Origin of the sequence: Pseudomonas sp. MF6767 (assembly GCF_016405475.1) — a bacterium.
Lineage (GTDB): Bacteria > Pseudomonadota > Gammaproteobacteria > Pseudomonadales > Pseudomonadaceae > Aquipseudomonas > Aquipseudomonas paracarnis.
On the sequence record NZ_JAEKCY010000024.1, the window covers coordinates 1 to 57,671 of the forward strand.

Annotated in this window: 48 protein-coding genes and 1 pseudogene (1 of these 49 running past the window's edge); 23 read left to right on the plus strand and 26 right to left on the minus strand. The window is 60.3% G+C overall.

Going from position 1 to position 57,671, the window contains the following annotated elements; all coding sequences use genetic code 11:
* Window positions 1–286: 286 nt before the first annotated feature.
* Entirely contained in the window at window positions 287–2,179 is a 1,893-nt protein-coding gene (gene mrdA / locus JFT58_RS26005) for a penicillin-binding protein 2 (protein ID WP_054898205.1), read from the plus strand.
* Between the two features lies 1 nt (window position 2,180).
* On the opposite strand, the gene JFT58_RS26010 is transcribed toward mrdA, so the two are convergent.
* A complete protein-coding gene (locus tag JFT58_RS26010; protein WP_054898206.1) occupies window positions 2,181–2,582 on the minus strand; it encodes a GFA family protein in 402 nt (133 codons plus the stop codon).
* A gap of 98 nt (window positions 2,583–2,680) precedes the next feature.
* On the opposite strand from JFT58_RS26010, the gene JFT58_RS26015 reads away from it, so the two are divergent.
* The 4 genes from JFT58_RS26015 (at window position 2,681) to JFT58_RS26030 (ending at window position 7,102) form a co-directional block, all read left to right on the plus strand.
* The gene (locus tag JFT58_RS26015) at window positions 2,681–3,148 is read left to right on the plus strand and encodes an SRPBCC family protein (RefSeq protein ID WP_054898207.1); all 468 of its coding nucleotides are present in this window, start codon (window positions 2,681–2,683) and stop codon (window positions 3,146–3,148) included.
* 186 nt (window positions 3,149–3,334) lie between these two features.
* Entirely contained in the window at window positions 3,335–5,692 is a 2,358-nt protein-coding gene (locus JFT58_RS26020) for a DNA polymerase II (protein WP_034125845.1), read from the plus strand.
* A 49-nt stretch (window positions 5,693–5,741) separates the two neighbouring features.
* Window positions 5,742–6,374: a glutathione S-transferase family protein gene (locus JFT58_RS26025; RefSeq protein WP_054898208.1), complete on the plus strand. Its 633-nt coding sequence runs from the start codon at window positions 5,742–5,744 to the stop codon at window positions 6,372–6,374.
* 152 nt (window positions 6,375–6,526) lie between these two features.
* Window positions 6,527–7,102, plus strand: a complete 576-nt coding sequence (locus tag JFT58_RS26030) for a DUF4174 domain-containing protein (protein ID WP_034125844.1) — start codon at window positions 6,527–6,529, stop codon at window positions 7,100–7,102.
* A 72-nt stretch (window positions 7,103–7,174) separates the two neighbouring features.
* Here JFT58_RS26030 and JFT58_RS26035 read toward each other — a convergent pair whose 3' ends face one another.
* The 15 genes from JFT58_RS26035 to JFT58_RS26105 all read right to left on the minus strand — a co-directional run bounded on the left by JFT58_RS26035 (window position 7,175) and on the right by JFT58_RS26105 (window position 26,981).
* A complete protein-coding gene (locus tag JFT58_RS26035) occupies window positions 7,175–8,218 on the minus strand; it encodes an acyltransferase family protein (RefSeq protein ID WP_054898209.1) in 1,044 nt (347 codons plus the stop codon).
* Window positions 8,219–8,240: 22 nt separating this feature from the next.
* Window positions 8,241–9,650, minus strand: coding sequence for a lipid II flippase MurJ (locus JFT58_RS26040; RefSeq protein WP_054898210.1), 1,410 nt, complete (start codon window positions 9,648–9,650; stop codon window positions 8,241–8,243).
* Window positions 9,650–11,083: an O-antigen ligase family protein gene (locus tag JFT58_RS26045; RefSeq protein ID WP_054898211.1), complete on the minus strand. Its 1,434-nt coding sequence runs from the start codon at window positions 11,081–11,083 to the stop codon at window positions 9,650–9,652. The genes JFT58_RS26040 and JFT58_RS26045 overlap by 1 nt, the downstream gene beginning before the upstream one ends.
* Window positions 11,080–12,183, minus strand: a complete 1,104-nt coding sequence (locus JFT58_RS26050) for a glycosyltransferase family 4 protein (protein ID WP_054898212.1) — start codon at window positions 12,181–12,183, stop codon at window positions 11,080–11,082. Before JFT58_RS26050 ends, JFT58_RS26045 begins: the two co-directional genes overlap by 4 nt.
* Window positions 12,174–13,391 (minus strand): glycosyltransferase family 4 protein, encoded by a 1,218-nt coding sequence (locus JFT58_RS26055; RefSeq protein ID WP_054898213.1) that lies wholly within the window; start codon window positions 13,389–13,391, stop codon window positions 12,174–12,176. The genes JFT58_RS26050 and JFT58_RS26055 overlap by 10 nt, the downstream gene beginning before the upstream one ends.
* A gap of 8 nt (window positions 13,392–13,399) precedes the next feature.
* Window positions 13,400–14,728, minus strand: a complete 1,329-nt coding sequence (locus tag JFT58_RS26060) for a cellulase family glycosylhydrolase (protein WP_034125838.1) — start codon at window positions 14,726–14,728, stop codon at window positions 13,400–13,402.
* Window positions 14,718–15,908 carry a glycosyltransferase gene (locus tag JFT58_RS26065; RefSeq protein ID WP_054898214.1) on the minus strand — a complete coding sequence of 397 codons (1,191 nt, stop codon included), beginning with the start codon at window positions 15,906–15,908 and terminating at the stop codon, window positions 14,718–14,720. The genes JFT58_RS26060 and JFT58_RS26065 overlap by 11 nt, the downstream gene beginning before the upstream one ends.
* On the minus strand, window positions 15,908–17,899 hold the full coding sequence (locus JFT58_RS26070) for a GumC family protein (RefSeq protein ID WP_034125836.1): 1,992 nt from the start codon (window positions 17,897–17,899) through the stop codon (window positions 15,908–15,910). Before JFT58_RS26070 ends, JFT58_RS26065 begins: the two co-directional genes overlap by 1 nt.
* 14 nt (window positions 17,900–17,913) lie before the next feature.
* The gene (locus JFT58_RS26075; protein WP_034125835.1) at window positions 17,914–18,690 is read right to left on the minus strand and encodes a polysaccharide biosynthesis/export family protein; all 777 of its coding nucleotides are present in this window, start codon (window positions 18,688–18,690) and stop codon (window positions 17,914–17,916) included.
* Window positions 18,691–18,719: 29 nt separating this feature from the next.
* Window positions 18,720–19,631 carry a glycosyltransferase family 2 protein gene (locus tag JFT58_RS26080; RefSeq protein ID WP_054898216.1) on the minus strand — a complete coding sequence of 304 codons (912 nt, stop codon included), beginning with the start codon at window positions 19,629–19,631 and terminating at the stop codon, window positions 18,720–18,722.
* Window position 19,632: 1 nt separating this feature from the next.
* Window positions 19,633–21,090, minus strand: coding sequence for a mannose-1-phosphate guanylyltransferase/mannose-6-phosphate isomerase (locus JFT58_RS26085; RefSeq protein WP_054898217.1), 1,458 nt, complete (start codon window positions 21,088–21,090; stop codon window positions 19,633–19,635).
* Window positions 21,090–22,529 (minus strand): undecaprenyl-phosphate glucose phosphotransferase, encoded by a 1,440-nt coding sequence (locus JFT58_RS26090; protein WP_054898218.1) that lies wholly within the window; start codon window positions 22,527–22,529, stop codon window positions 21,090–21,092. Before JFT58_RS26090 ends, JFT58_RS26085 begins: the two co-directional genes overlap by 1 nt.
* Before the next feature lie 405 nt (window positions 22,530–22,934).
* A complete protein-coding gene (locus tag JFT58_RS26095; protein ID WP_054898219.1) occupies window positions 22,935–25,424 on the minus strand; it encodes a TonB-dependent siderophore receptor in 2,490 nt (829 codons plus the stop codon).
* 104 nt (window positions 25,425–25,528) lie between these two features.
* Window positions 25,529–26,479: a FecR domain-containing protein gene (locus JFT58_RS26100; protein WP_054898220.1), complete on the minus strand. Its 951-nt coding sequence runs from the start codon at window positions 26,477–26,479 to the stop codon at window positions 25,529–25,531.
* A complete protein-coding gene (locus JFT58_RS26105) occupies window positions 26,466–26,981 on the minus strand; it encodes a sigma-70 family RNA polymerase sigma factor (RefSeq protein ID WP_034125829.1) in 516 nt (171 codons plus the stop codon). Before JFT58_RS26105 ends, JFT58_RS26100 begins: the two co-directional genes overlap by 14 nt.
* A 168-nt stretch (window positions 26,982–27,149) precedes the next feature.
* Here JFT58_RS26105 and JFT58_RS26110 point away from each other — a divergent pair, with 168 nt between their 5' ends.
* Window positions 27,150–27,779: a LysE family translocator gene (locus JFT58_RS26110; RefSeq protein ID WP_054898221.1), complete on the plus strand. Its 630-nt coding sequence runs from the start codon at window positions 27,150–27,152 to the stop codon at window positions 27,777–27,779.
* A 603-nt stretch (window positions 27,780–28,382) separates the two neighbouring features.
* Here JFT58_RS26110 and inhA read toward each other — a convergent pair.
* The gene (gene inhA / locus JFT58_RS26115) at window positions 28,383–29,063 is read right to left on the minus strand and encodes an isonitrile hydratase (RefSeq protein WP_054898222.1); all 681 of its coding nucleotides are present in this window, start codon (window positions 29,061–29,063) and stop codon (window positions 28,383–28,385) included.
* An 89-nt stretch (window positions 29,064–29,152) separates the two neighbouring features.
* Here inhA and JFT58_RS26120 point away from each other — a divergent pair, with 89 nt between their 5' ends.
* Entirely contained in the window at window positions 29,153–30,121 is a 969-nt protein-coding gene (locus JFT58_RS26120) for a GlxA family transcriptional regulator (protein WP_198834778.1), read from the plus strand.
* On the opposite strand, the gene JFT58_RS26125 is transcribed toward JFT58_RS26120, so the two are convergent.
* The 3 genes from JFT58_RS26125 to JFT58_RS26135 are packed head-to-tail and all read right to left on the minus strand — an operon-like array spanning window position 30,107 to window position 33,625.
* Window positions 30,107–31,018, minus strand: a complete 912-nt coding sequence (locus JFT58_RS26125; protein ID WP_054898224.1) for an alpha/beta fold hydrolase — start codon at window positions 31,016–31,018, stop codon at window positions 30,107–30,109. The genes JFT58_RS26120 and JFT58_RS26125 overlap by 15 nt on opposite strands.
* On the minus strand, window positions 31,006–32,832 hold the full coding sequence (locus JFT58_RS26130) for a glycoside hydrolase family 15 protein (protein WP_198834779.1): 1,827 nt from the start codon (window positions 32,830–32,832) through the stop codon (window positions 31,006–31,008). Before JFT58_RS26130 ends, JFT58_RS26125 begins: the two co-directional genes overlap by 13 nt.
* Window positions 32,825–33,625: a glucose 1-dehydrogenase gene (locus JFT58_RS26135; protein ID WP_054898226.1), complete on the minus strand. Its 801-nt coding sequence runs from the start codon at window positions 33,623–33,625 to the stop codon at window positions 32,825–32,827. Before JFT58_RS26135 ends, JFT58_RS26130 begins: the two co-directional genes overlap by 8 nt.
* 146 nt (window positions 33,626–33,771) lie before the next feature.
* On the opposite strand from JFT58_RS26135, the gene JFT58_RS26140 reads away from it, so the two are divergent.
* The 7 genes from JFT58_RS26140 to JFT58_RS26170 all read left to right on the plus strand — a co-directional run bounded on the left by JFT58_RS26140 (window position 33,772) and on the right by JFT58_RS26170 (window position 41,035).
* Window positions 33,772–34,173, plus strand: coding sequence for a cytochrome c (locus JFT58_RS26140; RefSeq protein WP_082423435.1), 402 nt, complete (start codon window positions 33,772–33,774; stop codon window positions 34,171–34,173).
* Window positions 34,174–34,252: 79 nt separating this feature from the next.
* Entirely contained in the window at window positions 34,253–34,753 is a 501-nt protein-coding gene (locus JFT58_RS26145) for a sigma-70 family RNA polymerase sigma factor (protein ID WP_054898227.1), read from the plus strand.
* Window positions 34,754–34,779: 26 nt separating this feature from the next.
* Complete coding sequence (locus JFT58_RS26150; RefSeq protein ID WP_054898228.1) at window positions 34,780–35,730, plus strand: FecR family protein; 951 nt, start codon at window positions 34,780–34,782, stop codon at window positions 35,728–35,730.
* A gap of 97 nt (window positions 35,731–35,827) precedes the next feature.
* Window positions 35,828–38,221 carry a TonB-dependent siderophore receptor gene (locus tag JFT58_RS26155; protein ID WP_054898229.1) on the plus strand — a complete coding sequence of 798 codons (2,394 nt, stop codon included), beginning with the start codon at window positions 35,828–35,830 and terminating at the stop codon, window positions 38,219–38,221.
* 244 nt (window positions 38,222–38,465) lie between these two features.
* Entirely contained in the window at window positions 38,466–39,482 is a 1,017-nt protein-coding gene (locus tag JFT58_RS26160) for a type III secretion effector protein (protein ID WP_169918900.1), read from the plus strand.
* Window positions 39,483–39,702: 220 nt separating this feature from the next.
* Window positions 39,703–39,951: a type III secretion protein gene (locus JFT58_RS26165; RefSeq protein ID WP_229999849.1), complete on the plus strand. Its 249-nt coding sequence runs from the start codon at window positions 39,703–39,705 to the stop codon at window positions 39,949–39,951.
* Between the two features lie 421 nt (window positions 39,952–40,372).
* Window positions 40,373–41,035: a type III secretion effector protein gene (locus JFT58_RS26170; protein WP_229999851.1), complete on the plus strand. Its 663-nt coding sequence runs from the start codon at window positions 40,373–40,375 to the stop codon at window positions 41,033–41,035.
* Between the two features lie 9 nt (window positions 41,036–41,044).
* On the opposite strand, the gene JFT58_RS26175 is transcribed toward JFT58_RS26170, so the two are convergent.
* Window positions 41,045–42,196 carry an MFS transporter gene (locus JFT58_RS26175; RefSeq protein WP_054898231.1) on the minus strand — a complete coding sequence of 384 codons (1,152 nt, stop codon included), beginning with the start codon at window positions 42,194–42,196 and terminating at the stop codon, window positions 41,045–41,047.
* 360 nt (window positions 42,197–42,556) lie between these two features.
* Between JFT58_RS26175 and JFT58_RS26180 the strand changes: the two genes are divergently transcribed.
* The 5 genes and pseudogenes from JFT58_RS26180 to JFT58_RS30505 all read left to right on the plus strand — a co-directional run bounded on the left by JFT58_RS26180 (window position 42,557) and on the right by JFT58_RS30505 (window position 49,495).
* On the plus strand, window positions 42,557–43,543 hold the full coding sequence (locus JFT58_RS26180; protein ID WP_054898232.1) for a diaminopimelate epimerase: 987 nt from the start codon (window positions 42,557–42,559) through the stop codon (window positions 43,541–43,543).
* Between the two features lie 285 nt (window positions 43,544–43,828).
* On the plus strand, window positions 43,829–45,724 hold the full coding sequence (gene tssI, locus JFT58_RS26185) for a type VI secretion system tip protein TssI/VgrG (protein ID WP_054898233.1): 1,896 nt from the start codon (window positions 43,829–43,831) through the stop codon (window positions 45,722–45,724).
* The gene (locus JFT58_RS26190; RefSeq protein WP_054898234.1) at window positions 45,724–46,560 is read left to right on the plus strand and encodes a DUF4123 domain-containing protein; all 837 of its coding nucleotides are present in this window, start codon (window positions 45,724–45,726) and stop codon (window positions 46,558–46,560) included. Before tssI ends, JFT58_RS26190 begins: the two co-directional genes overlap by 1 nt.
* Complete coding sequence (locus tag JFT58_RS30500; RefSeq protein WP_371262642.1) at window positions 46,553–47,332, plus strand: hypothetical protein; 780 nt, start codon at window positions 46,553–46,555, stop codon at window positions 47,330–47,332. Before JFT58_RS26190 ends, JFT58_RS30500 begins: the two co-directional genes overlap by 8 nt.
* A gap of 13 nt (window positions 47,333–47,345) precedes the next feature.
* Window positions 47,346–49,495, plus strand: a pseudogene (locus JFT58_RS30505) (lipase family protein).
* Window positions 49,496–49,504: 9 nt separating this feature from the next.
* Here the strand turns inward: JFT58_RS30505 and codA are convergent.
* From codA to JFT58_RS26220, 4 genes are all read right to left on the minus strand, one after another.
* A complete protein-coding gene (gene codA, locus JFT58_RS26205; RefSeq protein ID WP_034125811.1) occupies window positions 49,505–50,740 on the minus strand; it encodes a cytosine deaminase in 1,236 nt (411 codons plus the stop codon).
* Window positions 50,741–50,788: 48 nt separating this feature from the next.
* A complete protein-coding gene (gene codB / locus JFT58_RS26210) occupies window positions 50,789–52,057 on the minus strand; it encodes a cytosine permease (protein WP_054898236.1) in 1,269 nt (422 codons plus the stop codon).
* A 398-nt stretch (window positions 52,058–52,455) separates the two neighbouring features.
* Window positions 52,456–52,812, minus strand: coding sequence for a 6-carboxytetrahydropterin synthase QueD (queD, locus tag JFT58_RS26215; protein ID WP_003190259.1), 357 nt, complete (start codon window positions 52,810–52,812; stop codon window positions 52,456–52,458).
* 97 nt (window positions 52,813–52,909) lie between these two features.
* Window positions 52,910–53,989 (minus strand): hypothetical protein, encoded by a 1,080-nt coding sequence (locus tag JFT58_RS26220; protein ID WP_054898802.1) that lies wholly within the window; start codon window positions 53,987–53,989, stop codon window positions 52,910–52,912.
* 158 nt (window positions 53,990–54,147) lie between these two features.
* Between JFT58_RS26220 and JFT58_RS26225 the strand changes: the two genes are divergently transcribed.
* The 4 genes from JFT58_RS26225 to JFT58_RS26240 are packed head-to-tail and all read left to right on the plus strand — an operon-like array spanning window position 54,148 to window position 56,739.
* Window positions 54,148–54,450, plus strand: a complete 303-nt coding sequence (locus JFT58_RS26225; RefSeq protein WP_054898803.1) for a PepSY domain-containing protein — start codon at window positions 54,148–54,150, stop codon at window positions 54,448–54,450.
* Window positions 54,450–54,761, plus strand: coding sequence for a PepSY domain-containing protein (locus tag JFT58_RS26230; RefSeq protein ID WP_003190266.1), 312 nt, complete (start codon window positions 54,450–54,452; stop codon window positions 54,759–54,761). Before JFT58_RS26225 ends, JFT58_RS26230 begins: the two co-directional genes overlap by 1 nt.
* The gene (locus JFT58_RS26235) at window positions 54,761–55,429 is read left to right on the plus strand and encodes a response regulator transcription factor (protein WP_034135263.1); all 669 of its coding nucleotides are present in this window, start codon (window positions 54,761–54,763) and stop codon (window positions 55,427–55,429) included. The genes JFT58_RS26230 and JFT58_RS26235 overlap by 1 nt, the downstream gene beginning before the upstream one ends.
* Window positions 55,426–56,739: a sensor histidine kinase gene (locus JFT58_RS26240; protein WP_054898804.1), complete on the plus strand. Its 1,314-nt coding sequence runs from the start codon at window positions 55,426–55,428 to the stop codon at window positions 56,737–56,739. The genes JFT58_RS26235 and JFT58_RS26240 overlap by 4 nt, the downstream gene beginning before the upstream one ends.
* A gap of 252 nt (window positions 56,740–56,991) precedes the next feature.
* Here the strand turns inward: JFT58_RS26240 and JFT58_RS30870 are convergent, their stop codons facing one another.
* Window positions 56,992–57,671, minus strand: partial view of a methyl-accepting chemotaxis protein gene (locus JFT58_RS30870; RefSeq protein ID WP_370694801.1) — the 3' portion only. It continues 76 nt past the right edge of the window; only the last 680 of its 756 coding nucleotides appear in the window; its start codon lies off the right edge, out of view; its stop codon occupies window positions 56,992–56,994.

Sequence of the window (57,671 nt, forward strand, 5' to 3'; positions counted from 1 at the left end):
ACTCAGCAGTGAAACGATGCATCGCCGATGGTAGTGTGGGGTTTCCCCATGTGAGAGTAGGTCATCGTCAAGATTAAATTCCGAAACCCCAATTGCGAAAGCAGTTGGGGTTTTGTTTTGGGCGCTCGAAAATTCCGGCGCTTTCAGCAACATTAAATAAGCTGCCGTTGAGGGAATTCGATACAAAGTGTTTCTGCATTTTTGCTATGGTGCAGCACATTTTCACAAGGATTGATCTTTATCCGCAGGATGCGGCGTCGACCTTTTCCAACGAGATGCTGTAGAAATGCCTGAACCAATACCTATCAAAGATCACGAAAAAGAAAACCGTTTGGTCAACAAACGTTTGTTTGCCTGCGCATTGCTGGTAATTGGGATCACGTGCGCCTTGGTGGGGCGTATGTATTTTTTGCAAGTCGTGCAGTACGACTACCACTCAACAATTTCGGAAAACAACCGGGTCCACGTACTGCCCATCACACCGACTCGCGGCTTGATCTATGACCGTAATGGTGTAGTCCTGGCCGACAACCGCCCGAGTTACAACTTGACCATCACCCGTGAGCGCACAGCCGACCTCAAGGGTGAACTGGACGAAATCGTCAATCTGCTGCATCTGCCAGCCGAAGACCGTGCGGTGTTTGATAAGGCGCTCAAGCAGGCCCGCCACCCGTTTGTTCCCGTCACGTTGTTCTACGAGTTGACCGAAGAGCAGATCGCCGTTTTGGCCGTCAACGAGTTCCGTCTACCTGGGGTGGACGTGGAACCACAATTCGTTCGCCACTACCCCCTGGGCGCGCACTTTGCCCATTCCATTGGCTACGTCGGTCGTATTAACGAAAAGGAATCCAAGACCCTTGATTCGGTGGAGTACCGCGGTACCCAATCTATCGGCAAAACCGGAATCGAGCGTTTTTACGAGTCTGAACTGCATGGCCATGTCGGTTATGAAGAGGTAGAGACCAACGCACAGGGCCGTGTGCTGCGCGTGCTCAAGCACACCGATCCGATCCCTGGCAAAAACATCGTCCTGAGCCTTGACGTCAAGCTACAGGAAGCTGCCGAAGAGGCCTTGGGTGACCGTCGTGGTTCGGTGGTCGCCCTGGACCCGCAGACCGGTGAAGTACTGGCTATGGTCAGTAAACCGAGTTTCGATCCGAACCTGTTTGTCACAGGCATTAGCTTCAAGGAGTACGCTGCGCTACACGACTCCATTGACCGACCGCTGTTCAACCGCGTGTTACGCGGGCTTTATGCGCCGGGCTCAACCATCAAGCCGGAAGTGGCCATCGCCGGTCTCGACAGTGGCGTTGTTACTCCACAAACCCGAGTGTTCGACCCGGGTTACTATCAGTTGCCAGACTTTGACCATAAATACCGAAACTGGAACCACAGTGGTGACGGCTGGGTGGACATGGATGCGGCCATCATGCGTTCCAACGACACTTACTTCTACGATCTGGCCCATAAACTCGGGATCGATCGCCTGCACGACTATCTGGCCGAGTTCGGCCTGGGTCAGAAAGTGTCCCTGGATATGTTCGAAGAGTCTGCCGGCTTAATGCCATCCCAGGCCTGGAAGCGTGCAACCCGACGCCAGCCGTGGTTCCCAGGCGAAACCGTGATCCTCGGCATTGGTCAAGGCTACATGCAAGTAACACCTCTGCAATTGGCCCAGGCCACTGCATTGATCGCCAACAAAGGCGTATGGAACCGACCGCACCTGGCCAAGACAATCAATGGTGTGCCACCGGTGGATGAGCACCCAATGCCCAACGTGATCCTCAAGGACCCGCGTGACTGGGAACAGGTCAACCATGGCATGCAATTGGTGATGCACGATCCCCGCGGTATCGCCCGAGCGGCAGCGCAAGGCGCGCAATACCGCATCGCCGGCAAGAGTGGTACCGCCCAGGTGGTGGCGATCAAGCAGGGTGAGCGCTACAACCGTAACAAGACGTTGGAGCGGCATCGCGATAACGCCTTGTTCGTCGGTTTCGCGCCGGCCGAACATCCGAAAATCGTGATTTCAGTCATGATCGAAAACGGTGAGGCCGGCGGCCGTGTAGCCGGGCCTGTGGTGCGACAGATCATGGATGCCTGGCTGCTCGACCAGGAAGGCCATCTCAAGCCGCAATATGCAGCGCCGGCCAAGGCGCCCGGCGATCCAAGGGTTTGACTCAAACCTCCCACTCATCCCAGCGTGCTACGCCGTCATAGGCCAGCCACGGTACTTCATGGGCCGTCCAGATATGCGAGGTGGGCCTGACGCCCGGATCATCATCCAGCGTCGCCACCCGCACGATCACGTGAGGCTGATGCCCACGTTCAGCGATCAGATGTGAGCCGCAGCGCGAGCAGAAATGTCTGAATTTGCCCGGTGAAGATTCAAATGACGACAGCAGCTCTTCACCCTGCGTCCAGCGAAAATGCTCACGCATCACCCCGGCCGTGGCAACAAATGCTGCCGCGTGTGCCTTGCGGCAGCTTTCGCAGTGGCAGTGGCTGATGGGCATGTCCAGGCTGTCCACTTGGTAGCGCACGCCTTTGCACAAGCAACTTCCATTCAGTGGGTCAGTCATAACCTATGGCCAGGCAAGGAGGGGGTCATCATCATCGCGCACAACGCAAGGTTGCGCATTGATTGATGTCGCCTACTGTTCAATGAAGGAGGTGACTTATGCACGTATTAGATCGCATCGAACGTAAAGTCCTGCTCAATGCGTCACGTAAACAGGTCTGGGAGGCTCTCACGCAGGCCGAGCAATTTGGACACTGGTTCGGTATCGCGCTTAAGGGTAAAACTTTTGTGGCTGGGGAAACCATCGAAGCGCCGATTACCTATCCAGGTTATGAACATGTCGTATGGAAGGCCCGGATCGAACGTATCCTGCCCCAAACGCTGTTTTCCTTCTGGTGGCATCCTTTTGCAGTGGAAGAGGGCGTCGACTACGACAAAGAGGAGCCGACGCTGGTGGAGTTCACGATTGAAGATCGCGCTCCAGGCATTCTGTTGCGGGTCGTTGAGTCCGGTTTTGACAAGGTGCCCGAAGCGCGGCGTCAGAAAGCCTTCAAAATGAACTCCCGTGGCTGGGATGAGCAAATGGGCAATATCGAAAATTATCTGAGCAAGCCCCCAACAAAGTGATGGCGCACACCGGAGGGCAGTCTTCACTCCCCTAGGCAGACAGGCCGCTGACGGGCTCACAAAGCACGTTCAGCTCGATGCCTTTTCTTGATTTGCTGGCCTTCATGCACATAGCGGTCGGTGGTGGCGTTTGCACGGATGCCGAGTAGAATCACGCCCTGAAAGCGATTCCTGAGGTGCGGTACGGTGGATCTACAGCAGGGTTTTGTCCTGACCCGGCATTGGCGCGATACCCCGGCGGGTACGGAGGTCAGCTTCTGGCTAGCCACCGACCAAGGGCCAAGGTGCATTCGCCTACCCGTGCAGACCTCGGTGGTTTTCATCCCAGAGGCCCATCGCAAGCCACTCGATTGGCTGCTCAAGGGGGAGCGCGATCTCGAGTTGCGCCCCTTGCAGCTATGCGACTTTCATCACCGCCCGGTTCTGGGCCTCTACGCCCGCCAGCACCGCCAGTTGATGGACATCGAGAAGCGCCTGCGCGCTGCCGGGGTCGATGTCTACGAAGGTGACGTGCGCCCTCCGGAGCGCTACATGATGGAGCGTTTTATCACCGCTCCTGTCTGGTTCGGTGGCACCGCTGATGCAAGCGGCACCTTGCTCGACGCGCAAATGAAGCCCGCCCCCGACTACCGTCCTCCCTTGAAGCTGGTGTCCCTGGACATCGAGACCACCGCCCAGGGCGATCTCTACTCCATCGCTCTTGAAGGCTGTGGCGAACGCCAGGTGTACATGCTCGGCCCGCCGAACAAAACCGAAGCCGTGGATTTCAAGCTCGACTATTGCGACACCCGCGCTCAACTGATCGAACACCTCAACCAATGGCTGGCCACTTTTGACCCCGACGCGATCATCGGCTGGAACGTGGTGCAGTTCGACCTGCGCGTACTCCACGAACACGCCCAACGCCTGAACGTGCCGCTGTTGCTGGGACGTGGCGGGGAATCAATGGCCTGGCGCGAACACGGTAGCCGCAATCACTACTTTGCGGCGGCGGCAGGAAGACTGATCATCGACGGTATCGAAGCGCTGCGTTCGGCCACTTGGAGTTTTGAATCCTTTAGCCTGGAAAACGTTGCACAAACCCTGCTCGGCGAAGGCAAGGACATCTCCACGCCGTACCAGCGCATGGACGAAATCAACCGCATGTTTGCCGAGGACAAGCCTGCCCTCGCGCGCTACAACCTCAAGGACTGCGAACTGGTCACGCGGATTTTCGAGAAGACCGAGCTGCTCAAGTTCCTGCTGGAACGTGCCAGCGTCACCGGGTTGCCGGCCGACCGTAACGGCGGCTCCGTGGCCGCCTTCACCCACCTGTACATGCCGTTGATGCACCGCCAGGGTTTTGTAGCACCGAACCTGGGCGACAAACCGCCCCAAGCCAGCCCCGGCGGTTTTGTCATGGACTCGCGTCCAGGCCTCTATGAGTCGGTGCTGGTGCTGGACTACAAAAGCCTTTACCCGTCGATCATCCGCAGCTTCCTCATCGACCCGGTGGGCTTGATCGAAGGCCTCAAGCATCCCGACGACAGCGATTCGGTGGAAGGCTTTCGCGGAGCGCGCTTCTCCCGCACCCGGCATTGCCTGCCGTCCATCGTCACGCGGGTGTCCGAAGGCCGCGAAGAGGCCAAGCGCGAGCGCAATGCGCCGTTGTCCCAGGCACTGAAGATCATCATGAACGCCTTTTACGGTGTGCTCGGCTCCAGCGGCTGCCGGTTCTTCGACACCCGGCTGGCGTCCTCGATTACCCTGCGTGGGCATCAGATCATGCGCCAGACCCGCGCCCTGGTTGAGGCCCAAGGGTACGAGGTGATTTACGGCGACACCGACTCCACCTTCGTCTGGCTGGGCAGCGCGCACTCTGCGCAGGACGCCAATCGCATCGGCCTGGCGCTGGTGCAGCACGTCAACGACTGGTGGCGCGCGCACCTGAGCAACGAGTACGGCCTGCAAAGCGCCCTGGAACTGCAATACGAAACCCACTTCAGTCGCTTCCTGATGCCGACCATTCGTGGCGCCGAGGAGGGCAGCAAAAAGCGCTATGCCGGCCTGGTCGTGCGCGAAGATGGCAGCGAAGAAATGGTCTACAAAGGCCTGGAAACCGTGCGCAGCGACTGGTCGCCCCTGGCCCGGCAATTCCAGCAGGAACTCTACCAACGCATCTTCCATCGCCAACCCCATCAAGACTACATACGCGACTATGTGCGGCGTACCTTGAGCGGCGAATTCGATGAGTTTTTGATCTACCGCAAACGCCTGCGCCGGCCCTTGCACGACTACGAACGCAACGTCCCGCCCCACGTACGCGCCGCGCGCCTGGCAGACGAGTACAACGATCGCCTGGGCCGCCCGCGTCAGTACCAGCGGGGTGGCTGGATCAGCTACGTGATCAGTGTCAACGGCCCGGAACCGCTGGAAGTGCGGCGGGCACCCATCGACTACGACCACTACGTCACGCGCCAATTGCAGCCCGTGGCTGACGCAATCCTGCCGTTCGTGAATGACGATTTCGGTACCCTGGTAGGCGGGCAGATGGGGCTATTCTAGGTACCCGACCACAGGCTCGATATTGCCCATCGCTCAGGAGGAAACGCCCATGTACACCCTTTATGGCACCGACGAATCCGGCTCCTGCATGATCGAAATTGCCCTGCAACGCTGCGCAGTGCCGTGGCATCGCGTGCAGGCCAGTTCCTGGCAGGACGGCGAGGGTAGCGACGCGCTTGCACGAATCAATCCACTCAAGCAGATCCCCACCCTGGTCACTCCAAATGGCCAGGTACTGACCGAAAGCGCCGCGATCCTGATCCACCTGGGCCTGGAGTATCCCAAGGCCGAGTTGCTGGCTGGCGATCGTGCGCAGATCCTGCGTGGCTTGCTGTATATCGCCGCCAACTGCTATTCGGCGATCGGTATCATCGATTACCCGCAACGCTGGTTGGGCAATGCCGATGAGGCGCAGCAAGCGCAACTGGTCAGCGGCACACGGCGCTACCTGCACCAGGCTTGGGTCGTGTTTGCCGATCAGTTTGCCGGCCAGCTGTTTACCCCGAGCAACGCGCCGAATGCACTGGGCATCATGGCGGCAGCGGTGTCGCGTTGGGACGACGCGCGCGAGGTGCTCGGCAACCTGGCGCCGGGCTTTGCGCAGAGCCTGGAGCGGGTAGACGCTGACCCTGTCGTGGCCCCCGTTTTTGCCCGGCATTGGCCGCAGTGGAAGGTCTCGTAACCGGAAGAAACAATGACCAGGCCACTGTCCAAGCCCTTGCGTAGCGGGCTTCCTGACCTACGCTTCTCAAAGTGGTGTAGGAATCATCCTTGAATTTGGCTGTCGCAGACATGAAACTCAAGAACCCTGCATGGAATTCAAAGGAGGTGCGCATGCTCATCCGGTCGCTGACCCTGGCTACCTTGATGGCTTTTACGGGGCCTTTGTTGGCCGCTGATGATAATCCGCTCAAGCAGGAATTGGGCAAGACGCGCCCCCTGGTGGTCGTGGAGCTTGATGCTGGAAACCCGACACTGGCAACGCTGAAGAAACAACTGGAAGAGGCTGCCACCAAGCAGGCCTTCGAAGAGCGCAGCATGGTGTTCTACACCGTGAAGTTCGGCAGCATTGGTGCCGAAGGGGAGAAGTTCGCCAAGGATCCCAAAGACAGCAAAAAGCTCACGCCGCCTGAAACCAACGCACTGATCCGTGCCCTCAAGCTCGGCGTCGGCAGCGGCACCAAAGTGATTCTGGTCGGCAAGGACGGCGAGAAGAAACTCGAAAAAACCGTGCCGCCGGACAGCCTCGACCTGAAGGAATTCTTCAGCGCCATCGACCAGATGCCGATGGCAGAAAAAGAAGCAGCTGCCGTGGCAGAACCTGAGCCTGCCGCGCCTGCTGCGCCGGCCAAGGGGGCCAAACCTGGCAAACCCGTCAGCAAGTCGGCGCCTCAGCAACTTGATGATTGAACTACATGGCCCATGTGGGAGCTGGCTTGTTGTGGCAAGCAAGCCCGCTTCCTCATTAGTCCTGTAGTGCTTTTACGGTTTAGGCGCTTTGCGCACCGGAAACGGAAAATAGAAAAACCGCAAGAACGCCACCCGCTTGATCACTTCCCCTATCAGCAACGGCACCAACAGTGCCACCACCAAACCTACACATGCCGCCATGAACGGATGCAGGCCCAGGCGCTCCATCAGGTCAAACGTCTTGTGCTGGATTTCGCCATGGAAGATCAACAGAATCAGGGTGGACTGGCCGATATAGGTCATCACTCGGGTGAGCAGCGCCGACACCATCAACACCCGTGCCAGCGCCCAGCAAATGTACACGCCGATCACTGCCAGCAGGCTGGTCCACAGCCAGTGGTCGTAGCGTCGCTGGGCCAAGTCCATGGTGTCGTGGCTGTAAATGAACACGGCGGCGAACAGCACCACCGAGATCAACAGGGTCAGCAACGAACCTTCATGCCGGCGCAGCCAATCGCGCAGCAGGTAGCCATAGATGAAGTAGGTGCTGCTGATCAGCGTGACGTCGAGGCTGAAGGGCAGGCCGGGCAACATCCAGGTGTGGTCACCGACGCTCACCGGTATCTGCCAGAACCATTGCAGCGTCCAGATGCCTAGCAACAGTTGCACGCCGATCAGCATGCAGGCGACCACCAGGGGCAGCTTCAAGCGCTGGATCAGCCGCAGCATCAGCCAGCTGAATAGAATCGCCACCCAGAAGTGCGGCAAGAACCACAGCGCTTGCCATGGGATAGTGTCCACCGAGGCATACAGCACGCCGCCTATATCCGGCAGCAGCGGTTGCCCCCGCAGTACGTCACGTACGATCACGTACAGCAGCATGGTGAAAAAAAACGGCTTGAGCAGGCCATCGGCCTTGCGCACCGCCATCTCCACGAACGGTTGCTCGGGCCTGAAGAACACCCCTGACAGGAAAAAGAACAACGGCAGCACGAACGACGCCAGGATCGGGTACATCAAGTCCAGCGAGGTGGCGACGAACCAACTGTGACCATACACAATAATCAGGATACCAATGCCCTTGGCGATATCCATTTGAATCCAGCGATGTTTCATCTAAGTCTTCCCGAACGATCATTCACGCCTTGCGCCACGGCCTAAGCCACAGCCCCATGCCCAGCAACACCAAAGCACCTGCCAGGGTACTCAACCCCAATTGCAGCCATACGTCTTGCAACCCAAACAACACCAGCGCCGCCAGCCCCAGCATCAACGTGCCGAGCAGCCAGTGCCGCGCCCAAGGCAGTGCCGTGAGCAGCCCCTGGCGCTGCATCAGCAGCAGTGCGGTGCAGATCACCCCAGCCAACGCCGCCAACGGAATACCGGCCAGGCCAAATGCAAACGGCAGTGCGCAGAGCAACAGCACGTTGACCAGGCTGCCCAATAATTCACAACGCAGCGGCTGGCGCGTATCGCCCGCGGCATACGCATAGCGCGCCAGCAGGGCGTTCCATGCGCCAAACACCAAGGGCACGGCAAACCATGCCAGTAACAGTGGCAGAGGCGAATCAACCGATTGCTTGGGCAGCAGCAACGCCACCAGACTGGGCGCCGCCGCCACCAGGCCGACGCCGGCCGGCAGCGTCAGCACACTGGCGGTTTCCAGGCCGCGCTTGAGCAGGGCCAGGCGTTCATCGCCCTGGCGGCGGCTCATCATGCCCAGCAGCACCTGGTTGAGGCTCATCAGCGCAATCAGCGGCAGGTTCATCAGCTTGCGGGCCAGGTTGACCCAGGTCACCGCGCCTTCCCCCAGCAGCGACGCCACCAGGCGTTCTATCAAAGCCAAGCCCTGGCTGGCGCCGTTGCTCAGTAACAGCGGGCCTATACGCTGGCCCAACTCCCGCAGGGGGGCAACCGCCAGCTGCATGCGCCACGGCCGCCAGCCCTGACGCCAAATCGACGGCAACAACGCCAAAGGCATCAACAGGCTACCGGCGAGACAGGCCAAGGCGAGGCTATGGGGTTGACTGGCCGTGCCGGCCAACGCGAGATAGGCCACCGGCGGCAGGTTGAACAACAACGAGCCAAGCCCTGCCAGCACAAAACGCTCGCTGGCCTGCAAGGGAATACTGAACAGTGCATGCAGCATCAAGCCTGGCACGCACCAGGCCACGACCTGCAAATTGCTGGCGGCCAGGGCGGTGGCACTGGTCGCCAGCCCTGGGCCCAGTACCTGCACCAGCCAGGGGGCTGACAGCATCAGCAGCAGACTGACCAGCAGGGCAACCAACAGCAATGCCGGGAACAACACGGCCAGCCAATCGAGGCGCTCGCTGTCCTTGCGCTGCAAGTAGAGCGGCAACGCGGCGGCGCTCAACACGCCACCGGCCAGCGACATTCGCAGCGCCTCGGGCAAGAACAGCGCGATCAAGAACGCATCACTGCGCTCCCCCGCGCTCCAGGCCGCCACCAGTAACCATTCGCGTGCGAACCCCAGGCACAGGCCGAGCAGGGTCGCCAGGGTCAGCCATACTGCAGAACCGAGCATCAGGGGCGTGCGCCATCAAGCAGCGGCTTGCGAAAAACCACAGTCTTGACCTGTGGCAGGCGCGCTGGGAACAAGCGCCGTGCTTCCAGCACATTGATCCCAACCATCAGCCAGAACAGCGCGACCATCACGACGGCAAAACTGAAGTAGTGGTCAAATAACCCACTGACCAGCGCCGACAGAATTCCTGCCGTGCTGCCCAGCCACAGGGCATTGTCCTTGGTCAGGCGGATCGGGCCTTTTTCCGGCCTGGCTTCACGCCACCAACGCACCGTAACGGCTATAAAGAGCAGCATGCCGACGATGCCGGTCTTGTAGATAAAGTTCAGCCACAGGTTGGAGATCCCCAGCAAGTGTGTGCCCGGTACCGGAGGGTCAACCTTGAAGCCAATGCCGAACGGATACGCCACCATGGCCTGGGGGAACATGCGGTATTCATCAAAACGAACTTCGGTGCTGGCGTTGCTCGACGAAAAGATCGTCGCCAAGCGTTCCTGCAGCGGTGGATAGGCCATTACCAAGGCCACGGTCAACGCCGCGCCGATCATCAACAAGCGTCCGGTGTAAGGCACGCGACGGGTGGCCATCCACATCAGTACCAGCGCCAGGCTGACCATCGCGCCACGGCTGCTGGCCAACAGCAACGCCGCCGCTCCCAGGCACGCCACGCCAAGGCCCAGCGCACGTTTGAAGCCTTGTTCGGTCATGCCGTAACAGAACGCCAGGGGCAGCAACAGCGCCATGATCCCGCCGATGGCGTTCGGGTGCATCCACGGTGAACCCATACGCGACGACATGGCTTCCAGGCCGAATTTCAACATGTCGAAGTTGCCGTAGTTGAGAAGGGCGAGAATCGGCGCAATCCCTGCCCCGGAGCGCGTGCGCACGAACACGGCGATCGACATCACCAGCATCGCCAGAGTGCCCAGCAGTAAGGCGATCACCAGGCTTTCGCGGCGTTTATAGTCCACCAGCAGCTTGGCGGCCAGGAACACCCCAGACAGGTTCAACAACCAGCGCAGCCAGTTGGCTACGCCGCTGCTTTCGGCGTGGATGCTCACCTGGCCAACGATAAACGGGAACACGCTGAACAGCATCAGCCACAGCAGCATCTGGTCGGTGGGCCGGCGTGCCAGGCGCGGTGCATCGGGCAGGCGTGACAGGAAGCTGTGCCACAGCACGGCGCCCCAGGTCAGCGCCAGGATGGCTTCGCTTACCGTGCTGCGGATGCCCAGGTTGAGGGTGGAGTAGGGCATGAAGGTCGCGACCAGGGCAAACAGCAACAAGCCCCAGAAGGGAAAGCGCAGGATGGTCACGGCTGCCGCAACACCCATCACAGCGAGAAAGGCCTTGGCCGGTGACAGCGCCAGGGCGGCTGCACCAAACAGCACGCCGAAGAGGATGGCGACGAGGCTTGCCAGGGAGAGTCTCATTTCAGTTCCTCGATCAGTTCGGCCAGGCGCCGACGATAGGCGTTTGGGTTGTAGCGTTCGGCCCATTGCTTGCGTTGTTCTGCAGAAGACTCGTCGCTGCGCTCGCCCAGGCTCAGCATCAGTTGCACCAACGCCGGACCATCGGTCGGGGAAAACCGCGGCGCCGACGGCGGGGTGATTTCATCCAGCGAGGTACCGCTGGCCACGGCCACAGGTGTGCCGACGCTCAGCGCTTCAATCACCGGTAAACCAAACCCTTCCGCGTAGGAGGGCTGCCACACACGGGACGCCTGGCGGTACAACGCCTGCAGTTGGGCATCGGTGACACCACTGAGTGCGCGAATTCCCGGTAGCCCGCGCAGTGCTTCGGGCAAATGCTCAAGGCTGCCCACCAGCATCAATTCCGGTACAGCGGGTGATTGCTGCCGCGCCTGCTGCCAGGCCTTCACCAGAAAGGGTACGTTCTTGCGCAACTCGCGAGTACCCACCAGTAGCCAGAAGGCTTCGGGTAAGTGGAGATCGGACAGGTCTGCTGCCGGCTCATTGAACCCATCCACCTGATTGGGCAGCACACGCACCTTGCCCGCCGCCTGGGGAAACAGGCGTACGGTTTCATCGGCACTGTATTGCGAGGGTGTCCACACGCGGTCGGCGCTGCGCACCGCATAGGCAATCGACAGCCGGTCGCTGGTCTTGTAGACCAGGGCCTTGAGGCGATTGGCGTGGTAGTTGTCCAAAGTGATCTGGAACAGGTCGTGCAGCAGTACCACAGTGCGCAGCCCCTTGGGCTTGGGTGGTAATGGCAAGCCCATATTGAAGGTGCTGATGTACAGGTCAATCTGTTGTTCGCGCAGGGCCCGGGGTAAAAAGCCGGCTTCGAAACGCAGGCGATTCTGTGGCTGATGCATCGCCGTCTTCGCGCAACCCCAGGTCGGGCAGTGGGCCTGCAAGCGTGTCTGGTCGCCCAGCGGGGCCACGGTAAACCGTTCCAATTCGATACCCGGCAAGGCACGCAAGGCGCTTTCCAGGGCATACACCTGGCGGCTGATACCCGATTGCGGCGAGGTGCCGACGGTGCGGTAATCCAGGCCTACACGCATACAGGCTCCTTTTGAGTGAGCGGCGACAGGCTGGCGTACACCTGCTCCAATTGGCTGGCGGCCACGCTCCAGTCATGGGCGCGCCGCACATAGGCGCGCCCGGCTTCGCCCATGGGCGCTGCGGCCGCGGGGAATTGCAGCAGGCGTACTACAGCATTCGCCAGGTCAGCGGCGGTTTGCCCTGCGAGGTAGTCCAAGCCGTCGACCAGGTCCAGGCCCGACACGCCCTGCTCGGTGCTGGCCAGGGGCAGGCCGGCCGCCAGCGCTTCCAGCACTTTGAGCTTGGAGCCGCCGCCATGGCGCAACGGTGCCAGGAACACTGAACAACTCGATTGCAGGCTCAGCAGGTTCGGCACGAAGCCTTGCCACTCAATGCGGGGGTCCTGCCAGCGCTCGCGCCAGCCGTCGGGCATGCCGAAACCGCACACGCTCATGCGCGCATCCGGGCAGTGCTCCCAGACTTTGGGCAGGATTTCATCCAGGGCCCACTCGATCGCGTCCACATTGGGCGCGTACTCATAGTTTCCGAGAAACAGTACACGGCGTGTCGATGGATCTGGGTGTGCAGCGGCAAAGTGGTCGCAGTCCACGCCATTGACCACCACCGGCACCGGTTTGCCGGCGATGCCTTGCATCACCTGTGCATCGCTGTCGGTTACTGCTACCACCTGGGTAGCCTGGCGCATTACCCGGCGTTCCCAGCGCATATAGCGCCATTGATCGTAGCGAATGAACGGCAGCGCCCAGCCCGGCAGGCGGTCATAGGTGGCCGCGCCCAAGGCCGATTCCACGTTGTGTTCGGTGAGCACGAAGGGCTGGGACTTGCGCACCAGGGCGTCTTCATACGGCTGGAAGCTGTAGCTGTGTTCTATTTGCACCACATCCCAGTGCTCATTGAGCAGTTGGTTGAATCGGTCCTGCAACGCCCCCGACAGCCCATTCACGCTGGCCAGCAAGGGGTAGGGTGCAAAGAGTCCGGCCACCAGGGTCTTCACGCTGCGCAGTGGGCGGCGGGGCAAGATGATCAATTGCTCGAGAAAGGCTTCCAGTACCTGGCGATCGGTCAGCGATACCGGGTGTTTGTCATGCAGGAGCAAGGTGATCCGATGCCCCCGGGCCGCCAGGCTGCGCAGCAGGTGGAACTGACGCGTCTTGCCGCCGCTGGTGGCGGGCCAGGGTGAGTAGGGCAGGATCCATAAAATGCGCATGACGGGTTTCAATCCCATAACAGAATTTGCAGGTTCGGCTTGACCGCAACGGTCAAGCCGTTGGTGCCGCTCACTGGGGTTTGCGTGCCGCGCAGCGGGTCATACAGGGTGGCGTTGGCGAGGTCCGGCAGGTGCGCATTACCGCCTTTTGCCGACCAGAAGAACCACAGCTTGCGACCATCGGCGCGGGTCCATCCGATGCTGAACAGGCCCTCGGGCAGTTGATCGGCGGCGGGTGGGTCGCCAGGCGTCAATTGCGGTCCGCTGACGTCGAGAAAATGCTTCAGTGCGGTATAGACCGGTTTTGGCTTGGCATCGAGGTCGAGCAAGCCGTAGGCACGGTCGCGCACGCTGGCGCGCTGGTCGAGGTCGCTCAAGGTGAACAGGAAGATCTTGTCGAAATCCATCGCGCTCATCAGGGCCAGGCGGCGGAGCACATAGTCGGCCTGGCCTTGCAGGGTAATGATGTCCTGGACTTCCTTGGGCCCCGTGTACGCTGACCAGCCCCATTCGGTGCTCCACAGCGTCTTGACGCCATTGCTGCGCAGTTTTTGGTTGAGCGCAGTTGTCTTGGCGACGAAGTCCAGGTTGGCGGGGTCGTTTCCTTCGGGCAACTGGGTGTAAGGGTGATAGGACATCACGGTGTTCAGGCTGGGCACGCCGAGGGCATCGAAGGCGTCGAGCATGGTCTGGCCGTTGGGCATCTCGCTGAAAAACGCCAGGCCAGCCGCCACCACTGGTTTATTCGGGTTGACCGCACGCAGGGCCGCTGCGCTGCTTTTCAGCAGGGCGGCGTAGCCGGCCGGGTCGGCCACGGGGCGCCAGAAGCCGAGCAGATTCGGTTCATTCCACACCTGCCAGGCATCAACGCTGGGATAACGTTGGGCCAACAGCGCCATGCGGATCGCGAACACATTCGGGTCCTTGGGCGGGTACTGGTCCTGATACGGCGCACCCACGGGCGCGGTGGTGATGAAGGGCGCCGAACCCACCAGGTAGAAGACCGACTTGAGCTGGTTGTCCTGCAACTTGGCCACCAGTTCGTCCAGCGTGGCCACCTGGTACTGATCAGCCACCGGCTCCAACCGATCCCAATGCAGGTCCAGGCGTACCCACTGCAAGCCCAGGTCCTTGAGACGGTCGATCTGCATCTGGTAACGCTGGGGGCTGAACCACAGGAACTGCGCGTTCACTCCCAGGAAATCCTTCCACACCAGCACCTTGTTGCCCTTGAGCACATGGCTCTCGGCATCGGCCGGACGCCCCCAGATAAAGACGGTAACGCCCATGACCGCCACCAGTGCAAGCGTGGCCAAGTACGTACGTTTACGCACCATAAGGGGCCCCCGCAATCGCTTGCTCAAAAAGCTGCTTGAACTGCCGTGCGGTCAGCGGCCACAGGCGTTGGCCGCCAATGTGCGCGGCGCGTTCGGCCCAGTCCCTGGCCAGCGTCGGGGTCTGCGCCAGACGCAGTAGTTGCGCGCTCAACGCGGCGACGTCGCCTTGGGGATAGATTGCGCCGTTCCCGCTGGCAACCTCTTCGGCAAATGCCCGTGCATCCGAAGTAATCGCCCCGCGCCCGCACGCGGCGGCCCAGGACAACGCGCCGCTGGTGCCGCGCTGGCGACCCAGCAGGCCAAGTTTTTTCGATTCGCGATACGGCAGCACCATCACGTGGTGCGCCTGTATCGTCTGCGCAATCTCGCTGGCCGGCAGGTTCAGCCGCCAGTCGATGGAGCCAGACAGGCCAAGGTCGGCTATCTGGCGGTTCAATTGTTCAAGGTAATTGCCGCCCGCCCCAAACGCCATTTCGGCGGCAGTGCCACCGGCCAGGGTCAGGCGCACACGGTCACGCAATTGGGGGGCTTGCTGGAAGACTGCGGCCAGGGCCTGTAACAGGTCTTCAATGCCTTTGCCCCGGTAGATAAAGCCGAAATAAAGCAGGTGCAGCGTATCCAGGGGCGGCAGCGCCACCGCCGCAATCGCCAGGTTGGCATGGTTGATCACCGCCACTTTGCCCGCAGGCAATTGCATGCGTTGGCTGAGGCAATCGGCGCCCAGGCGGGTGAGGGTGATCAGTCTTGTGAGGCCGCGGGCCACCTGCCGCTCTTCACGCAGGGTCAGCGGGTCTGCCAGCACCACCGCCGCTTGCGGCAACGGGCTGGGCAAGCGCTCCAGCAGGTTGAGCGGGAAGGGCAGTTGCTCGCGCCGCCATACCATGCGCTCGGGGTCATGCACGGTGGCCGTCAGCGGCAGGTTGGGATAGGCCTTGCGCAACTCGCGCAACGCCAGAAACTCCCCCAGCCGGCCGCCGCCCAGCTCGGCGTGGACCAGGTCCACGCTCTGCCAGTCGAATGCACCGATGGCCTGTTTGATCGCGATGCTGGTGCCCTCGACGCCGCTCAACGGTGTCGCCACCGTCACGCCCAGCTGCTCCAGTGCCGTCTTGAAATGGTTCGCGTAGTCGGCGATCCCATTTTTTTCCGGCGGCAAAGGCGCGAGCAGGGCGATGCGCATCAGAACGCCCCCCGATATTTGGCGATGGTCTGCAGCACCTTGGCCGGCACTTCGAATTTACGCCGGTTGATGATGATGCCGTCCACTTTGCCGAATGCGGTATTGAGGATCGACAGCGCATGCTCCACCACCGGGACCGTGCTTTTCTGCGCCTCCACCACCAGGGCGATCAGGTCGGCGCGACGCAGATTGACGAAGGCATCGCGGTTGTCCAGCAGCGCCGAGGCATCCAGCAGTACCACTTCGCCCGGCGCCGCCGGGGCCGCACCGCCGACACGCACAGTAATGCCGTTTTCCTGAAGCAACTGGCGCAACTGTTCCACTACGAACGTCACCCCTTCACCATGGCGCGCGGAGGTCAACCCGAGGGTCAGGCCGCGTTCAGTGATACGGTCCAACTGCAGCAGACCGTAGAGCCGGTAGATGCTCGCGTTGAATGCGTTGGTGCCTTGTGCGGTACTGGTATCCAGTTCTGGCAGGGTGGTCCACAGCGGCAGGCCGAACTTGCGTTCCACCAAGCCACCGTCATGGATGCGCTGGTCGAGCAGGTAGCACAGGTAGATCACCAGCAAGCCGACCACGATGGAAAACGGGATCGCCAACAACAGCATCAACAGGGTTTTAGGGAAGATTCGGCCAGGGTTCAGGGTGGCCTCCTCGATCACCGCGATATTGCTGATCTGGCTGTTATCCAGCTCACGGTCGATGCGCGATTTTTCCAGGTTATCGACATACAGCGCATAGTTACGCTCGGTGGCACTCAGTTCACGGGACAGGCGCGCCAGCTCCGGTTCAATCTCCAGGGCTTCCTTGCGTTGCGCCTCGAGGTTCACCAGTTGTTTCTGCTGTTGCACCAGTTGTGTACGCAGTGCCGAGTTGTTGCTGGACTCATCGAGCAGCACGCGCTGCAAGTGGATCTCCAGGGTGTTCGGCGCACGGTTTTCCGAGCTTTGCACGGTGTTGCTTTCATTCGCGACCTGGGCCTGCATGGCGCGGATCGACGCATCCAGGGCTTTGACCGGCGGCGCATTGTCGGTGTAGGTGCGCATCATGTCGGCCTTTTCCAGCAACTTCTGGTTGAGCAGGCGACGCAAGTCCTGCTGCTGCGGGTTCAGCGCAATCTGGCGTACCGTGGTCACTTCCTTGGGTTGGGTCTTGAGCTGAGTGCGGGTGCTCTCCAGGGCGCTGTCGGACGAGGCAATCAAGCGCGTGGTATTGAAGGTTTCGCCACGCAGCACGTTGATGCGCTCGGACAAATCCTCCAGGCGATCGGTGATGCTTGCCGCGCCGATCTGGTTCAAGTGGGCAAGAATCTGCTCCTTGTAGCTCTTGATTTCGGTAGCGCTGTTGGCTACCTGGCCTTCATAGAAGGCATACAGGCTCTTGCGTCCCAGGGCCTGGGTGCGTTCGTTGATGTAGGTCTCGACCCAGCTTTTGACCACCGCCTGGGCGATTTCCGGGTCGCTCCACTTGAAGCTGATGTCCATGACGGTGGAACCGGCCGCGTGGCTGACGTCGAAGTTTTTCTCCAGGCTGGCGGCCAGGCGCTCCACGGGTGTGGTCTGTTCAATGATGCCCACGGTTTCCAGCACCACGCGCACACCGTCGAACACTGCGCCGATACCACTTTTGACGTAGTACTTGGTGCGCTTCCAGAGGCCTTCCGGTGGCGGCATTTTGTCGATGACTTCCAGGTAATGCTCGGCCACCGCCCGCACGATAGGGCGACCGGTCAGCAGGCGTTCCTCATCGACAATCGGGTCGCGTTGAGTGCTCGGCATGACCAGCGCCTGGCGGTTGCTGATCTCAATGGGCAGCGTCGAATCGCGCCCCGGCTTGACCAGCAAGCGTGCGGTGGACTCGTATTTGGCTGGTAGTAAAAAGGCCCCCAGCAGAATGATCACCAGCGCCGCGATGGCCGCCAGCTTGAACTCGTGCCGGAAGATGAAGAACAAGCGCAGAAGATCGCGAAAAGAACGGATCTCGATCATGGGATGTCGCTCCTTTAGTTACTGCCGCCGCTGGTTCGGGTGTAGTTGTAGCCAACCCCGATCGACTTGGTGAATGGGATCAACTGGTTCAAGTAGGTATCTACGCCCTGGATGCGCTCGCCCACGTTGGATTTGGGCACGAACACCACATCTCCCCGCTGCAGCGGCACTTGTTTACGCCCGTTGGGGCCGGTCTTGAGGTATTGGCTGAAGTCCAGGAAGTAAGCGCGGTAGGTGCCTTGGGTATCTTCGCGCAACAGTGCGACCATGCTGGCGTTGCCCGCCGGGTTCACCCCGCCGGCGCCGACGATGGCTTGTTCCAGGGTGTTGGCCGAGGCGATCGGCACCGTGGTCGGGTTGTTTACCGCACCGCCGACGATGATCGAGTTGCCCGGTGCCTGGTTGATGTTCACCGTCACCCGTGGCTCGCGATACACCGGCGCAAGCTTGTTGCTCAGCTCGTTCGCCACCTCGGCTGGCGTGCGACGGGCTACCTGGATCGGGCCCAAGAACGGGTAGTTGATCTTGCCATCGGTTTGCACGGTGTACAGCGTCAGCTCATAGATGGTGCTGACGTTGAACGCCGACAGCGTTGGCATCTCACCGGCATCGCGCACAATGCGCAACTGATCGCCGATGCGGATACGCTCTACCGCCGGCGGCAGCTGCGCAAGCTGGTCGAGGGCTCGCTTGCCGTCCTCGACCGTCTTGCCGTCGGGGGGGACGATACGTGCAGGGGTATTGCAGGCGGCCAGTGCCATCATGGCCAGGACGAGCATAGTTCTTTTCATCAAGGGGGACTTCCTGTAGGTCATGATGCTCACCTCCAATAACCGGGAAACATGCTGATGCGCCGCTTTAGGGCGAGGGGTAGGCGGCGTTCCAGATGGCCCAGCCGATAGCCGAGCAATTTGAACGCGCTGCGCACCAGTACTTCGGGTACGCGGTGCAATGCACCGGCTGCGCGCAACGCTGCGAGTTCAGCCTGTACATAGCGTTTACCTTCACCGCCGGCATCGCCAAAGGCTTGGCGAATCCACGGCTCGCGACCGTAGAACACGCCAATGTCGAAGTAGCGGTGAAACTCATCCATGAGTCGGTAATCGTGGGAGTGGTACACCCGCGCCGTGGCGGCGTAGCGCACCTTGTAGCCATCAAGCAGCATGCGCGCCGCGACGTAGGCATCCTCACTGCCGATCACATCGGCGGGGAAGCCACCCACGGCCTGCAGGGCGCTGCGCCGGTAGACTGAAAACGAGTCGGAGCTGAAGCAGGTTTTAATCCCCAACTGCGCAGCGTCGGCAAGGCTCTTGGTGCGGCTCTGGGCCGGGTAATTGAAGTGGCGTGACTGGGCTCCCAGCACGCCAGCGCCAGGGTGCGGCAATTGCCGGCCGTAGGCCACGCCGTTGAGTGGGTCTTGTTGCAATTCTTCGAGCAGGTTGGCGAAGGTCTCTGGGTCAGCCGGGATTGCGTCCTGAGTCATCACGATCAGTGCGTCACCGCTCGTGTGTTCACTGGCCCAGCGCCGTGTGCCACCGTGGTTGAAGTCGCGTGCGTCGATAACCTCGACCCGCGCGCCAAATTCGCGAAAGCGCGCCACGGTGTCATCGCTGGACGCGCTGTCGACTACCAGCATCTCGTCCGGTTGCAGAGTCTGCATCTGCAGCGCGGGCAGCAGTCGCGTCAAATGACTGGACGCGTTGCGGGTTGGAATGATCAGCGAGGTGCGCATGTCATTTCTTCTCTGCGGGCGCGCGCCCATAGATGTCATCGAAGCGTACGATGTCGTCCTCGCCCAGGTATTCGCCGCTCTGCACTTCGATCATCACCAGGTCGATGATGCCGGGGTTGGTCAAGCGGTGCTTGTGCCCAGCCGGGATGTAGGTCGATTCGTTGGCGTTGATCAAAAATTCGCGCTCGCCATTGGTGATCTGCGCGGCACCGCTGACCACTACCCAGTGTTCGCTGCGGTGGTGATGCATTTGCAGCGACAGCGATGCCTGGGGCTTGACCACGATGCGCTTGATCTTGAACCGGCTGCTTTCCTCCAGCACGGTGTAGGTTCCCCACGGCCGGGTGACGGTGCGGTGCAGGCTGAACGCCGGATGGTTCTGGCGCTTGAGTTCGGCGACGATGTAGCGCACGTCCTGGCTGCGGTTGGCGTCGGCGATCAGCAGGGCATCGGGGGTATCGACGATGATCAGGTCTCGCACGCCGACGGCACCGAGTACGCGTTTGGGCGAGTCGATATAGCAGTTGTGCACGTCATGCAAGATGGCTTCGCCATTGACCTGGTTGCCCTGGGCATCGCTGGGCGTGAGCTGGCGCAGGGCTTCCCAGGAACCGATGTCGCTCCAGCCGATGTCGCACGGCACCACGGCCACTTGCGTGGACTTCTCCATCAACGCCACGTCGATGGAAAGGTCTGGCGCGGTGCCGAAGGCCTCGCTGCCCAGTTCACGCTGGCGCGAGGTGCTGTTTTGCAGGTGCTGGCTCTGCTCGAGGGCTGCACGAGCGGCCCCCAGTACGTCGGGAGCATGGGTCGCCAGCTCGTCCACCAGAGTACTGGCCTTGAAGCAGAACATGCCGGCATTCCACAAGTGCTTGCCGCCGTCGAGGTAGGCTTGGGCCGTGGCCAGGTCGGGTTTTTCGACGAAACGCTTGACCCGGTTACCCAGGCTCAGGGCGTCACCTTTTTCGATGTAGCCGAAGCCTGTTTCCGGGTGATCGGGTTGAATGCCGAAGGTCACCAGGTAGCCGGCTTCGGCCAACTCGCGTGCCTGGGTCACGGCGTCGGCGAACGCGGTTTCATTCAGCACCAGATGGTCGGCTGGCATCACCAACAACTGGGCGTCGCCACCGAAATGCTCCTGCACGTGCAGTGCCGCCACCGCAATGGCCGCTGCGGTATTGCGACCGAACGGCTCCAGCAACAGGTCCAGAGGCAGCCTGGCCTGGTTGACTCCGCGGTAGTCATCCAGGGTGCGAAACAGCAAGTCGCGATTAGTGACGGTCAGCACACTTTCCACGCCGGGCAGGCGCGCGGCACGTTGAAAGGTTTTCTGCAGCAGACTCTGGCCGTCACGCATACGCATGAATGGCTTGGGCATGTTCTGCCGGGACACCGGCCACAGCCGCGTGCCTGACCCACCGGAAATAATGCAGGGGATTAATCCGTTGAGTGTATTCATCAATAGACTTCCTTGGTGGAAAGGACGGCTGGGACCGTCATGAAGACGATGTACAAATCGAACCACACGGACCATTTGGAGATGTACTCCAGGTCGTATTCGACGCGTTTCTGGATTTTGAACAGGGTGTCGGTTTCACCCCGGTAGCCGTTGATCTGCGCCCAACCGGTGATGCCGGGCTTGACCCGGTGGCGCGAGCTGTATTCGCTCACAGCCACTTCGAACGGAATACCGGCGGCTTTGGTGGCGGTGGCATGAGGGCGCGGGCCGACCATCGACATGTTGCCCTGCAGTACGTTGAACAACTGCGGCAGCTCATCGATGCTGGTCTTGCGGATGATGCGGCCAACCCGGGTAATGCGCGGGTCTTCACGAGTGGTCTGGCGTTCGGCGGTAAAGTCGCTCTGGTCGGTGTACATCGAGCGGAACTTGAACACGCGAATTTCGTTGTCGTTATAGCCGTAGCGGTTCTGGCGAAACAGCACCGGGCCCTTGGAGTCGAGCTTGATCGCAATGGCCGTGACCAGCATCACCGGTGACACCAGCACCAGGGTGATGCTCGCCAGGAGCAGGTCTTCGCAACGCTTGATAAACGGCGACCAACCGCGCAGCGGCAACTGCGAGGTATTGAACATCAGGATGCCGCCCACGTCTGTGATCCGGCTATGGCCGTAGCGCAGGGCAGCCATGTCGGGCACCAGCATCACGTTCACCGACATTTGCCGCAGGCGATTGACCAAGCCGTGAATACGTTGCTCGGCAGCCCAGGGCAGGCAGATCATCACTTGGTTGACCTGTTCGGCGCGGATCAGTTTTTCCAGGTCGCGGGTATTGCCCAACAGCGGCAGGCTGCTCAGTTCCTTGGGAATACGCTCGGTGCGGTCGTCAATAAAGCCGATAAGCCCGGAGCGAATGTCGCCGTTGCGTTGCAAGTGGTCGGCGACATGCACGGCGGTGTCAGTGAAACCCAGGATCACTGTGCGTTGCAGGTATTTGCCCTTGCGCATGAGTTTGCGGTACAGGCGTAGCATCACCAGGCGTTCGGCACAGAACATCGTCAAGCTGGCGATATACCACACCACCAGGTTGCGCGGGTTCAATTGCGGAAATACCTGCAGGATCTGGTACATGAACAACAGGATGCAGAATGCGGAGGACCAGGCCACGATATTGGTGCGCAGGCGCAAGCGATTACTGAACAGTTCCTCGGAATAAATGCCCAGGGCCTGGAACAGAATGATGGTCAATACCGCAAAAAACAGCAGCAAGCCCAGAAAGTGCGAACGCATTTCAGGGGCCATCGGGTCGAGGAAAAGCGCCAGGACCAGCGGTGGGAAAATGGCCGTCAGACCGTGGACCAGCTTGACGAAAACCACAAAAAACTCGACAAACCCTGCTCGGGTCAAAAACAAGCTGACAACTGACGACTTCTCTCGCATACAAACATCCCTCATTGCACACCAGGCGTTCTATTCGGTCGTCTGAACCAGACGGCAGCGGACTACGCTGGGTAAAACGCATCCCTTCCTTCGAATGGATCGCTCCAAATGAAAGAATTTTGCAAGGGCAGTGGCTACTACAGGAGGACTTCCTTTTCTCTTTCAGTCAATAATTTGACCTTGTTTCAGCGATGATATCATAGACACTTTAAATGTTCCTTCTTGTGTCATTTTGTTGACATTCCTTGTGCAAGAGGACCCGGTCTCGGGGTGTGATTTTGAGTGTAGGAACAAAAGTGTGAATTTTCCTGTTTGTCAGGAAACACTTTTTTGACGGGCCCCGGGGAGGCGTAGGAAAAGAGGGCGCAACGCACCAGGCGCCTGCCCTCCAGAGGATTGAGCGGGTTAAAAGGTGCCTTTCAGACTGACCGTGAAATTACGCGGTTCGCCATAAAAATTGCCCCATGAGGCTGTGCCCACGGTTTGGTAATAGTTTTTGTCGAAGAGGTTCTTGGCGTTAAGGGCGACGGTCCAGGTGTCATCTACGCGGTAGGCCAATCGTGCATCCCAAACCGTATAGCCGGCCTGTTCGAGCTTGAGGCCCTGCTGCATGCGATAGTTGCCGCTCTGGGCATTGACCCCCGTACCCACGCTCCATTTGGACAGCGCGCCATCCAGCTGGTAATCGCCCCACATGCGCAACATGTGGCGGGGTACATAGGTGTTGGACGCGCCTCCTTCGATAGCGGTATCAATGTTTTTAAGCGATTTGGTCTGAGTGTAGGTGTAGCCCCCCGAGACTTGCAGACGTTCGAGCAACTGGCCGCTGACTTCGGCTTCGACGCCCTGGGCGCGGACCTTGGCAGTGTCGGTATAGCAGTAGCCATCGGACGAAGTTGGGCAGAAACTCAGGAAGTCAGTCTCGGCGCCGTTTTTCTCTGTGGCCCGGAACAACGCTATGGAACTGTTGAGACGCCCGTCGAACCATTCGCCCTTGATACCCAGCTCGTAGTTGTCCCCCATCTTGGGCTTGAGTGCCGCGCCGTCGGCGGTGGCATAAGAGCTCTGCGGCTGGAAGATATCGGCGTAGCTGGCGTACAGGGAAAGGTGTTCGTCGAGGTCGTAGATCAGAGCGGCAAACGGCGTGACTTCACCGGATTCCTTGGTGCGCGCATCTTGCACACTCCACTCGCCCCAACCCAGGGTGTTGGACTGCCGACGGTTTTCGTACCAGCTCACACGGCTGCCCACGATGAACATCAAGGGCTCGGCCAGGCGCAGGCGCAAGGTGGCGTAAGTACCATACTGGGTAGCGGTTTCCTTGACCGTGCCACCGCGGTACATGTTTGGCCAGAAGGTGTCATTGGCTGGTTCGGGGAAGTGGTGGTCGGGCTGATAAATGCTCTGGCGCGTGGGCAGGTTCTGGATCGCGAATACGTCATCCTGGGTGCCTCGGCTGCCGTTGGCCCCAAGGATCAGTTCGTGTTCCAGGCCAAAGGCTTGGAACTTGCCATCGATGTAAGCGTCCAGGCCGAAGTCCTTGTGCTCATAGTCCATCAATGCTGCGTAGGAGTTGGCGGTGGGGGTTGGGGCGCCATAGGCGATGGTACCTTCGCTGGCGGCGTACTTGGTGTCTTGCAGGTTGCGGCTGTGCACAGCGGCGACTTTGATTTGCCAGTCGTCATTGAAGTGATGGGTGAGGTCAGCGAAGAACGTCGTGCGTCGGCTTTGCCAGTCGTTCCAGGATTGGCCCAGGCAGGTGGAACGGCTTAACCTGGCGCTCTTGCCATCGCTATAGCGCGGCAAGCCACCCCAACAGGGGCTGGCGTCGACGTCTTCGTAGCTGGCTCCCACGCCCAGGGTTGTGTCGGGGCTCAGGTCGACGTCCAGTGCGGTATAGAAGGCTTGGTCCTGGCGCTTGGAAATGTCCATGTAGGAGCCGCGATCCTGTTGGCTGAACGCCGCGCGGCCGCGCACGGTGCCGCTGTCATTGAGCGGGCCACCGGTATCGACGTCGGCGCGGTAGTTGTCCCAGGTGCCGGCGGACAGCATCAGGCTTGAGGTCGGGGTGGCCTGTGGCCGCTTGCGCACGAAGTTCACCGCACCGCTGGCCGTGCCGGCCCCCTTGAGCATGCCGGCTGCGCCTTTGAGTACTTCCACGCGATCATAGATCGCCATGTTGGCGCTGAAACTGTCCGCCTGCACATAGTCCTTGCCCATGTCCAGCGGTACGCCGTCGTACTGGTACTGGCCGAGCATCTTGAATCCACGGGAATAGAAATACTTGCCGCCCATGGGCGACTCGTAGGTGGTGATCCCTGGTGTACGTTCCATCACATCGTCAATGGTGGTGACATTCTGATCGTCCATCAATTGGCGGGTCATCACACTCACTGACTGTGGCGTTTCCCGCAGGCTGTGTTGGCCTTTGCCGATGGTGACCGCGCCGGTAGTGTAAGAACCGGTGCCTTCGGTCAGGGCCCCCAGGCGTTGGCCGGTCACCGTGGTCGCGCTCAGGTTCAGGGCACCGGTGTCGGCCATTTGTGGCAACAGCAGCCAGATATCCTTGCCTTGGCGCTGGGCTTGCAGGCCCTGGCCGCGCAGTAACTGGCCCAAGGCCTGTTCTCGATCGAAGTTGCCGCTCAGGCCTGTGCTGGTTTTACCGGCAACGCTGGTGGCATCGTAGGACAAGCTGATGCCGGCCTGACGGGCAAATTGATCCAGTGCCGAGGTAAGGGAGCCGGGGGCGATCGCCCATGCGCGAACCTGGGTATCAGCGCTAGCGGAGTCGGCCATCACGGCGAGCGGCAAGACGCCGCCGCCCAGGCAGGCGCCAAGGAGGGCGGCCTGCACCGCGTGTTTGAGAAGAGAACGTTTGGAGGGGAACGCTTGCATGACCGCGGGATGCTCCTGAAGGAAGTGGACAAACCGGCCTGTTGATCGGCCCTTCCTTACAGGTCGAATGGCAATGAGAATTCACCTCATTTATTTTCGGCCGGTCACACCCGAGCGGAGACGGTTACCCAGTAGCGGCTGCGGTAGGTCACATCGATCGCCAGCGATTGAGTGACCAACTTGAGCACTTGGTCGGTGTCCTCCAGTTGGTAAGTGCCCGACACCCGCAGCCCTGCCACGGCTTCGCTGCAACGCACCAACCCACTGCGATAGCGGCCCAGCTCGGCCAGGAAGTCGTCCAGGCGCATGTTGTGGGCGCTGATCACGCCGTCACTCCAGGCCCAGGGGTCCAGGCCGTTGTTGGGGGAAGGGCGAATGCCGCTACGGTTGAACATCACCTGTTCGCCTGGCTTGATCACCTGGCGTGCGGCGCCGTCATGGCGATCGGCAAACACCGCTACCGCACCCTGTTGCACGGCCAGCAGAGTACCTTGGAGTTCTTCGCGCACCAGCAAGCGCGTGCCGACGGCGCGCAGGTAACCGTCGCGGGTATGCACCCACAGCGGGCGGTGGTCGGCGCCGGTATTGATCAATATTTCACCCTGGCGCAGGTTCACCAGCCGTTGTTCGGCGCTGGAGGTAATGTCGACGGCACTGGCGCTGTTGAGCTGGACTTTGCTGCCATCCTCCAATGTTACCCAGCGCCGCTCGCCAGTGGCGGTGCGGTAGTCCGCCATCAAGGCGGGCAGGGGCGTGTAGTCGCGGCCCAGCCAGGCTAAACCTGCGGCGCCGGCAAACAGCCCGAGCAGTTTCAGGCTTTCACGACGGCTGATGTGCTGGCGTGCGCCGTCGAGTGCATGGCGACTGACATGCGCCGGCAAGTGGTTGAAATCGTCATTCAGGGTGGCGACCCGTTGCCAGGCCTGTTGATGCGCCTCGCTGGTGTGCAGCCACTGGTCAAAGGCCGCGGTGCTGGCGTCGTCGGCGGTGTTGTAGCGCAGCTTGATCATCCATTGGATGGCCTGGTCGACCAGGTGCGAGTCAGGAGTCGGCATAGCGCAACCGGTAACAGGCGTGCAGCGCCTTGGACAGGTCGCGTTCCACCGTGGCCTTGGACACGCCCAGGCGCAAGGCGATCTGCGGGCAGGTCAGGCCGTCCAATTGGGCCAACAGGAAAGCCTCGCGCACCCTCGGCTTGAGCTGGTCGAGCAAACGGTCAATACGCTCCAGGCTGTCGAGGATCAGCCGCTTTGTTTCTTCGCTCGGCACCTCTACTTGCGGGAAGTGCGCCAGGCTTTCCAGGTAGGCGCGTTCCAGTTCGCGGCGCCGGTATTGGTCGATCATCAAGCTGCGCGCGATGCTGCTCAGATACGCGCGCGGCTGCTGCAAAGTCTGTTGCTGACGCGCGTTGAGCAGGCGCACGAAGGTGTCCTGCGCGAGGTCAGCGGCGCGCTCATGGCAGCCCGTGCGCCGGCTCAACCAGCCTCGCAGCCATGAATGGTGGGCTTGGTATAGCTGGCCGATGGCAGCAGGGTCCAGTGGGTGATCGCTCGACATGGTCATCCTGGCGCAGCAGGCTTAATTGATAATGTTTCGCATTCTAGACGTTGGTCGTGGCATTCAGCAATCACTCGGTTCGCTGCGTGAGCAATGTATCCAGCACAATTTTTTGTAGGGCCTGCAAGCGCCGATTAATCTGTTTTTTTTCCAGCGGACGGTTCAACCATGATCAGCCTTGTCACACTCGGTGTTTTTTCCGGCGCTGTGTTGCTGTTGTTGCTGTCACCGGGGCCGAACATGGCATTTGTCATCAGTCAGGGCGTCACCCATGGCTGGCGCGGCGGCGTTGCTTCGGCCCTGGGCATTGGCGTGGCCGACCTGTTGCTGACAGCGTTGACCGCCATGGGGGTGACGGCGTTGGTCGCCAGCTGGCCGCCAGCGTTCGACCTGATCCGTTATGCGGGCGTGATCTACCTGCTGTGGCTGGCCTTCAAAACCTTGCAGAAACGCCCCGGCCTGGACACCGCTCACGTCGGCCGCGTGGCGTTGGGCCGAGTGTTTCTGCAGGCCATGCTCAACAGTTTGCTCAACCCCAAGGCGTTGTTGTTTTTCATGGTGTTCCTGCCACAGTTTGTGCGGCCCGAGGCGGGGCCCATCGCCTTGCAATTGATGGTGCTGGGCGGTGTGTTGACGTTGATCGCCAGTGTGTTTCATGTGCTGTTGGGCGTGTTTGGCGGGGCGCTCAGTCGTTTCTTCGCCAAACGCACCAAAAGCGCCTGGCTGCAGAAGTGGGGCTTGGCAGCGGTGCTGACGGCGTTGGCCGTGCGCTTGGCGGTGATGTCACGTCCTGCCTGAACACACGCGGGAAGCCAAGCAAGTTTCTTTGTGGCGGGTGCCCGACAGCCGATGCTCATCTACCTGACACCCCATAATCCAAATGTGGGAGCTGGCTTGCCTGCGAAGACGGCCTGCCAGCCGACGCAGTTATACCGAGTACATATCCATTCCTGCGGTAACGGCCGCTTAGGGTTCCGCTTTTACAGCGGCTCACTTTTGAAAAGCGCAAAAGTAAGCAAAACGCTCTTGCCCCACCACTCGGCACCTCGCTTAGGCTCGGTGTGCCCGAACACAGGCTTGAATCCGTGGGCCGCCGCCACGCGCCATCCATGGCGCGGGGCGGCTAACCCGGCGTCCTGCCGGGTTACCCACGAATTCTAGCCTGCGTTCGGCCAGCGTGGTTTAATGGGGCGCCTAAGATCAAGAGCAAGTTCAAGAGCGACTCGCTTCGCATCGTGATTACTGTCGGCTACAACTGGACGGCCGTTGAGCACCGAAATAATCAAAAGGAGTTTCGTACAGCGGTCTAGGACTTACCTCACGTTCAAGCGTTGAAACCGGTTCATTCCCACGGACCTTCAGTCGCTGCAAATTCAGCGACCGGACGTGAGAAATCCAACTTCAACCCAACCGCGCAGCCGCCCGCGCAACAATCTCCCCGCGCACTTTGCGTGACTCCACCGTGCGCTTGTTGGCTTCCTCCAGCACATGCCTGGGCGCCGTCTCCGGGCGGCCTGAGTCAAACGGTGGGGCCGGCGCGTATTCGATCTGCAGTTGCACCAGTTGCGCCGCCGCTTCGCTGTACAACTCCGCGGCCAAAGTCAGGGCAAAATCAATGCCGGCGGTGATCCCGCCGCCGGTAAACAGGTTGCCATCACGCACCACACGTTTCTGTACGGGGATGGCACCGAGCGGGGCGAGCAGGTGGTGGTACGCCCAATGGGTGGTGGCCTTGCGACCGCGCAGCAACCCTGCCGCGCCCAGTACCAGTGAGCCGGTGCACACCGAGGTCATGTAGCGCACTGTCTGGGCCTGGGCCTTGAGGAAGTCCAGGGTTTGCGGGTCTTCCATCAATGGGCCCACACCGGCGCCGCCGGGTACGCAAAGCACATCCAGGTTCGGGCAGTCGGCGTAGGTCATGGTCGGCGTGAACACCAGGCCAGTGCTGGAGGTGATCGGCGCGAGGTCTTTCCACACCAGGTGCAGCTTCACGTCTGGCAGCGAACCGAGGACATCATAGGGGCCGGTAAGGTCCAGTTGCTGGATGCCGGGGAACAACAGAAAGCCGATCTGCAAGGTCATGTTTCAAGCTCCGAAAAGGAATGGACGTGCTCACTGTAGAAGCCTAGGCTTTGGCGAATACGCCATTGAGCCCACTAATCTCGCCAATCATGCCTAAAATTATTCATGTACTCGCGTTTGAGAATGCCCAGGTACTCGATGTCACCGGGCCTCTACAGGTATTCGCATCGGCTAACGATTTGGCGCGCCAGCATGGTTTGCCATTGCCCTACGCGGTCAACGTCATCGCCGCTCAGGCTGAGCCGGTGATGACGTCAGCCGGCCTGGCGCTGCTGGCCGAACCGCTGCCCGCCATTGACCAGCCCTGCGACACCCTGGTGATCGCCGGTGGCTGGGGCGTGTACGGCGCTGCCGAGGACCCGGCGCTGGTGCAATGGGTGCGCGATAAATCCTTGCACACCCGGCGCATGGCTTCGGTTTGCACCGGGGCTTTTCTGCTGGCCGCCAGTGGCTTGCTCGATGGTTGTCGCGTGGCCACGCAATGGACGCGCTGTGAAGAACTGGCGCGCAAGTTCCCTGCGCTCACGGTGGAGGCCAATCCGATTTTCATCCAGCAAGGTGCGGTGTGGACGTCTGCCGGCGTGACCGCTGGGATCGACCTGTGCCTGGCCCTGGTAGAGGATGACCTGGGGCGTGCGATTGCCTTGGAGGTGGCGCGCCACTTGGTGGTGTTCCTCAAGCGCCCTGGCGGTCAGTCGCAATTCAGCGTGACGTTATCCCTGCAAAAGAGCGACAGCCGTTTTGTCGAGCTGCATGCCTGGATCGCCGATAACCTGACGATGAATCTGAGCATCGCCACCCTGGCGGCCCAGGCTGGCATGAGCGAGCGCAGCTTTGTACGCCACTATCGCACCGAGACTGGCCAAACCCCGGCGCGGGCCGTGGAACTGATTCGCGTCGAAAACGCACGCCGGCAACTGGCAGATAGCACAACCTCCATCAAGCGTATCGCCATGCAATGTGGTTTTGGCTGTGAAGAGACTTTGCGCCGCAGCTTTCTAAGGGCTTTGTCGGTGACGCCCCAGGCTTATCGAGAGCGTTTTTCACCGCTCCAGTAGTTCCAGCAAAGCTTGAAGCGTGACCTGGGGCGCTTCCTGGAAAACGTTATGACCCACGCCGGGCAACACCTGGCGGCGATAAAAACCGCTGAAGTGCTCCACGTCATCATCCTCCAGCGACGGCGGGCCCACGCCATCGTCGGCCCCGCACAGCGAAATGCTCGGTACTGATATCGGCGGTTGCGGCACCAGCGCCTGCTCGATGTATTCCAGCGCGGGATCACCCGGCGCATACATGAAGCGATGGCGATAGGAGTGAATCACCACCTCGACAAAATCCGGGTTATCAAACGACGGCGCGGTCAGGCCGTAGCGGCTTGGCCCTTCGGCCCAGGACGGTGACCACAGCGTCCAGAGCAATTGGCAGAGTTCACGCCGATTGGCCGTCAACCCGTCGACCCCGCGCTGGGTGTGAAAGTAATACTGATACCAGAGCCGGTGCTCTGTCTCAGGTGGCCTGGGCTTGAGCGACTGGCTGATGGCCTGGATGTTGTAGCCATCGCCGGTCACCAGGCCGCGCACCCGCTGCGGCCATAGCGCCGCGACAATACAGGCGGCGCGCCCACCCCAGTCAAAGCCGGCGAGTGTGGCTTGCGGGATCGACAATGCATCCATGAAGTCGAGCAGGTCCTTGGCCAGCGCCGCCTGTTGGCCGGAGCGCATCACTTGCGCGTTGATAAATCGCGTCGGGCCATAACCGCGTAAATACGGGACCAATACCCGATAACCACGTTCAGCCAGCACCGGCGCGATGTCATCGTAGCCCCGTGGGTCGTAGGGGAAGCCATGCAACAGGATCACCGGTTCGCCATCGATGGGGCCGTGGGTTTCGTACGCCACATCAAGCAGGGTTGTGCGCACATACAGCAGTGGGGCAGGGGATGTCACGGTTGCCATACGGTTTTCTCCCCGCTGAGTTTGCGGTCCAGGAACGTTGCCGCGCTGATCAATGCCAAGTGGCTCAAGGCCTGGGGCGTGTTGCCCAGGTGCCGGGCCTGGCTGTCGAACTCTTCGGCGTACAACCCCAGCGGGTTGGCGTAACGCAGCAACTGTTCGAATTCCAGATGGGCCTTTTCAACTTGCCCGGCGCGCGCCAGGCATTCGACGTACCAGAACGAACAGGCGGCAAACGCGCCTTCGACGCCTTGCAGCCCATCGATCTGGCTATCGTCATTGCGGTAGCGGTAGACCATGCCGTCGCGCACCAGGCTTTTCTGGATCGCTTCCAGTGTCGTGAGCCAGCGCGGGTCCGTGGCGGCGACAAAGCGCACCAGCGGCATCAACAGCATCGAGCCGTCGAGGGCGGTGCTGCCGATATGCTGCACAAAATGCCCGCGCTCTTCGTTCCAGAAGTTAGTCCAGATGTCGGCGTAGATCGCCTGGCGCGTCTGGTCCCAGCGTGCGAACGGGGCCGGCAGCGAACGTTTGGAGGCCAGGCGAATGGCACGGTCCAGGGCCACCCAGCACATCAGGCGTGAGTGCAGGAAATGGTGCTGCTCACCGCGCATTTCCCAGATGCCCACGTCTTTGTGGTTCCAGATCTCACACACTTGGTCGACCACTTCCACCGTGTGTTTCCAGCCTTGGTGGGAGATGGCTTCGCCGTACTTGTTGACCAGATAAACCGCGTCCATCAGTTCGCCGTAGATATCCAGCTGGACCTGGTCGAACGCTTCGTTGCCCACCCGCACCGGTTGGGCGCCGCCGTGGCCGCTCAAGTGGTCGAGGGTGGTTTCCGGCAGTTCCTGGCGACCGTCGATGCCGTACAGGATGTTGATCTTGGTCGGCTGGCCGCAGCAGTCGCTGACCCGGCCCCTGAGCCAGCGCATATAGGCGTTGGCTTCCTCGACGAAACCCAGGCGCATGAACGCATAGACGGTGAACGAGGCATCGCGGATCCAGGTATAGCGGTAGTCCCAGTTGCGTTCGCCGCCGGGCGTTTCCGGCAGCCCGAACGTGGCCGCGGCGATGATGGCGCCGTGTTTGCGCGAGGTCAGGAGTTTCAGCGCCAGGGCCGAGCGGTTGACCATCTCGCGCCAGCGCCCGCGATAGTTGGACTGGCTGATCCAACCGCGCCAGAACTTCAAGGTGCGCTCCAGGTAGAGGTCGGTACAGTCGTTGGTGACGCGCGCATCCTCCTGGCCACCGAGGACAAATTCGGCGCCTTCATCCTGGGCGAGGGTAAAGGTGGCGATGGCGGTGTTGCCTTGGAGGGTCAGCGGCTGACTGCCAATCAGGCGCAGGCCGGGCTGGCCGCTGGCGGTGAACACCACGCTGGCAGCCTCGGCCTTCGCCTCGGTGGGGGCCCGGGCATAGTCGTGGCGCACGGCGCAGCTCAGGTGGATAGTCGCCTTGCCACTGACCACCCGTACCCGCCTGATCAGCAAGGGCAGTTCATCGACGTTTTCGCTGACGGTCAGCAGGTCGGTGATCTCCACCACCGCTTCATCGCTCAGCCAGCGAGTCTGCAGCACATTGGTGTCGGGCAGGTAGATCTGCTCGCGGCGGGCGTTGGGCAGGTCCGGGGTAAGCTGGAACGTGCCGGCCTCGGGCGTGTCGAGCAGTGCGCAAAACACCGAAGGGCTGTCGAATTCCGGCCAGCAGAAGAAGTCGATGCTGCCGCGGTCGTTCACCTGTGCCGCGCTGCGCATGTCGCCGATGATCCCGTGGGCATCGATGGCGCTTTGAGGTTCGTTCTTGAAATCAACCATTGCCACGGAACTCCGGGTAGAGGCTCATACCGCCATCGATGAACAAGGTGCTGCCAACCACATAATCAGAGGCATCGCTGGCCAGCCACACCACCGCATTGGCCACGTCTTCGACGTCACCGACACGACCATAAGGAATCAATTTGAGCAGCTCTTTTTCTGCAGCGCCTTCAGTGGCTGCGCGGTTGATCGCCGTGCGAATCGCCCCAGGCGCAATGCCATTGATACGGATGCGTTGTTCGCTGACTTCCTGGGCGAGGGTGCGCATCAGCATCTCCACGCCGCCCTTGGACGCGGCGTAATTCACATGCCCGGCCCAGGGGATGACTTGATGCACCGAACTCATATGGATGATTTTGCCGGCGGCCCGTGACACACCTTCGCGAATACCCTGGCGATTGAAGATACGCACCGCCGCGCGCGCGCAGAGGAACTGCCCGGTGAGGTTGACGCCAATCACCGTGTTCCAATCCTCAAGGGTCATATCGACCAGATTGGCATCTTTTTGCAGGCCGGAGTTGGCCACCAGAATATCCAGATGGCCGAAGGCGTCGAGGGTTTGCGCGAACAGGCGTTCGACATCGGCCTCCTTGGACACATCGCCGCCAATCGCAAGCGCTCGGCCGCCGTTGGCATTGATCTGCGCGGCGAGAGCCTCAGCCGGTGCCGCCTGGGAGTTGTAGTTAAGCACCACCGCCGCGCCTGCTGCGGCCAGGGCTTTGGCCGCGCCCGCGCCAATGCCGGAACTGGCCCCGGTGACCAGGGCCACTTGTTGCTGCAAGGAAATCTGCATCGCCCACCCACCGTTTTATGAGAGTCCTTCTTGCTGACTGGCGGCGGCGAGCGGAAGTTCACCCCCTGGCGCTTACGCCCAACTCGGGCAAAGCGCGACTTTATCGTATGATGCTGAAAATAAAGGGCAATACAGGAAGCGATGGAATGCATGCGTGGGCCGTTACCCGATGGATGAAACTATTACTCAGCGGCGTAGTGGCCGCTTTATCACTGGCTCAGACAGCCTTGTGCGTCGCGGAAAACAGCAATGGTAAAACGCTGTATCTGCAGCGCTGTGCTGTGTGCCACGGGCCCGATATCAAAGGCACGGGGCCATTGGCAAAAAAAAGTAATCCGCCAACCCCCGACCTGACAACTGCCACCTTCAAGAAACGACTCCATGATTATCCGGGCGTTATCGTCTCCTCGGTCATCCTTCGCCCCAATGGCAACCTCATCCCCAAGACGCTGCAAGACAACGGCGTAAAGATCGCGCCACATGCCTGGAGCGTTAAAGACTTTCGCGATTTGCATCAATACATGAGTGAGGTCATTTCAAACAAATAGTGGGTCGGCGATGAGCAGCAATTGCCCCACTTAATAGGAAGCATTACTATTCACGCCCCGCCTCCCCAGTGCTCTCGCGATGACTCCTCAGCCGCCCCGCAGAACAGGCTTTTTCGAGCACTACGAAGAGTTGATCGGAACCTGGACGCGCCGCCTGAGAAACCGTCAGCAAGCCGAAGACCTGGCGCACGACACCTTCGTGCGGGTGCTTGAGTCCGCTGCCTGCGAGGTGGCGCAGCCACGCGCCTACCTGCATCAAACCGCGCGCAATATTGCGGTGGATGCCTACCGCCGCGAAGACCGCCGCGAGGCGTTGACGCTGCAGGCGGCTGATCACAGCACGCCTCACAGTAGCGACCCGGAGCATTACATGCACGCGATCCAGTTGGCCGACGCCATCGAGCGGGCGCTGGCCGAGTTGCCGCTCAACTGTCGCAGGATTTTCATCTGGCAAAAGATCGAAGGGCTCACCCAGCAGGAAATCGCCACACGCCTGGGGCTGTCTAAAAACATGGTGGAAAAGTATATGATCCGCACCCTGCGGCATCTGCGTGATCGTCTGGATGCGAGCGCGCCATGACCGGCTTTGAAACAGGATCTTCCACGATGGATAACCGTGTCCGTGATGAGGCCGCGCAGTGGTTTGTACGCCTGCAAGACGGCCCATTGAGCGCCCAGGAACGCCAACGTTTCGATGCCTGGCGCAGGTCGCAGCCCGCGCATCAGTACGAAATCGATGTGCTGCAAGGGCTATGGAGTGCGACGGATTTGCTGCCCAAGGCCCGCTTGCAGGCGCTGGGCGATGCGCCGACCGAGCGCCTTGGACGGCGTGCGCTGATGCGTTATGCCGTGGCCGCCAGTGTGGTCGCCATTGCAGTGGGCCTGGGTGCGTACCGCGGTCTGGGGCAGCCAAAGCCCTACAATGCCGAATTCAGCACGCGGTTAGGCGAGCATCGTCAGGTGATCTTGCCTGACGGTTCCGTGATGGACCTCAACAGCCGCAGCGTGGTCGCGGTTCATTACGAAAAGGGCCGTCGGGGCGTAGAGCTCAAGCAGGGCGAGGCGATGTTCAGCGTGCAGCATGACGCCGGGCGCCCGTTTGTGGTCGCAGCCGGCGCAGGGCAGGTGACTGTCACCGGCACGCGCTTTGATGTACGTCGGGAGGCGGACCAGACCCGCGTGGCGGTCGAAGCCGGCACGGTCAAGGTGCAGGGCCGGGCATCCGATCACATCGTCACGCTCACCGCCGGGCGTGGCACCCATGTCGATCCCCAAGGCCAAGTGGCGGCGGCATACGCTGTGAACCCTGAAGAACTGACCGCGTGGCGCAACGGTAAACTGGTGTTCAACAACGCCACCTTGGTCGACGTGGCGCGGGAAGTGTCGCGCTACCGCGAGCAACCGCTGCGGGTCAGTACGGCAGCGGTGGGCAATCTGCGCTTGACCAGTGTCTTCAACTCCAGCGATACCGATGCCTTGCTCAAGGCCTTGCCCCACATCCTGCCGGTCGCCTTGCGCACTCTGCCGGACGGTAGCCAGGAAATTATTTCGCGCTGACATTCAGGTTTTTTTCGAGTTCTTCGTCTTCTCCTGCAACTGCAACTGGTTTGCATTAACGGCCGCGCATGCTTGCGATCACAGGACTAGGTTCGACGTGAAAAAACTTGCCCCCCACAACAATAAAATTTCCCGCTGGGCGCCCTTGGCCCTGGCCGTTGCCATCAGTACCGCACAGGCTGCCGAGGGTATCCACATTCGTGCGCAATCCCTCGGCGCAGCCTTGAGCCAATTGGGCCAGCAGACCTCGCTGCAAGTGTTCTTCAGCCCCGATATGGTTGCTGGCAAGCAAGCTCCTGCGGTCGATGGCAATCTCTCGCCCGAACAAGCCCTGCGGCAATTACTGCAAGGCAGTGGCCTGGATTACCAGATTGACGCCGGCTCCGTGACCTTGCGTCCGGTGAGCCGCGGCACCGGTGAAGCGGGCTCACCGCTGGAACTGGGGGTCACCGATATCAAGGTGGTGGGCGACTGGCTTGCCGACGCCGATGCCGAAGTGGTGCAGAACCATCCCGGCGCACGCACCGTCATTCGACGCGAAGCCATGGTAGAGCAGGGCGCGATGAACATCGGTGACGTCCTGCGCCGCGTGCCTGGCGTGCAAGTGCAGGAATCCAACGGCACCGGTGGCAGTGATATTTCCCTTAACGTCGGCGTACGCGGCCTGACCTCGCGCCTGTCACCGCGCTCCACCGTGCTGATTGACGGCGTACCGGCTGCGTTCGCTCCTTACGGCCAGCCACAGCTGTCGATGGCGCCGATTTCTGCCGGTAACCTGGAAAGTATCGACGTTGTCCGCGGTGCGGGTTCGGTGCGTTATGGGCCACAGAACGTCGGCGGCGTGATCAACTTCGTGACCCGTGCGATCCCGCAAGACTTCTCCGGTGAAGTCGGCACCACCCTGCAAACGTCTGCCCACGGTGGCTGGAAGCATGTAGAGAATGCCTTTATGGGCGGCACGGCCGACAACGGTATCGGCGCCGCGCTGCTGTACTCCGGGGTCAACGGTAACGGTTACCGCAACAGCAACAACGGCAACGACATCGATGATGTGATCTTCAAAACCCACTGGGCGCCGACAGATCAAGACGATTTCTCGCTGAACTTCCACTATTACGATGCCAGCGCCGATATGCCCGGCGGCCTGACCCAGAAGCAGTTCGATGCCAACCCGTACCAATCGGTGCGTGACTGGGACAACTTCAGCGGGCGCCGCAAGGACGTGTCGTTCAAGTACATCCGCCAGATCGACGACCGCACCCAGGCCGAAGTGCTGACTTACTATTCCGACAGTTTCCGTGGCAGCAACATTGCCAACCGCGATCTCAAGACCCTCAGCTCCTACCCGCGCACCTACTACACCTTCGGCATCGAGCCGCGTGTGTCCCATGTGTTTGACCTGGGGCCCAGTACCCAGGAAGTCAGTGTGGGGTATCGCTACCTCAAAGAAGGCATGCACGAGGAGGCCACCAGCCTGAACCTGGTCAACAACGTACCGACGCCGGGCGGGCAGAGCGACGGTCACGTGTATCAGGACCGCACGGGGGGCACTGAAGCCAACGCCTTCTATATCGATAACAAAATCGATATTGGCAAATGGACCATCACCCCGGGCATTCGCTTTGAAGATATCCGTACCGAATGGCATGACCGCCCGGTCGTTGCCCTGAACGGCAAGCGTACCGAGGAAAAACGCCGCGAGGTCCACAACAACGAACCGCTGCCGGCGCTGAGCGTGATGTACCACGTGTCTGACGCCTGGAAACTGTTCGCCAACTACGAAACCTCCTTCGGCAGCCTGCAGTATTTCCAACTGGGCCAGGGCGGTACCGGCGACCAGACGGCCAACGGCCTGAACCCGGAAAAGGCCAAGACCTACGAGGTCGGTACGCGCTACAACGACAGCGTCTGGGGCGGCGAAGTGACGCTGTTCTACATCGACTTCTCGGATGAACTGCAATACGTCAGCAATGACGTGGGCTGGACCAACCTCGGCGCCACCAAGCACAGCGGCATCGAAGCATCCGCCCATTACGACCTGTCCAACCTCGACCCGCGCCTCGACGGCCTGACCGCCAACGCGGGCTTCACCTACACCAAGGCCACCTCCGAAGGTGATGTGCCGTTCAAGGGCCGTGACCTGCCACTGTATTCCCGCCAAGTGGCGATCCTGGGCCTGCGTTACGACGTCAACCACTGGACCCACAACCTGGACGTCTATGCCCAGTCCGGCCAGCGTGCGCCCGGCACCGGCACCACCTATATCACCCAAGGCACTGCTGATGGCCAATACGGTGATATCCCCGGGTATGTCTCGGTCAACCTGCGCAGCGGCTACGACTTTGGCGCGCAACTGTCGAACCTGAAACTGGGCGTGGGCGTGAAGAATGTCTTCGACCAGCAGCATTACACACGCTCTAGCGACAACAATGCAGGGTTGTACCTGGGTGAGCCTCGCACGTTCTTCCTACAGGCAAGCGTAGGGTTTTGAGCTTTAACCGATGAAGAAAAATCGCGATCTCAACGGTCGCGATTTTTTTTGGCCTAAGCCAGGGGCATCGCCCATTCATCGCGAGAAGATCGCCGCTGTCCAAGCTGTTTCCTACACCTTGATCACATATTGTTGCTGGATCAGGAACTGATTCCGACGCAAAACCACACATGGGAAAGCTGGTGGGCTTCGACATTGCGTTGGAGCGACAAGCTGAAAATCGCCCACTGTCATGGAGAAACTTATGTCGGTATCGATGTTGGATACACCCGTCTCTGCTTCAGCAACGTCTGACCTTCCACCGGCCAAGGTCGACATTAAAGTCGCTAACGAGGCTGCGGCTGCGCGTTCTTTCAATGGCCAGAATGCTGCCCATGTTAATTTCCAATCCAGGGAGAACAAGGATGGGCCGGTATTTGGTAGTCCTCAGGCGCCGACCACCGCGGCTGACGCGCATGGGCGTCACCACAGCCCGCAGGGGGCGCAGAGTTTGCTGAGCCAATTCAAGCAGTGGGTCGGTCATTGCTTCAGCGGACATCGGCCGCCCACGCATCCTGGTTGTGAACATCGGCCGCCAAGGCCGAACCCAGGTTGCAGCAACCCGCCCCCCAGACCGAATCCTATTGAGAGCAATCCTCCACCACGACCGGACCCCACCGCAGGTCGACCGTATCCGCCCGCCCCCGGCAGGCCGGATCCGCAGTACGCGTTGAAGAACCGCGAAGAGTTGGCCCAACAACTGCTCGACAACTTCAATGCCTTCAGAGACCCGAAGAAGCCTGGCTACGTCAGCGTTGACAGCATTCTTGCGATGGCGAAAAGAGGGTGGTCGCCTAATCCCGTCATGAACGAGAACATCCGCCTGGCCAATGAGCTGCTACGACGTCCGGAACTGATGGCAGCGATGGATAGGCACAGTTCCACCGGCGCCCTGGATGGTCTTATCGACCGGCAAAAACTGAATATGGTGATCAAAGGAGAGAACTACTTCAAGTACAAGACTGACAAGGAACTGGCCGGTGAGCTGCTTGATCATTTCGACGAGTTGAAGAAAAGGAGCGGGGGCTCAAGCCTGAAAATCAGCGAACTGAAAGAGTGGGCGCGCAAGCCGCTCACTGGCGATGCAGCCAAGGACCATCTGATTCAGTTATCCCAGGAAATACTCACGCGCAGTGACGTGCTCGAAAAAATGGATAACCACCTCAGTAAAGACGGCGATGGGAAGATCAGCCGTAGAGGGCTGTACTCGTTGTCCCGCTGACCGCTCTTGCGGCGCCACCTTTTTGAGGTGGCGCCAGTTTTATATGTTTCAAGGAACGAATTATTCCCGGTTGCCACATAGGTGGTACCTGCGGTAGTGATTTGGCATGCCGTTTTTTCAGCTTTCGAATGAGGGAAAACATATGACTTCAACCTCGTTTAATTCCCCCAAACCTGGCCCTCTCGAGCTTTTGCGCAACACCCAGCAAGCGAGTCTGGCAATGCCAGAGGAGTGCGCAGCGTCGCAAAGTCTTCCCTTTGAGTCGACCGAATATGAGGCCGAGGCGCGGCGCATGAAGGCTTATGCCGGCGAGCGCAAATTCCAGGCGCCCGTTTCGGATGATTTTTCCCGGGGCCTGCTGGCGGAGTTGCAGACGCCGGGGGCCGGTGGCGATTCATTGAAAGACACCGGCTTGATCAACAGCCTGGCAGGCTGGTGGCGTAGGCGAAAGCTGGATGAGGGTGGTTGACCACGGTTTTACATATTGTCATTGGTATTAGCCTTTTACTCGGAACTGTCGAGCCCATCCAACCACACATGAGGTACCTGCCTGAGGAGAGTCTATTCGTTGATTTTGCCCATCACGGCACAGACCACCCAGCGGATATGCATCTGAAAAGAGTTGGAGAAAACCCATGACAATTAAGGGTGCAGTACCTTCCGGCCGGCCGCTTCCTCCCGACAGGCTGGCCGCACAATCAACCACTCCACCACCGGTCTGCCAATCTGAAACCTGGTATGAAGCCCCATCCGCGCCCTCGGCTGGAGGCTCGCACAAACCCTTTCTCTTGCGTGGGACCTTATCCGCTCTGCGCTATCGAGACTTGCAGAACTCCCCTGTTGAGCGGGCCAGTGGTTCCCTGCCAAGTGCAACTACAAAGGATAGCCAGTTGGCAAAGGCCTTGGAAAAATCCTTCGGCGCGGTGCACCCGTTTCTGAATGACGGGCGCTTGACTTGGACGTCCTTGAAGCGGATCGCTGCTCAACCGACGGGTGAAAACGAGGTGTTGGACAACGCGATCCAGGTCGTCAGAGAAATTCTCAAACGCCCTCGGCTAAGCGACGCTATCTTCAGCCGTGATGGCGATATCACACGTGACAGCCTCAGTGCGGCTGCCCAGACCTTGCAGGGCAACAGCTCTCCAAGTGTTTTCAGCCAGGATCCGTTTCATGCCCAAAGCAATGCACGGGTGGTGGAGGCGCTGCAAAGCCAGTTTGCGCATCTGCGAGACGAGACCATGGATCGAACCTATCTCTTTGAAACGCATCAGTACGTTGAAATAGCCAAGCTTCGGTCGGTTATGCAAGACCCGTATGAGGTAGATCCACACGGCGCGCCTGTGCTGGATACGTCTACAGGCATGCCCAGGTCCCAATACAGCGAGCTCAGTGTCTACACAGCGAAGAATATTCTTGACCGTCCGGGTTTGCTGTCGTCATTACAGCGAGCCAATGGCACACGACTGTTTGGCCCGCCTCACAAGGACGGTTGGCTCAGCAACAAAAGCCTCGAACGTTGGCGGGAGCAGGACGATGCTCGCAAAGCGCGTTGAAGCTTGGACTCATACCTTGAGGATTTTTCCACTGATGGCTACTGCCGCCAGCAATACCGCGATCAGGATGAACGCAGTACTCAAGCTGCTGCCATGGGCGATAAAGCCAATCATGGCGGGGCCGGCGAGAATCCCGGCGTAGCCCAATGTGGTGATGGCAGGCACTGCGATATGCTCTGGCATCACCGTTTGCTTACCCACGGCGGTATACAGTACCGGTACGATATTCGAACACCCTGCACCCACCAGCGCGTAGCCGAGCAGCGCCGTTTCCCACGCTGGCAATAGGGTCGCGAGGAGCAAGCCGGCACAGGCCAGCGCGCCACCGATCACGATTACGCGAGTGGGCCCCAGGCGTCGAACAATGGCATCGCCGGTCAGGCGTCCAGCAGTCATGGTCAAGGCAAATGCCGCGTACCCCAGGCCGGCGTAAGCCTCATCCAGGCCGCGCTCGGCGCTGAGGAACACAGCACTCCAATCCAGCACGGCACCTTCAGCCAGGAATACGATGAAACACAGGCAACCGATAAACAACACCACGCCATGGGGCACTGCAAATGCCGGTCCCGAGCTTTTGCTGCCATAAGGCAACAAATGCGGTGCGGCTTTCAACAGCGCCGCCACCGTGATAACGACGACCACCAGGGTCGCCTGCAATGGCGACAGGCCCAGCCCCAGCAACCCCGCAACCCCCGCTGCGCCGACAATGCCCCCCAGGCTGAACAACCCGTGAAAGCCCGACATCATGGTTTTGCCACTGGCGCGCTCAACGATCACCGCTTGCAGGTTGACGGTGGAGTCCACGGTGCCCAGGCCCGCGCCAAACAGGAATAACCCCGCGATCAACAGCGGGATCGAACTGACAGTGGCCAGCATCGGCAGGGCCAGGCAGATCATCAGCGTCCCTGCGGTGAGCACGCGTCGGCAGCCAAAGCGAGATGCCAGCACGCCCGCAGCGGGCATCGCGATGATCGACCCCACCCCCAGGCACAACAACAGCAGGCCAAGGGTGCCTTCATTCAGATTTGCACGCGCCTTTGCGTACGGCACCAAAGGTGCCCAGGCGGCGATACCGAAACCTGCGATAAAAAAAGCGATGCGGGTCGACATCTGCTCCAGCCGCCCGGGAACCACGGGGGCAGGGGTGGGAATGGCAGTCATGAAAAATCCTTGGTTTGGCGTTCAACGAACGATGTCCGGCGCGACATCCTTGCACATCAGGCCCTCTCGAGCGAGCTGGGTTCCTTTTGTTATCAGGATTAAAAGCGCAGATTGCGAGCATTTTTTTTACAAAAAATGGAACGCTTTGGCGTGGGGTAACCACGTAGGAATGGTCGAATCTGTAGGAGGTGGTCCGGAAGGTGTGTACTCCCTGCAGGAGTGGCTGAACCCCAGGTTCTTGCAGTGGCTTACTGCCTTTGCGCCCACCTCCCACAGATCGACCGTTCTGTAATACGCTGCTGTCCCGATGGTCGATAAGTGAGCGGACGAACCGATGAAAAATCTCTGGCTGGCGTGGTCATGACTCGGTTCTACGATGCACGCGGAAATATCTATGGGGTGGTCAGCCCGGCCCATTTGCGCGGTCTGGGTATCGATGTGCCCGACAACGCCCGCTTGGCTGCAAGCACGCGCGAGATGTGGGCCGCATCGGCCATTGCGTCCGAATGTGGCTGGGGTGCATTACCACCACCGGCCGGTGCAAAGGCGTATCGCTGTGATGGTTTGTTAGTCGGGCCATTTCAAGCACGGCCACCGTTTGATCTGCTGATCATCAATACCGACAGTTCTCTCGCCGAACGCAGTGGTAATGGCCTGACCATTTTTGCCCAGGCGTTAACCGACCAGGGGTTAATGGTGCACGGTAGCGAGTTGCGGGTGTATCACGATAAGCCGGATGCGGTATCGCCCGTGATCACCTATGTCGAGCCGGCGAAGCATGAACAGGTGCCAGGCTTCTGGCTGGCGTTGGGCAGGCCCGAGTTTGGCCCCTTGGCGGTGGGGGCGGTCGGTGTGAGCCCTGTGGTCGCGGCACATCATGAATTCAGCCGCGTGGCGGCATTGGCGTCGATCAATGCGCAATGGGGAAACAGCCAATTTGTCCGGATAGGCAACCCTCATTGTGTGACGCTGGTTGAGCATGTGTCGGCGTTGCCGGTTAATGACACGATGCACCAGTTGGCACTTTTCAATCGGTTGAAGGCCATCGCTTTTGCACCGCCGGCAGGGTGCGGGCAACTCTGTGTTGGCGGGGTCAACCTGCAATGGGTTGCTCGAGACGCTGGCAATCGAGTCATCGCGCGCGTATTTGAGCGAGGAGAGGGGCCTACGGCGTCTTCGGGGACCAGCGCCAGCGCAGTAGCATGCGCGGCATGGCGCGCGGGTTGGATTGAGGGTGACGACGTAACGGTGGTGATGCCGGGTGGCACGGCGCCAGTGCGATTGCAGACCGAGTCTGGAAATGTGCTGAGTGTGAGTCTTTTCGGGACGGCGCGACTAATTATGTAGATCTCGGAACAGCAGGTGCCTTGAATTAGTGTCAGTCGTTTCCTTAAAGCTTAGTTGTAAATAGACAAGCAACAGTCCGCGTTTTCTGTTTGTTATGGAAAGTATTAATATTTTGTAAAAAGACACTTCCATCCTCGTTGTACGAAACTTCTTTTTTATTCGGTGCGGGCCGAAAATCGCCTGAAATCGCTAAGCTTGAGCATGTTCAGGTGCTTTTTTTCCAATCCAGTTGGCGTTGGCGAAAGAGAGTCGTTCAATCGAAAAGTTGATGGCGGGTAACAAAGGATGGTTAACAAGTTTCTTTCGTCATGTTTCAAATTGATCCTTTCAGAAATAAATACAGATCTTCAGGTAGTAGCGTTCAAAGGCAGCGAAGCCCTCGATCAACCTTACTTCATACAGGTGCAGTTAGTCAGCGAAGATCCTTCTCTTGACCTGGAGGCATTGCTTCATAAACCCGCCTATCTGGACTTCGGGGAAGCAGGGCAGGGCCTGCATGGGTACGTCTACGCCATCGGTCGGGACGATCCCGGTGCGCGACTCACCCGTTATCACATCACGCTGGCTCCACGCCTGGCATCCCTTGCCCATCGTTGCGACCAGCGGATTTTCCAGCAGCGCAGCGTACCGCAGATCATTGCGACGGTCCTCGAACACCACGGCATCTTCTCTGACGCCTATGCCTTTGAACTCGGGCCGGTGGTGTATCCGCCACGCGCGTTTTGCGTGCAGTACAGGGAGTCCGACCTGCATTTTATCCAGCGGCTGTGTGAAGAGGAGGGCATCCACTATCACTTTCGTCACAGCGTGGACAATCATCTGCTGGTGTTCGGTGATGATCAGACAGTATTTCGACGGTTGTCGGTGCAGCGGTATTGTTCGTCGCCTGATCCGGCGCTCCAGAGCCATGTTGTACAGCGCTTCGACCTGCGATTGGAGACGCGCAGCCGGCGCACTGTACGTCGTGACTATGACTTCGAGCACCCTTCATTTCGTCTGCAAAAAGAGGCCGGTGCCGTGCAGGCGCAAACTTTGGAAGACTATGCCTACCCTGCCGGTTTTAAGGGGCATGCGCGCGGCGCGCAGCTGGCGCGACGCGGCCTGGAGCGTCACGAGCGTGATCGCCACAGGGTGTTGGGCAAGAGCGATCAGCCGGCATTGCGCAGTGGTCACTTCCTTGAGCTATGTGATCACCCCGACCCACTCTGCAACGATTTATGGCTGCTGACTTCGGTGCGTCATGAGGGTTACCAGCCGCAGGTGTTGGAGGAGTCGATGGTTGAAGCCAGTGGATTCCAGGGCTATCGCAACCGATTCACCGCGACACCCTGGCGTGCAGTGCATCGACCGGCCCTCAAGCATCCCAGGCCAACGATCAGTGGCAGCCAGACCGCGACGGTAACCGGGCCTGCGGGCGAAGACGTGCATTGCGATGCCTATGGTCGGGTGAGGGTGCGCTTTCATTGGGATCGTGTGGACAACCGCGAGGGGGCGAGCAGTTGCTGGCTGCGCGTGGCGTCCGGTTGGGCGGGGGACGGGTTTGGTGCCATGGTGATTCCACGGGTAGGCATGGAAGTGCTGGTGAGCTTTCTGGAGGGCGACCCGGATCACCCTCTCGTCATGGGTTGCCTGCCCAATGCATCAAACCTGCCAGCCTATCCCTTGCCGCAGCACAAGACACGCAGCGTGCTGCGTAGCCGCAGCTCACCGGATGGCGGAGGGGCTAACGAGCTGCACGTTGAAGATCGACGCGGCGAAGAACTCATCTACCTGCACGCCCAGCGTGACTTGGAACAACGGGTGGGTCATGACAGTCGCCTGGAGGTAGAGGGCGATAGCCTGACTCGCGTTGGCCAGAGCCTGGTGTTCGAAGCTGGGCAGCGGGTTCACCTCAAGGCCGGTGCCAGCCTGGTCATTGAGGCCGGTGCGCAACTGAGCTTGATGGCTGGCGGGGAACACTTGGTGATGCAAGCGGGCAGTATCTCAAGCAGCAGGCCCCTTACCCAGGCCGGTTCGTCGGTCGCAAACAGTTCGGCGAGCCCGGCTTTGTTCGCTGGCGCGCAGTTGTCGGCAGTGCAAAGCGTCGTCATGGACTTGGCCAGGCAACTTGACGCGGACTTTTGCCCCCTGTGCGAGCGCTGTCGCGAAGGCCTGTGCGATATCACGCAGAGGGCGGCTTGATGGACAGCTTGCCCCGTCGTTGGATGGCCCAACAGCTGCAGAACGGGCACCGATTGTGCCTGATAGTGGAAGGTGGCCACGAGGCTCGCCAGCCTCTATTGGCAGGTTGCGCCCCGTCGCACTATTGCAATCTCTATAGCGATACCGCCGCGGCGGAGCTGGCGAGTTCTGGCCCGATCATCCTCTTGCTTGAGCAGATCAATGAACCCGCCCTGGCTGATCTGTTGCAACACCCCGAGTCAAACTGGGGGTGGCTCGCGAGCTTGTCGGCTACCGACTTGACGGATGTGGCGCGCCATTGGCGCGAAAGGCTCCTGACAGGGCCGGAGGGCCAGCAGGCGCTTTACCGCATTCACGACAACCGCACCTTGGCCCGCGCCCTGGCCTATCTGGCCAAAGAGCATTGGCCGGTCTACCTCGGGCCGCTGATCAGTGTGTGCTATTGGCACGAAGGCCATTGGTGCCATCACGAAAACCCTGCACCGGGCGATTACCCAGCGCCTCGGCTCCCGCCTTGGCTCGATACACCCAATCCCCAGGCCGAAGCCATCCTGAACGCCAATATCCTGCGTTACCTGTTGGCGGAACACAGTGAAGACCTGGCGGCATTGGTCGAATTCCAAGACCCAAGGATTTGGCTGGCCCAGGTACTGGCGCAGGCGCGCGCTTGGCAATGGCGGGAGCCGGAGAAGCTCGAATTTCTGGTGGTGCGTCGTTTGGCAGAGGCGACCCGAAGCAGTGTTATCCATTGGCAGCCGAGGGCCGGCGAGGCGCCAGGGGAGCATTTTGAACGAGTGGTGGAGCAGTGGCGCAGGGAGGTAGGGAAAGGTGAATAGGTGGATAGGGTGGGTGTTGCTGGTTGTTGCGGCTGCGTGGCTTTCGGGGTGTACGGGGAGGACGGTGGAGCGTTTTACATTGGAGGTGGATTTGCCGGCGCAATTTGAACTTAAAACGGCTGCGAACTACCGGCCCGCAACGGGTGAGACCTGCACCTTGCCTCGGCGGCGAGGCAAAAGACCTGAGCGAAAAGTCTTTTTTACAGACTACAAGCCTGTGGCGAGCAGTGTGAGTTATGAGTTGCCACTGACTGAAACGGTAGACGGTTGTCCATTGGTCCTGCGCAGTGTGGAATTTGACTTCTATGCGAAGTGGGGGACACGGAGTACGGATGTGGGCGGGAATTTCGGGAGTATTTCCATTCGAGACCGTTTGGAGGCCGAGCTACCTGGGATGCCCGACTCGGGTGTGCAGGAAATACTTGGGCAATGTAAGTGGCACTTTCGGACCGTAGGGCCTTTGCATGCGATTAGAAAACTCCTGATCTGCAATTCATTGGATTCGATGGGTAACTTGCAAGAGTCGCGGGTAGGGGGCGTGGCGCAACGGCCGCAATTACCGGGGAAAAAGCTGAGGCTGGTGCTATCTGTCAGTGAGGATGAGTTACCTGCCTTTGATGATAGATGGGTAGCTGTGCCGGGTGGATGGCGGCGATGCAGAGGCAAGAGTTTCGAAGACCTTTTTGCATATTGCGCAGGTAACACCACGGACTTTAAACCCATAAAAATGCCGGACGGGCGCATATGCGACGTCTATCCAACATGCAAGTAACAAGGACGAATTCATGAAGCTGGATGCATGGAAGCAAGCTTTTTTCAGTGAACGAATGCCTGCTTGCGCATTGAAAGGGCACTGGGTAAGTTTTCGTTTGGTCGATATGGCAGGCAATGGAAAAGCCTATGGCGGACTGCCATTTTCGGTCCATGACAGTTCAGGGAGACAGTAGTCGGTAAATTGAATGGCGAGGGTTTTGCCAGGCTGCAAGATTTCTACTGCGGCCCTGTTGTTCTCATGTTGGATGATTTGTATAGCGGGACTGAGGAGCCGTACTACCAGCTAAGAACGCGCCGAACGTACAAACTGCCTATCACCGAACTTCAAATTCGCGCTGAGCGAACTTTTTTTGGTAGTGCTGGCGGCAGACGCGTTGAGGGGGGGCCTGCCTACCAAGAAGCGGATGGGTTTTATCAGGTTGAAGTAAGCGATTTGGTACGCCATAGCGCTCATTTGCCCCGACCTGCTTCGTCAGCTTTGCGTCCCAAGCGCCATGCACTGAAAATGTTGGCCGATCTGGGCTTCGGCCCGCCTCAGCCTTCATTGGTGGGTATCGTACTGTTCCCCAACAAGCACACCGTTCTGGAAGTGCGACCACTACGGGCCTTACGCCCCATCTTATCCACCGAAGACGGCTTCTGTGCCCTGAACCTATACCAACTGGCATTGTTTGCAGCGTTGAGTTACTGCGATTTTGGACAGGCCCCCGCCGAAAAACCATTAGACGAAGTCCGGTTTCCGTTGGATCCGAGCGTTGGAAATTTATTCGCTGAACAGCTTTCGGTGTATCACGAAGCCTGGCGAATTGATCCGAAGCAATCACACCGTTTTTACCCGATCTACGAAGATATTCCTTACTCCCAACGCTTCGAAATCCTGCCGTTCGATCCCGTGTTGTATCCCCAAAATCGCCCGGAACGAAACGAAGAGCAGGAGCATCCCGCACGTCTGCACTTTTTCGATGATGAAAAATTTGGCACTGATACCCAGGCCTTCATCACTCACCACGATCAGATCATCCTGATTTCTGTGCGAGGAACGGTCAGCCGTGCCGACGTATTACGCGACGCCGACGCCCATCAGGTGTCTTTCGACGACGGCGTTGGAAAAGCGCACGGTGGTTTTTACCAGGCCTACCGGGCTATGCGTGATTTCGTATTGCAATACCTTGATCAGTTTCATGTGGGCCAGCGCATCGTAATTTGCGGCCACAGCCTTGGAGGCGCCATTGCATTGCTGTTGGCCGAAGGGCTGCGCCGAGCCCAGGATGCCCATTACAACGTCCTTCTCTACACCTACGGCGCCCCCCGCGCCGCCGACTCTGAATTTACCGCCGGTGCCTCTTCCCTGGTCCACCACCGCATCGTCAACCACAACGACCCTGTCCCCAGCGTCCCGGCGCCCTGGATGAATACCACCGCCAAGCTCTGGATTCCCGGGGCCATCACGCTATTCAGCAATCCCGTACCCGGTGGCCTGTTGTTCGCCGCAGGGCTGGTGCGCGTGGGTGGTAACCCCTATCGACATCATGGCGAGCAATATCATTTCATGCCGATCACGCTCCCGGATGGCAGCCATTCTTCGGTGTTATGGAAACCTGGCTGTGAATCCCTCCAAGAAGCGGGTTGCAACCGCGCATTGCAACTGCAGGGCGACATGCCCGACCGCGATAATGTGCTGAGGCAGCTGTTTCAAGCCGACCAGCACTTCATGACCACCAGCTACATCCCCGCGGCGTGGGCGACATTGCGCCGCTGGCAACAAACCCTGGAGAGTGAGGGCCCGTTGGTGACCCAGAGGGAATTCGAGCTGCTCGACCGGGCCTTTGAAGACATGCGCGAGCAACTACGGGCCAAGCGGCGTGAACTTGCTCTGCGGCGCCCTGCCAATGATCGTAGCCATGAACCTACCGATGCCTTGAACGCAGAGATCGACCGTTTGCACACCAGCCGACAGCGCTTGGCAAGCCTGCGCTGGCGTCGCCTGCAAGCCCGCGATGTCTACGGCAGCCATGCCTCTTCTGCACATCTGCAAGCGAGCCTCAAGCGTTGGTTCCGCCATCGTGAGAATCGTGAGCCGGCCCAATTCACCAGCGTTCCGCCGCCTTCCCACGATGAACAGGTACGGGTGCAAACGTTGGACATCGACTCAGTCGTCTAACCCACGCGGTTACATAAACTCTACCTGTGCCGGTTGCCGTTTCATCAGTACCTTGCCGTTGCGAATCGAGTACAACGGCAGGCCCTGGCTACGTATGACTTCGTAGTCGCTGTCGGCCGACAGTATCAGCAGGTTGGCCGGGCGACCTGCTTGCAACCCATAACGATCGCCTAGGGCCATGGCTTTGGCACTGTTGTCGGTGACCAGGTCCAGGGCGTTTTGCAAATTGCGGTAACCGAGCATATGGCAGATGTGCAGACCGGCCTCCAATACTCGCAGAATGTTGCCGTTACCCAGCGGGTACCAGGGATCGACGATGGAATCCTGGCCGAAACACACGTTCATGCCGGCCTCAAGCAGTTCGTTCACACGGGTGACACCACGGCGTTTCGGGAAGTTGTCGAAGCGGCCCTGCAGGTGGATGCTTTCGGTGGGGCACGAGACAAAGCTGATGCCGGAGTGTCCTAGCAGGCGAAACAGCTTGGCGCAGTAAGCATTGTCGTAGGAACCCATGGCGGTGGTATGGCTGGCGGTCACGCGGGCACCCATGTCGCGGCTGCGGGCTTCTTCCGCGAGGACTTCGAGAAAGCGTGAGTGGGGGTCGTCGGTTTCGTCACAGTGCACGTCCACCAGGCAGCCAGTGCGTTCGGCCAGATCCATGAGGAACTTCACCGAACTCACGCCTTGGTCGCGGGTGTATTCGAAGTGGGGGATGCCACCGATCACATCGGCACCCAGGCGAATGGCTTCTTCCATCAACTCACGACCATTGCGGAATGACTCGATGCCTTCCTGGGGAAAGGCGACGATTTGCAGGTCGATCAGGTGGGTGCTCTCTTCACGTACCTCCAGCAGGGCCTTGAGTGCGGTGAGGTCCGGGTCGGTGACGTCGACATGGGTGCGCACATGCTGGATGCCATGGGCGGCGAGGGCCTGAATGGTTTTTTTGGCCCGGGCCTTGGTGTCTTCCAGAGTAATGGTGGCCTTGCGTTCGCCCCAGCACTCGATGCCTTCAAACAGCGTACCGCTCATGTTCCAGCGCGGCTCGCCGGCGGTGAGGGTGGCGTCGAGGTGGATGTGGGGCTCGACAAAGGGCGGTATGACCAGGTTGCCGGCGGCGTCCAAGTCGCCGGCCATCAGTGTGGGCGCTCCGGTTTGCGCAGTGATGCTGGCGATCCGGCCATTTTCCAGGTGCAGATCATGCAGGCCTTCACGGTTGCGCAGGCGGGCATTGATGATGTGCATGGGCAAGTTCCTCTTGGCTAAAAAATCAGGCAGACAGCCGCCAGATCCTCAGGACGATACCGATGTCCAGGCGGTCATGGCGCGTAGTATGGCGCTGAGCAGCACATAGGTCAGCGATGCGGCAAAAATTCCCACCAACGGCGCGACCCACGGCGAGTTGAACGCGACCACGGTACCCACCCCATACGCGATCAGACCTGGCCAATTGAATGCCGGTAAGTGAGCCTCTGCCAAGCGCGGATATTGGCCGCGATAGCGATAGAAGAAGTCCGCCATGATCACGCCTCCTATCGGCGGGATGACCGTGCCCAGCAGGATCAGGTACGGCACCAACAGGTCGTACATGCCGAACAAGGCGAGCAGGGTGCCGATCACCGCGCCGGCCAGGGTCACGCTCTTGCGACGCTGGGTACGCAGCAGGTTGCAACCGGCGACGGCGAAGTTGTAGATGGTGTTGTCCTGGGTGCTCCAGATATTGAGCAGCAACATCGCCATCGCCGCCGTGGCGAAACCTTGCAGCAGCAAGACTTCCACTACATCCGGTTGCTGATAGACGATGGCGCCATAGGCCCCGATCAGCACCATCAAACCATTGCCGACAAAAAAACCGATCAGGCTGGCCCACACCGCAACCTTGGCCGAGCGCGAAAACCTCGTCCAGTTGGTGGCCTGGGTTGCCCCGCTGACAAAGGTCCCGAACACCAGGGTGATGGCGGTGGACAAGTCCAGCTCAGCGCTGGGCACCACCGCCAGCAGCCCCTCCAGCCCGCCGACCTTTACAGTGGCGACCCACATCGACAGCAGCAACAGGAGCCCCATGGCCGGCACCGCGATGTAGGACAGGATTTCCAAGCCGCGATACCCCACGTAGGCGGTGGCGCAGAACAGTAAGCCAAATACCACCATCAGCCCCAGCACACTGCCCTGGCTCAATTGGAAATACTTGCCCAATACCACCGCAGCCGTGGCCGTGCCCCAGGCATACCAGCCGATCTGGGTAAAACCGAGGATCAAGTCACTGAGCTTGCTGCCCACTTCGCCAAAGCAGAAACGCCCCATCAACACCGAGTTCAAGCCGCTCTTGAACGCGATGTAACCCAAGCCTGCGGCGTAGATACCCAACAACAGGTTACCCAGGGCCACGACGCCGAGCATGTCGATGAAGCTGAACGCCACCCCCAGCTTGCCGCCGGCGAACATGGTCGCGGTAAAAAAGGTGAACCCCAGCAACACCATGGCCGTAGAGGCCAGACCCTTGCGCGCGTGCAAGGGGACTTCGCTGAGAGGGTAGTCGTTGCCGGGGTCTTGTTGCGTCATGGGGGCTGCTCCCTGAGTGGTGACCCAGGTCGTGTGCATCCTGCGTGCCAATGCAGGTGCAGGCAGGTATGCGCTGACGGAGTAAGCCCTTTATAAGGCCGCCTCCTCCCAATCAGCGCAAAAGCAGTGCAGCGGTGAGCCAAACTGGCTCAGTCGATCGGCGTCTGTGCGGGTTTTCCTAATGGATCAGCCCGCCGCTTCGAAAAAAAACACCTACAGTTGGCAATGCCAGCCAATTAAGAGCTAGAGCGAACAAACAGTGACCTGTGGCGAGGGAGCTTGCTCCCGTTGGGCTGCGTAGCAGTCCCATCTTTTGGGGCCGCTTCGCGACCCAGCGGGAGCAAGCTCCCTCGCCACAGTGACATTCCCCGCAGGTGGTCTTTTCAACACTCGATCACTTACTCGCCGCGATAAATGCACCCACTGGTGCAGGTCTCGTGGATACGGATCGCACTGAGTTCCGGCAACAAGGGTTTCAGTTCATTCCAGATCCACTTGGCCAGCACTTCGCTGGTGGGGTTTTCAAGGCCGGGAATGTCGTTGAGGTAGTTGTGGTCGAGGCGTTCATAGAGCGGCTTGAAAATCGCCTTGATCTCCGAGAAGTCGCGAATCCAGCCGGTATGGGGATCCAGGTCGCCGCTCAGGTGGATGGCCACCTTGAACGAATGCCCATGCAGGCGCCCGCATTTGTGGCCTTCCGGTACGTGGGGCAGGCGGTGGGCGGATTCGAATGTAAATTCCTTGAAGATTTCCACAGTGTTTTCAGCTCGGTCAGGTGTCTGGCAGGCGGCGAGTTTAACAGCTTGATCAACCTCTGCGCATACCGCCCCTCGGCCGCAGGCGCCCATGCGGTCAAAGGGCTAGCAAACGGTCGCCGAGCTTGCCGTTATCCGCCAATGCCAAAAACTCATCCCCCAGCCGTTGGCTCTCGCTCATGGCAGTTTGCCAATATTTGTTACGGCCAGGGTCATCGCCCATAAAGCGCTTGAAGTCGCTGCGGTCTGGCAGCTTGCCGTGGGGCAGGCGGGCCAGGTAGTCCCTGGACGGCGCCAGCAGTAACACATCCTGCAAGCCTTGCTGGTTGCTGCGTCGCCATGGCAGGCCCTTGTCGAACCAGCCGGGGATGACCCGGTCGGTAAAGTGCGGGTACAGCACGATGTCATCGCCGTGGTAGGGCAGGTCGAGGTGGTAGTCCAGCAGGCCGCCGTCGCGGTAGGTGCCGGCCCCGGCCCCAGGCAGGTCGCGTACGCCTTGCATGACCATGGGGATCGACCCGGACGCGAGCAACGCCTGGCGCAGGTTGCCCACGTCCAGGGTGAGAAAGCGCGAGGGGAAATCCTTCAGGGGGTGTACAGGGGGCGCCTGGCGCGGGTCGTGGATGATCAGCCGCTCGAAATGCCGCGACAGCCGTGCGCGGCCCCGCAGGTTATCGGCAATCACCGATGACAGGCCCAGCCCCAGCCGCCCACGGTGGTCATCGGCGAGCAAACCGTGGCTCTTGACCACCATGATGTTCAGCCGATAGTCGGGGTTGTCCAGCACCCGCGCATCGCGCCCGGCCAGCAGGTCGTCGAGCATGCGTTGGCAGCTCTGGCTGACTTGCGCCATGGTCACGCCTTTGGCAAAGCGCTGCTCGTTGTACAGCCGGCCCAGGTCGAGCAAACCTTGCACCGGGTCGGGCAGGCAGGCGCTGGCAAACCGCCAGGAGCCAATGGACGCGCCGATCAGCGCACGCTCGCGCGGCGCACGGGGCAACCAATCACCGAACAGCGCCAGGTCGAGCCCTTGGATACCCAGGGCCTTGGGGCCGCCAGCCGCCCCGGGGAGGATACCGACGTCGGCAGGCGCAAGGCCCTGCTCGCGGATGCGGGTGATGGCGCGTTTACCGGCCTTGAGGGTCAAGGCCGGGAACTTGATATGGATGGCTGTCATACCGGTCTCTGTTGAGGCGAGCGGGGCAGTATAGGAAATCTCGCAGGCAGTGGGAAAAATGGCTTGACTGGAATTGCCATGGTGGCAATTCAGTTTCAGTTAAGTTGCAGGGCGTACGGTGGCCGATGTAGGAAAACATCATGTAACGGAGACTTATCATGAAGCGCCTCACTGCCCTGGGCGCCGCCGCTATCATCCTCGTTACGGCGACCCCGGCCGCCGCCGTGGACCCCGACAAGCCACTGATCGTGCCGGCCACTGTTACAATTGTCGCTTTCGATCAGTTGGAAGCCACGGCCCTGGCCCTTCACCCTGGTTCGACGCTGCTGGACACCGATCTGGATGAGGAATACGGCAAGTACGTCTATGAAGTCGAGCTACGAGATACCGACGGCATTGAATGGGATGTTGAATTGAACGCGCTCACCGGGCAGGTTCTCAAGAATCATCAGGATACGTAATGAAGGTAAATTTACGCGTCGGCAGTCGCGTGGCGCTGGTGCTCATGGTGTTTTGTTCCAGCCTCGCGGCCCGCGACCTCAATCAGGACGAAGCCCTGGCCCTGCGCCAACAAGGCGTCATCCTGCCATTGGAACAGCTGTTGCAGCAGGCCATGGCGCGATACCCCGGCTCACGGCTGCTGGAAGCCGAACTGGAAAAGAAACACGGGCAATACGCCTATGAAGTGGAACTGGTGACCACCGAGGGCGTGGTGCGCGAGATCAAGCTGGATGCCACCAATGGCGACCTGATCAAAGATGAGGAAGACTGATGCGCCTGCTCCTGGTGGAAGACAACGTGCCCCTGGCCGACGAACTGATGGCCGGCCTGCAGCGCCAGGGCTACGCGGTCGACTGGCTGGCCGATGGCCGCGACGCCGTGTATCAGGGACGCAGCGAGCCGTATGACTTGATCATCCTCGACCTTGGCTTGCCCGGTTTACCCGGGCTTGAAGTGCTGGCGCAATGGCGCGCCGCCGCGTTGGCCATCCCGGTGCTGATCCTCACGGCCCGCGATTCCTGGGCCGAGCGTATCGAAGGGCTCAAGGCCGGCGCCGATGATTACCTGAGCAAACCCTTTCACCCTGAAGAGCTGTACCTGCGCATCCAGTCGCTGCTGCGCCGCTCCCACGGCCAGACGAACCAGCCCACCCTGCAAGCTGCCGGTCTGCATCTGGATGAAGGGCGCCAGTGCGTGCTACGCGACGGCGCCGAGATCCAATTGACGGCTGCCGAGTTTCGCTTGTTGCGCTATTTCATGCTGCATCCCGAACAGATCCTGTCCAAAAGCCACCTGGCCGAACACTTGTATGACGGTGAGACCGAGCGCGACTCAAATGTACTTGAGGTGCACGTCAACCACCTGCGACGCAAATTGGGCCGCAGCGTGATCGAGACCCGGCGTGGCCAGGGCTACCGTTTCGGCGCCACCCCGGCATGAGGTCGATCCAGCGGCGCTTGAGCCTGGGGTTGATCAGCGTGATGGTGATTGTCGGCGTGGTGCTGGCGCAAACCAGCCTGTGGTTGTTCGAGGCGGGTTTGCAACGCTACCTTGAAGCGGGCTTGCGCAACGACAGCGAAAACCTGCTGGTGGCGCTGGTGCGTGGGCCCAACGGCGTGCAGTTGGATGAGCAACGCCTGTCGCCGGCGTACCAGCGGCCGTTTTCCGGGCATTACTTTCGTATCGACTTTGCCGATGTGCATTGGCGCTCCCGTTCATTGTGGGACCAGGAACTGCCCCGGCTCCCGGTGGCGGGGCTCAAGGGCAACCTGCAACTGGGGCCCGAAGGCCAGCAACTGTTGGTGCTGCGCTCGGACTACAAGCGCTTCGGCCAATCGATTTCCATCAGCGTGGCCCAGGACTACACGCCTGTGCGCGAAAGCTTTCGCCTGATGCGCCAGGTCGGCCTGGTGATGGGGCTGGCGGCGCTGCTGTTGGTGCTGATCCTGCAACGGGTCACCGTGCGCCGTGCCCTGCGCCCCCTGGAGACCGCACGCAACCAGATCGCCCAACTGCAACAAGGCCAGCGTTCGCAACTCGACACCCAAGTGCCGCTTGAGCTGGAGCCACTGGTGGCGCAGATTAACCACCTGTTGGCGCACACCGAAGACAGCCTCAAGCGCTCTCGCAACGCCCTCGGCAACCTGGGGCATGCGCTGAAAACCCCGCTGGCGGTGTTGTTGAGCGCGGCCTCCAGTGACGCGCTCAAGGATCATCCGCAACTGAGCCAGTTGCTGCGCGAGCAATTGGAGCAGGTGCAGCAGCGCCTCAACCGTGAACTCAACCGTGCGCGCCTGGCGGGCGATGCCTTGCCGGGCGCGTTGTTTGACTGTGAACAAGAGCTGCCCGGTTTACTGGCCACCCTGCGCATGATCCACGGCGAACACCTGGACCTCAGCTATCAGGTGGCGCCGGGCCTGCAACTGCCCTGGGACCGGGAAGACCTGCTGGAACTGCTGGGCAATCTGTTGGACAACGCCTGTAAATGGGCGGACGCCGAGGTACGCCTGAGCGTCAGCGAGACGCCCCAGGGCTATCGGCTGGCGGTGGAAGACGACGGCCCCGGCATTCCCGAGGCCCAGCGCGACCAAGTGTTCAGCCGTGGCGCACGCCTGGATGAGCAAAGGGTTGGCCATGGCCTGGGTTTGGGGATCGTGCGCGACATTGTTGAGGTGTGGGGTGGGGTGTTGCAACTGCAGGAGAGTGAGCTGGGTGGGCTCCAGGTATTGATCCAGTTGCCACGCCGCTGACACTGGCACACCGCTGCTCAAAATGTGGGAGCTGGCTTGCCTGCGATCGCATCGACTCGGTTTACCTGGAATACCGAGGTGTCTGCATCGCCTACTGTAGGAGCGAGCTTGCTCGCGAAAAACGTCAACGATAACGCGTGCTTGCTGAATGAACGCGGCGCCTGTGAGTTTTTCGCGAGCAAGCTCGCTCCTACAAAAAGCCCTTAACGGACTGGCATTGGGGCAGGGTCCCACAGAAAAGCCTAGCTACATTCAGACCCTGAACTGATCCATCAACCCCTGCTGCTGGTTCGCCAGGCTGTTCAACGCCTGGCTGACCCGCGCCGATTCATTGGCCTGCTCCGACAACGATTCGGTCACATCGCGAATGGTCGCCACGTTGCTGTTGATCTCTTCGGCCACGGCGCTTTGCTCTTCCGCGGCGCTGGCGATTTGCAGGTTCATGTCGCTGATCACCGTGACCGCATCGCCAATCTGGCGCAAGGCGGTGACGGCCTGGCCGACCTGTTCGACGCTGCCCTGGGCCTGGCGATAGCTGTTGCCCATGGAACCGACCACATCGCTGGTACCGGTTTGCAATTGTTCGATCACCAGGCGGGTTTCTTCCACCGATTCCTGGGTGCGCCGTGCCAGGTTGCGCACTTCGTCGGCGACCACGGCAAAACCGCGGCCGGCTTCACCGGCGCGAGCGGCTTCGATGGCGGCGTTGAGCGCCAACAGGTTGGTCTGCTCGGCGATGCCGCGAATCACTTCGAGCACCGAGCCGATCTGTTCGCTGTTGGCGGCCAAGCCTTCAACTTGGGTCATAGCGGTGCTCATGTCGGCGGCGAGCTCGCCAATGTTGGCGGTGGTGCGGTCGATAACCGTCAAGCCTTGACGAGTCGCCTGGTCGGCATCTCGGGCGGCTTGGGCCGCCTGGGCGGCGCTGCGGG

What these genes read in the sequence shown, in the direction of transcription:
- JFT58_RS26035 (WP_054898209.1), bottom strand. Translation starts at nt 8,218, where the DNA reads ATGAAACATCGCTGGATTCAAATGGATATCGCCAAGGGCATTGGTATC.
- JFT58_RS26220 (WP_054898802.1), bottom strand. Translation starts at nt 53,989, where the DNA reads ATGACAGCCATCCATATCAAGTTCCCGGCCTTGACCCTCAAGGCCGGT.
- JFT58_RS26010 (WP_054898206.1), bottom strand. Translation starts at nt 2,582, where the DNA reads ATGACTGACCCACTGAATGGAAGTTGCTTGTGCAAAGGCGTGCGCTAC.
- codA (WP_034125811.1), bottom strand. Translation starts at nt 50,740, where the DNA reads ATGCACATCATCAATGCCCGCCTGCGCAACCGTGAAGGCCTGCATGAT.
- tssI (WP_054898233.1), top strand. Translation starts at nt 43,829, where the DNA reads ATGGTTAACAAGTTTCTTTCGTCATGTTTCAAATTGATCCTTTCAGAA.
- JFT58_RS26125 (WP_054898224.1), bottom strand. Translation starts at nt 31,018, where the DNA reads ATGGCAACCGTGACATCCCCTGCCCCACTGCTGTATGTGCGCACAACC.
- mrdA (WP_054898205.1), top strand. Translation starts at nt 287, where the DNA reads ATGCCTGAACCAATACCTATCAAAGATCACGAAAAAGAAAACCGTTTG.
- JFT58_RS26090 (WP_054898218.1), bottom strand. Translation starts at nt 22,529, where the DNA reads ATGCGAGAGAAGTCGTCAGTTGTCAGCTTGTTTTTGACCCGAGCAGGG.
- JFT58_RS26065 (WP_054898214.1), bottom strand. Translation starts at nt 15,908, where the DNA reads ATGCGCATCGCCCTGCTCGCGCCTTTGCCGCCGGAAAAAAATGGGATC.
- JFT58_RS26050 (WP_054898212.1), bottom strand. Translation starts at nt 12,183, where the DNA reads ATGCGTGTAGGCCTGGATTACCGCACCGTCGGCACCTCGCCGCAATCG.
- JFT58_RS26060 (WP_034125838.1), bottom strand. Translation starts at nt 14,728, where the DNA reads ATGGTGCGTAAACGTACGTACTTGGCCACGCTTGCACTGGTGGCGGTC.
- JFT58_RS26025 (WP_054898208.1), top strand. Translation starts at nt 5,742, where the DNA reads ATGTACACCCTTTATGGCACCGACGAATCCGGCTCCTGCATGATCGAA.
- JFT58_RS26030 (WP_034125844.1), top strand. Translation starts at nt 6,527, where the DNA reads ATGCTCATCCGGTCGCTGACCCTGGCTACCTTGATGGCTTTTACGGGG.
- JFT58_RS26015 (WP_054898207.1), top strand. Translation starts at nt 2,681, where the DNA reads ATGCACGTATTAGATCGCATCGAACGTAAAGTCCTGCTCAATGCGTCA.
- JFT58_RS26080 (WP_054898216.1), bottom strand. Translation starts at nt 19,631, where the DNA reads ATGCGCACCTCGCTGATCATTCCAACCCGCAACGCGTCCAGTCATTTG.
- JFT58_RS26140 (WP_082423435.1), top strand. Translation starts at nt 33,772, where the DNA reads ATGCATGCGTGGGCCGTTACCCGATGGATGAAACTATTACTCAGCGGC.
- JFT58_RS26120 (WP_198834778.1), top strand. Translation starts at nt 29,153, where the DNA reads ATGCCTAAAATTATTCATGTACTCGCGTTTGAGAATGCCCAGGTACTC.
- JFT58_RS26135 (WP_054898226.1), bottom strand. Translation starts at nt 33,625, where the DNA reads ATGCAGATTTCCTTGCAGCAACAAGTGGCCCTGGTCACCGGGGCCAGT.
- JFT58_RS26110 (WP_054898221.1), top strand. Translation starts at nt 27,150, where the DNA reads ATGATCAGCCTTGTCACACTCGGTGTTTTTTCCGGCGCTGTGTTGCTG.
- JFT58_RS26105 (WP_034125829.1), bottom strand. Translation starts at nt 26,981, where the DNA reads ATGTCGAGCGATCACCCACTGGACCCTGCTGCCATCGGCCAGCTATAC.
- JFT58_RS26045 (WP_054898211.1), bottom strand. Translation starts at nt 11,083, where the DNA reads ATGAGACTCTCCCTGGCAAGCCTCGTCGCCATCCTCTTCGGCGTGCTG.
- JFT58_RS26095 (WP_054898219.1), bottom strand. Translation starts at nt 25,424, where the DNA reads ATGCAAGCGTTCCCCTCCAAACGTTCTCTTCTCAAACACGCGGTGCAG.
- inhA (WP_054898222.1), bottom strand. Translation starts at nt 29,063, where the DNA reads ATGACCTTGCAGATCGGCTTTCTGTTGTTCCCCGGCATCCAGCAACTG.
- JFT58_RS26150 (WP_054898228.1), top strand. Translation starts at nt 34,780, where the DNA reads ATGGATAACCGTGTCCGTGATGAGGCCGCGCAGTGGTTTGTACGCCTG.
- JFT58_RS26190 (WP_054898234.1), top strand. Translation starts at nt 45,724, where the DNA reads ATGGACAGCTTGCCCCGTCGTTGGATGGCCCAACAGCTGCAGAACGGG.
- JFT58_RS26085 (WP_054898217.1), bottom strand. Translation starts at nt 21,090, where the DNA reads ATGAATACACTCAACGGATTAATCCCCTGCATTATTTCCGGTGGGTCA.
- JFT58_RS26075 (WP_034125835.1), bottom strand. Translation starts at nt 18,690, where the DNA reads ATGAAAAGAACTATGCTCGTCCTGGCCATGATGGCACTGGCCGCCTGC.
- JFT58_RS26175 (WP_054898231.1), bottom strand. Translation starts at nt 42,196, where the DNA reads ATGACTGCCATTCCCACCCCTGCCCCCGTGGTTCCCGGGCGGCTGGAG.
- codB (WP_054898236.1), bottom strand. Translation starts at nt 52,057, where the DNA reads ATGACGCAACAAGACCCCGGCAACGACTACCCTCTCAGCGAAGTCCCC.
- JFT58_RS26160 (WP_169918900.1), top strand. Translation starts at nt 38,466, where the DNA reads ATGTCGGTATCGATGTTGGATACACCCGTCTCTGCTTCAGCAACGTCT.
- JFT58_RS26240 (WP_054898804.1), top strand. Translation starts at nt 55,426, where the DNA reads ATGAGGTCGATCCAGCGGCGCTTGAGCCTGGGGTTGATCAGCGTGATG.
- JFT58_RS26055 (WP_054898213.1), bottom strand. Translation starts at nt 13,391, where the DNA reads ATGCGCATTTTATGGATCCTGCCCTACTCACCCTGGCCCGCCACCAGC.
- JFT58_RS26165 (WP_229999849.1), top strand. Translation starts at nt 39,703, where the DNA reads ATGCCAGAGGAGTGCGCAGCGTCGCAAAGTCTTCCCTTTGAGTCGACC.
- JFT58_RS26040 (WP_054898210.1), bottom strand. Translation starts at nt 9,650, where the DNA reads ATGCTCGGTTCTGCAGTATGGCTGACCCTGGCGACCCTGCTCGGCCTG.
- JFT58_RS26235 (WP_034135263.1), top strand. Translation starts at nt 54,761, where the DNA reads ATGCGCCTGCTCCTGGTGGAAGACAACGTGCCCCTGGCCGACGAACTG.
- JFT58_RS26130 (WP_198834779.1), bottom strand. Translation starts at nt 32,832, where the DNA reads ATGGTTGATTTCAAGAACGAACCTCAAAGCGCCATCGATGCCCACGGG.
- JFT58_RS26100 (WP_054898220.1), bottom strand. Translation starts at nt 26,479, where the DNA reads ATGCCGACTCCTGACTCGCACCTGGTCGACCAGGCCATCCAATGGATG.
- JFT58_RS26225 (WP_054898803.1), top strand. Translation starts at nt 54,148, where the DNA reads ATGAAGCGCCTCACTGCCCTGGGCGCCGCCGCTATCATCCTCGTTACG.
- JFT58_RS26230 (WP_003190266.1), top strand. Translation starts at nt 54,450, where the DNA reads ATGAAGGTAAATTTACGCGTCGGCAGTCGCGTGGCGCTGGTGCTCATG.
- JFT58_RS26180 (WP_054898232.1), top strand. Translation starts at nt 42,557, where the DNA reads ATGACTCGGTTCTACGATGCACGCGGAAATATCTATGGGGTGGTCAGC.
- JFT58_RS26070 (WP_034125836.1), bottom strand. Translation starts at nt 17,899, where the DNA reads ATGATCGAGATCCGTTCTTTTCGCGATCTTCTGCGCTTGTTCTTCATC.
- JFT58_RS26145 (WP_054898227.1), top strand. Translation starts at nt 34,253, where the DNA reads ATGACTCCTCAGCCGCCCCGCAGAACAGGCTTTTTCGAGCACTACGAA.